Source organism: Streptomyces sp. NPDC039465 (assembly GCF_055639315.1).
Map to the genome: position 1 here is coordinate 455,333 of NZ_JBVKAP010000006.1, position 56,801 is coordinate 512,133.

General features: G+C 69.1%; 50 protein-coding genes and 1 pseudogene (1 of these 51 cut by a window edge). 22 read left to right on the top strand and 29 right to left on the bottom strand.

Translation table 11 applies throughout. From position 1 onward, the window contains the following. Nucleotides 1–100 precede the first annotated feature (100 nt). The 12 genes from ACZ7LT_RS22475 to ACZ7LT_RS22530 all read right to left on the bottom strand — a co-directional run bounded on the left by ACZ7LT_RS22475 (nt 101) and on the right by ACZ7LT_RS22530 (nt 16,904). The gene (locus tag ACZ7LT_RS22475; protein WP_471237835.1) at nt 101–1,183 is read right to left on the bottom strand and encodes an ABC transporter ATP-binding protein; all 1,083 of its coding nucleotides are present in this window, start codon (nt 1,181–1,183) and stop codon (nt 101–103) included. Then, the gene (locus ACZ7LT_RS22480; protein WP_471237836.1) at nt 1,176–2,150 is read right to left on the bottom strand and encodes an ABC transporter ATP-binding protein; all 975 of its coding nucleotides are present in this window, start codon (nt 2,148–2,150) and stop codon (nt 1,176–1,178) included. The genes ACZ7LT_RS22475 and ACZ7LT_RS22480 overlap by 8 nt, the downstream gene beginning before the upstream one ends. A 6-nt stretch (nt 2,151–2,156) precedes the next feature. Beyond that, nucleotides 2,157–3,140 (bottom strand): ABC transporter permease, encoded by a 984-nt coding sequence (locus ACZ7LT_RS22485; protein ID WP_471237837.1) that lies wholly within the window; start codon nt 3,138–3,140, stop codon nt 2,157–2,159. Next, complete coding sequence (locus tag ACZ7LT_RS22490) at nt 3,133–4,056, bottom strand: ABC transporter permease (RefSeq protein WP_471237838.1); 924 nt, start codon at nt 4,054–4,056, stop codon at nt 3,133–3,135. Before ACZ7LT_RS22490 ends, ACZ7LT_RS22485 begins: the two co-directional genes overlap by 8 nt. 75 nt (nt 4,057–4,131) lie before the next feature. Continuing rightward, nucleotides 4,132–5,760, bottom strand: coding sequence for a peptide ABC transporter substrate-binding protein (locus ACZ7LT_RS22495; RefSeq protein WP_471237839.1), 1,629 nt, complete (start codon nt 5,758–5,760; stop codon nt 4,132–4,134). A 167-nt stretch (nt 5,761–5,927) separates the two neighbouring features. After that, nucleotides 5,928–7,076: an ABC transporter ATP-binding protein gene (locus ACZ7LT_RS22500; RefSeq protein WP_471237840.1), complete on the bottom strand. Its 1,149-nt coding sequence runs from the start codon at nt 7,074–7,076 to the stop codon at nt 5,928–5,930. Beyond that, complete coding sequence (locus tag ACZ7LT_RS22505; protein ID WP_471237841.1) at nt 7,069–8,127, bottom strand: ABC transporter ATP-binding protein; 1,059 nt, start codon at nt 8,125–8,127, stop codon at nt 7,069–7,071. The genes ACZ7LT_RS22500 and ACZ7LT_RS22505 overlap by 8 nt, the downstream gene beginning before the upstream one ends. A 14-nt stretch (nt 8,128–8,141) precedes the next feature. Continuing rightward, a complete protein-coding gene (locus ACZ7LT_RS22510; RefSeq protein WP_471237842.1) occupies nt 8,142–9,095 on the bottom strand; it encodes an ABC transporter permease in 954 nt (317 codons plus the stop codon). After that, nucleotides 9,088–10,020 carry an ABC transporter permease gene (locus ACZ7LT_RS22515; protein ID WP_471237909.1) on the bottom strand — a complete coding sequence of 311 codons (933 nt, stop codon included), beginning with the start codon at nt 10,018–10,020 and terminating at the stop codon, nt 9,088–9,090. The genes ACZ7LT_RS22510 and ACZ7LT_RS22515 overlap by 8 nt, the downstream gene beginning before the upstream one ends. Nucleotides 10,021–10,193: 173 nt before the next feature. Next, nucleotides 10,194–11,834: a peptide ABC transporter substrate-binding protein gene (locus tag ACZ7LT_RS22520; protein ID WP_471237843.1), complete on the bottom strand. Its 1,641-nt coding sequence runs from the start codon at nt 11,832–11,834 to the stop codon at nt 10,194–10,196. 453 nt (nt 11,835–12,287) lie between these two features. Next, nucleotides 12,288–14,189, bottom strand: a complete 1,902-nt coding sequence (gene typA, locus ACZ7LT_RS22525) for a translational GTPase TypA (protein ID WP_471237844.1) — start codon at nt 14,187–14,189, stop codon at nt 12,288–12,290. A 321-nt stretch (nt 14,190–14,510) separates the two neighbouring features. Next, nucleotides 14,511–16,904 (bottom strand): ABC transporter family substrate-binding protein, encoded by a 2,394-nt coding sequence (locus ACZ7LT_RS22530; RefSeq protein WP_471237845.1) that lies wholly within the window; start codon nt 16,902–16,904, stop codon nt 14,511–14,513. A 291-nt stretch (nt 16,905–17,195) separates the two neighbouring features. Here ACZ7LT_RS22530 and ACZ7LT_RS22535 point away from each other — a divergent pair, with 291 nt between their 5' ends. From ACZ7LT_RS22535 to ACZ7LT_RS22560, 6 genes are all read left to right on the top strand, one after another. After that, complete coding sequence (locus ACZ7LT_RS22535) at nt 17,196–17,423, top strand: hypothetical protein (RefSeq protein ID WP_471237846.1); 228 nt, start codon at nt 17,196–17,198, stop codon at nt 17,421–17,423. A 98-nt stretch (nt 17,424–17,521) separates the two neighbouring features. Beyond that, nucleotides 17,522–18,355: a hypothetical protein gene (locus ACZ7LT_RS22540; RefSeq protein WP_471237847.1), complete on the top strand. Its 834-nt coding sequence runs from the start codon at nt 17,522–17,524 to the stop codon at nt 18,353–18,355. 1 nt (nt 18,356) lies between these two features. Continuing rightward, entirely contained in the window at nt 18,357–20,258 is a 1,902-nt protein-coding gene (locus ACZ7LT_RS22545; protein ID WP_471237848.1) for a fumarate reductase/succinate dehydrogenase flavoprotein subunit, read from the top strand. Next, nucleotides 20,255–21,028 carry a succinate dehydrogenase/fumarate reductase iron-sulfur subunit gene (locus ACZ7LT_RS22550; protein WP_471237849.1) on the top strand — a complete coding sequence of 258 codons (774 nt, stop codon included), beginning with the start codon at nt 20,255–20,257 and terminating at the stop codon, nt 21,026–21,028. The genes ACZ7LT_RS22545 and ACZ7LT_RS22550 overlap by 4 nt, the downstream gene beginning before the upstream one ends. A 54-nt stretch (nt 21,029–21,082) precedes the next feature. Further along, complete coding sequence (locus ACZ7LT_RS22555; RefSeq protein ID WP_471237850.1) at nt 21,083–23,179, top strand: TPM domain-containing protein; 2,097 nt, start codon at nt 21,083–21,085, stop codon at nt 23,177–23,179. Nucleotides 23,180–23,262: 83 nt separating this feature from the next. Next, nucleotides 23,263–23,973 (top strand): PspA/IM30 family protein, encoded by a 711-nt coding sequence (locus ACZ7LT_RS22560; RefSeq protein WP_471237851.1) that lies wholly within the window; start codon nt 23,263–23,265, stop codon nt 23,971–23,973. A gap of 44 nt (nt 23,974–24,017) precedes the next feature. Here the strand turns inward: ACZ7LT_RS22560 and ACZ7LT_RS22565 are convergent, their stop codons facing one another. The 6 genes from ACZ7LT_RS22565 to ACZ7LT_RS22590 form a co-directional block, all read right to left on the bottom strand. Beyond that, the gene (locus tag ACZ7LT_RS22565) at nt 24,018–26,537 is read right to left on the bottom strand and encodes a SpoIIE family protein phosphatase (protein WP_471237911.1); all 2,520 of its coding nucleotides are present in this window, start codon (nt 26,535–26,537) and stop codon (nt 24,018–24,020) included. A gap of 202 nt (nt 26,538–26,739) precedes the next feature. After that, nucleotides 26,740–27,168: an ATP-binding protein gene (locus tag ACZ7LT_RS22570; protein WP_471237852.1), complete on the bottom strand. Its 429-nt coding sequence runs from the start codon at nt 27,166–27,168 to the stop codon at nt 26,740–26,742. A 116-nt stretch (nt 27,169–27,284) separates the two neighbouring features. Then, nucleotides 27,285–27,689, bottom strand: coding sequence for a (deoxy)nucleoside triphosphate pyrophosphohydrolase (locus ACZ7LT_RS22575; protein ID WP_471237853.1), 405 nt, complete (start codon nt 27,687–27,689; stop codon nt 27,285–27,287). Between the two features lie 42 nt (nt 27,690–27,731). Beyond that, nucleotides 27,732–27,911: an SPOR domain-containing protein gene (locus ACZ7LT_RS22580; RefSeq protein ID WP_019889160.1), complete on the bottom strand. Its 180-nt coding sequence runs from the start codon at nt 27,909–27,911 to the stop codon at nt 27,732–27,734. A gap of 414 nt (nt 27,912–28,325) precedes the next feature. Beyond that, the gene (locus ACZ7LT_RS22585; protein ID WP_471237854.1) at nt 28,326–29,078 is read right to left on the bottom strand and encodes a GntR family transcriptional regulator; all 753 of its coding nucleotides are present in this window, start codon (nt 29,076–29,078) and stop codon (nt 28,326–28,328) included. A 457-nt stretch (nt 29,079–29,535) separates the two neighbouring features. Continuing rightward, complete coding sequence (locus tag ACZ7LT_RS22590) at nt 29,536–31,107, bottom strand: S8 family peptidase (RefSeq protein ID WP_471237855.1); 1,572 nt, start codon at nt 31,105–31,107, stop codon at nt 29,536–29,538. Between the two features lie 188 nt (nt 31,108–31,295). On the opposite strand from ACZ7LT_RS22590, the gene ACZ7LT_RS22595 reads away from it, so the two are divergent. Beyond that, complete coding sequence (locus tag ACZ7LT_RS22595; RefSeq protein WP_471237856.1) at nt 31,296–32,411, top strand: threonine synthase; 1,116 nt, start codon at nt 31,296–31,298, stop codon at nt 32,409–32,411. Nucleotides 32,412–32,515: 104 nt separating this feature from the next. Here ACZ7LT_RS22595 and ACZ7LT_RS22600 read toward each other — a convergent pair whose 3' ends face one another. Continuing rightward, on the bottom strand, nt 32,516–33,022 hold the full coding sequence (locus ACZ7LT_RS22600) for a MarR family winged helix-turn-helix transcriptional regulator (protein WP_471237857.1): 507 nt from the start codon (nt 33,020–33,022) through the stop codon (nt 32,516–32,518). A 207-nt stretch (nt 33,023–33,229) separates the two neighbouring features. Between ACZ7LT_RS22600 and ACZ7LT_RS22605 the strand changes: the two genes are divergently transcribed. From ACZ7LT_RS22605 to ACZ7LT_RS22620, 4 genes and pseudogenes are all read left to right on the top strand, one after another. Next, a complete protein-coding gene (locus ACZ7LT_RS22605; RefSeq protein ID WP_471237858.1) occupies nt 33,230–33,820 on the top strand; it encodes a malonic semialdehyde reductase in 591 nt (196 codons plus the stop codon). A gap of 152 nt (nt 33,821–33,972) precedes the next feature. Further along, nucleotides 33,973–35,253: an MFS transporter gene (locus ACZ7LT_RS22610; protein WP_471237859.1), complete on the top strand. Its 1,281-nt coding sequence runs from the start codon at nt 33,973–33,975 to the stop codon at nt 35,251–35,253. Nucleotides 35,254–35,313: 60 nt separating this feature from the next. Beyond that, on the top strand, nt 35,314–35,748 hold the full coding sequence (locus ACZ7LT_RS22615; protein ID WP_471237860.1) for an ester cyclase: 435 nt from the start codon (nt 35,314–35,316) through the stop codon (nt 35,746–35,748). 255 nt (nt 35,749–36,003) lie between these two features. After that, nucleotides 36,004–36,326, top strand: a pseudogene (locus ACZ7LT_RS22620) (hypothetical protein). Nucleotides 36,327–36,583: 257 nt separating this feature from the next. Here ACZ7LT_RS22620 and ACZ7LT_RS22625 read toward each other — a convergent pair. Beyond that, on the bottom strand, nt 36,584–37,054 hold the full coding sequence (locus ACZ7LT_RS22625) for a DIP1984 family protein (protein WP_471237861.1): 471 nt from the start codon (nt 37,052–37,054) through the stop codon (nt 36,584–36,586). 489 nt (nt 37,055–37,543) lie between these two features. Here ACZ7LT_RS22625 and ACZ7LT_RS22630 point away from each other — a divergent pair, with 489 nt between their 5' ends. The 4 genes from ACZ7LT_RS22630 (at nt 37,544) to ACZ7LT_RS22645 (ending at nt 39,068) form a co-directional block, all read left to right on the top strand. Continuing rightward, nucleotides 37,544–37,810, top strand: coding sequence for a type II toxin-antitoxin system Phd/YefM family antitoxin (locus tag ACZ7LT_RS22630; protein WP_471237862.1), 267 nt, complete (start codon nt 37,544–37,546; stop codon nt 37,808–37,810). Further along, a complete protein-coding gene (locus tag ACZ7LT_RS22635; RefSeq protein WP_471237863.1) occupies nt 37,803–38,057 on the top strand; it encodes a type II toxin-antitoxin system RelE family toxin in 255 nt (84 codons plus the stop codon). Before ACZ7LT_RS22630 ends, ACZ7LT_RS22635 begins: the two co-directional genes overlap by 8 nt. A gap of 331 nt (nt 38,058–38,388) precedes the next feature. After that, on the top strand, nt 38,389–38,664 hold the full coding sequence (locus ACZ7LT_RS22640; protein ID WP_471237864.1) for a hypothetical protein: 276 nt from the start codon (nt 38,389–38,391) through the stop codon (nt 38,662–38,664). Further along, nucleotides 38,661–39,068 carry a PIN domain-containing protein gene (locus ACZ7LT_RS22645; protein WP_471237865.1) on the top strand — a complete coding sequence of 136 codons (408 nt, stop codon included), beginning with the start codon at nt 38,661–38,663 and terminating at the stop codon, nt 39,066–39,068. The genes ACZ7LT_RS22640 and ACZ7LT_RS22645 overlap by 4 nt, the downstream gene beginning before the upstream one ends. A gap of 13 nt (nt 39,069–39,081) precedes the next feature. Here ACZ7LT_RS22645 and ACZ7LT_RS22650 read toward each other — a convergent pair whose 3' ends face one another. From ACZ7LT_RS22650 to ychF, 4 genes are all read right to left on the bottom strand, one after another. Then, on the bottom strand, nt 39,082–42,228 hold the full coding sequence (locus ACZ7LT_RS22650) for a type I restriction endonuclease subunit R (protein ID WP_471237867.1): 3,147 nt from the start codon (nt 42,226–42,228) through the stop codon (nt 39,082–39,084). After that, entirely contained in the window at nt 42,228–43,421 is a 1,194-nt protein-coding gene (locus ACZ7LT_RS22655; RefSeq protein WP_471237868.1) for a restriction endonuclease subunit S, read from the bottom strand. Before ACZ7LT_RS22655 ends, ACZ7LT_RS22650 begins: the two co-directional genes overlap by 1 nt. Nucleotides 43,422–43,432: 11 nt before the next feature. Next, a complete protein-coding gene (locus tag ACZ7LT_RS22660) occupies nt 43,433–45,178 on the bottom strand; it encodes an N-6 DNA methylase (RefSeq protein ID WP_471237869.1) in 1,746 nt (581 codons plus the stop codon). Nucleotides 45,179–45,558: 380 nt separating this feature from the next. Further along, complete coding sequence (ychF, locus tag ACZ7LT_RS22665) at nt 45,559–46,647, bottom strand: redox-regulated ATPase YchF (RefSeq protein WP_471237870.1); 1,089 nt, start codon at nt 46,645–46,647, stop codon at nt 45,559–45,561. A gap of 169 nt (nt 46,648–46,816) precedes the next feature. On the opposite strand from ychF, the gene ACZ7LT_RS22670 reads away from it, so the two are divergent. Further along, nucleotides 46,817–47,425 (top strand): DUF6542 domain-containing protein, encoded by a 609-nt coding sequence (locus ACZ7LT_RS22670; RefSeq protein ID WP_471237871.1) that lies wholly within the window; start codon nt 46,817–46,819, stop codon nt 47,423–47,425. On the opposite strand, the gene ppgK is transcribed toward ACZ7LT_RS22670, so the two are convergent. Both ppgK and ACZ7LT_RS22680 read right to left on the bottom strand, forming a co-directional pair. Continuing rightward, nucleotides 47,422–48,174, bottom strand: coding sequence for a polyphosphate--glucose phosphotransferase (gene ppgK / locus ACZ7LT_RS22675; protein ID WP_471237872.1), 753 nt, complete (start codon nt 48,172–48,174; stop codon nt 47,422–47,424). The two genes, ACZ7LT_RS22670 and ppgK, sit on opposite strands and share 4 nt — an antisense overlap. A 52-nt stretch (nt 48,175–48,226) precedes the next feature. After that, a complete protein-coding gene (locus ACZ7LT_RS22680; protein WP_471237873.1) occupies nt 48,227–49,219 on the bottom strand; it encodes a 4-hydroxy-3-methylbut-2-enyl diphosphate reductase in 993 nt (330 codons plus the stop codon). 55 nt (nt 49,220–49,274) lie between these two features. Here ACZ7LT_RS22680 and ACZ7LT_RS22685 point away from each other — a divergent pair, with 55 nt between their 5' ends. The 4 genes from ACZ7LT_RS22685 to ACZ7LT_RS22700 all read left to right on the top strand — a co-directional run bounded on the left by ACZ7LT_RS22685 (nt 49,275) and on the right by ACZ7LT_RS22700 (nt 53,029). Further along, nucleotides 49,275–50,639, top strand: a complete 1,365-nt coding sequence (locus ACZ7LT_RS22685; RefSeq protein ID WP_471237874.1) for an APC family permease — start codon at nt 49,275–49,277, stop codon at nt 50,637–50,639. A 120-nt stretch (nt 50,640–50,759) separates the two neighbouring features. Next, entirely contained in the window at nt 50,760–51,980 is a 1,221-nt protein-coding gene (xseA, locus tag ACZ7LT_RS22690; protein WP_471237875.1) for an exodeoxyribonuclease VII large subunit, read from the top strand. 10 nt (nt 51,981–51,990) lie between these two features. Continuing rightward, nucleotides 51,991–52,233 carry an exodeoxyribonuclease VII small subunit gene (locus ACZ7LT_RS22695; protein WP_019889129.1) on the top strand — a complete coding sequence of 81 codons (243 nt, stop codon included), beginning with the start codon at nt 51,991–51,993 and terminating at the stop codon, nt 52,231–52,233. Nucleotides 52,234–52,438: 205 nt separating this feature from the next. After that, a complete protein-coding gene (locus tag ACZ7LT_RS22700) occupies nt 52,439–53,029 on the top strand; it encodes a malonic semialdehyde reductase (RefSeq protein WP_471237876.1) in 591 nt (196 codons plus the stop codon). Between the two features lie 57 nt (nt 53,030–53,086). Here ACZ7LT_RS22700 and ACZ7LT_RS22705 read toward each other — a convergent pair whose 3' ends face one another. Next, complete coding sequence (locus ACZ7LT_RS22705; protein WP_471237877.1) at nt 53,087–53,620, bottom strand: DUF4245 domain-containing protein; 534 nt, start codon at nt 53,618–53,620, stop codon at nt 53,087–53,089. A gap of 117 nt (nt 53,621–53,737) precedes the next feature. Between ACZ7LT_RS22705 and glpX the strand changes: the two genes are divergently transcribed. After that, nucleotides 53,738–54,769, top strand: coding sequence for a class II fructose-bisphosphatase (glpX, locus tag ACZ7LT_RS22710; protein WP_471237878.1), 1,032 nt, complete (start codon nt 53,738–53,740; stop codon nt 54,767–54,769). 99 nt (nt 54,770–54,868) lie between these two features. On the opposite strand, the gene ACZ7LT_RS22715 is transcribed toward glpX, so the two are convergent. Beyond that, the gene (locus ACZ7LT_RS22715; RefSeq protein ID WP_471237879.1) at nt 54,869–55,240 is read right to left on the bottom strand and encodes a WhiB family transcriptional regulator; all 372 of its coding nucleotides are present in this window, start codon (nt 55,238–55,240) and stop codon (nt 54,869–54,871) included. A 162-nt stretch (nt 55,241–55,402) separates the two neighbouring features. Next, the gene (locus ACZ7LT_RS22720; RefSeq protein ID WP_471237880.1) at nt 55,403–56,080 is read right to left on the bottom strand and encodes a DUF1707 SHOCT-like domain-containing protein; all 678 of its coding nucleotides are present in this window, start codon (nt 56,078–56,080) and stop codon (nt 55,403–55,405) included. 215 nt (nt 56,081–56,295) lie between these two features. Here ACZ7LT_RS22720 and ACZ7LT_RS22725 point away from each other — a divergent pair, with 215 nt between their 5' ends. Continuing rightward, nucleotides 56,296–56,801: the 5' portion of a fumarate hydratase gene (locus ACZ7LT_RS22725; RefSeq protein ID WP_471237881.1), read on the top strand. 1,159 nt of this gene lie beyond the right edge of the window; 506 of the gene's 1,665 nt are visible here — the first part of the coding sequence; its start codon is at nt 56,296–56,298; its stop codon lies off the right edge, out of view.

Here is a 56,801-nt window from a genome sequence, read left to right on the forward strand (position 1 = left end):
CGCGAGCGCCCCCGGCCGGCCTACGGCACCCGCACGGCCGTACGGTGCTCAGGCTGGCGGGTTCGGATATCGGTATGTGGTCGGCGGAGTTGCGACCGTGTTAAACCTCTTTGGGCCCCGGCTCGGGAGGCCAGGCGGACGGCTGCGGCGGGGGCTCCTCGTGGGGGACCACGTGTTTCTCCTCGGCGAAGTGGCAGGCCGAGTCGTGCTTGGCCGGGCCCTCCGTCAGGCGGAAGAGCGCCGGGACCGCCAGCAGGGGGACCTCCAGGGCGCAGCGTTCCTGGGCCTTCCAGCAGCGGGTGCGGAAGCGGCAGCCGGAGGGGATGTGCGCCGGGGAGGGGACGTCGCCGGTGAGGATGATGCGTTCGCGGTGGGCGCGCGCCTCCGGGTCGGGGACCGGGACCGCCGACAGCAGCGCCTGGGTGTACGGGTGCGTGGGGTGGTCGTAGATCTCGGCGTCCTTGCCCAGCTCCACGATCCGGCCCAGGTACATCACGCCGACCCGGTCCGAGATGTGCCGCACGATCGACAGGTCGTGGGCGATGAAGACATAGGACAGGTTGAACTCGTCCTGGAGCTTCTCCATCAGGTTGATGACCTGGGCCTGGACGGAGACGTCCAGGGCGGACACCGGCTCGTCGGCGACGATGATCTCCGGCTGGAGCGCGAGGCCCCGTGCGATGCCGATGCGCTGGCGCTGGCCGCCGGAGAACTGGTGTGGATAGCGGTTGATGTACTCCGGGTTGAGGCCGACGACGTCCAGCAGCTCCTGGACCTTCCGGCGGCGGGAGCCCTTGGGCGCGACCTCGGGATGGATCTCGTACGGCTCGCCGATGATGTCGCCGACGGTCATGCGGGGGTTGAGGGAGGTGTACGGGTCCTGGAACACCATCTGGATGTTGCGGCGCACGGCCTTCAGGGCACGGCCGGAGAGCTTGGTGACGTCCTCGCCCTTGTAGCGGATCGAGCCCGCCGTCGGCCGCTCCAGGTGGACCAGCATCTTCGCCAGGGTGGACTTGCCGCAGCCGGACTCGCCCACGATGCCGAGGGTCTCTCCGGCCAGCAGGTCGAGGTCGACGCCGTCGACGGCCTTGACGGAGCCGATCTGCTTCTTGAAGAGGATGCCCCGGGTGAGGGGGTAGTGCTTGACGAGGTCGCGGACCTCCAGGATCGCCTCAGCCATGCAGGGCCTCCTGCCAGAAGTGGCATGCGCTGGTCCGGCTCTCGGACACGTCGTACAGCGGCGGTACGTCGGTCCGGCACATGTCCCGGGCGAGCGGGCAGCGCGGGTTGAAGGCGCAGCCGGGCGGGATGTTCATGAGGTTGGGCGGCAGGCCCTTGATCGCGTACAGCTCCTGGCCCTTCTGGTCCAGGCGCGGGATCGAGTCGAGCAGGCCGCGGGTGTAGGGGTGGGCCGGTGCCTTGTAGATATCGTGGACGGGGGCGTTCTCGACGATCCGGCCGGCGTACATGACCGCGATCTTGTCGGCGACGTCGGCGACGACGCCGAGGTCGTGGGTGATCAGGATCAGGCCCATGTTCAGCTCGCGCTGGAGCTCCGCGAGCAGGTCCATGACCTGGGCCTGGACGGTCACGTCGAGCGCGGTGGTCGGCTCGTCCGCGATGATCAGGTCCGGCTCCAGGGCGAGCGCCATGGCGATCATGATGCGCTGGCGCATGCCCCCGGAGAACTGGTGCGGATAGTCCCCGACACGGTCCTTCGCGGCGGGGATGCGGACCCGGTCCATGAGTTCGACGGCCTTGGTCCGGGCGTCCTTGCGCGACAGGCCCCGGTGGACCTCGAACATCTCGCCCAGCTGCGCGCCCACGCTCAGCACGGGGTTGAGGGAGGACAGCGCGTCCTGGAAGATCATCGCCATCTTCGCGCCGCGGATCTTGCGCCGCTCCTCCTCCTTGAGCGTGAGCAGGTCCTGCCCCTGGAAGAGGATCTGACCGCCCGTGATCCTGCCGGGCGGGATGTCGAGGATGCCCATGACGGCCTGGGCGGTGACGGACTTCCCGGAGCCGGACTCGCCGAGCACGGCGAGGGTCTCGCCCGCCTCGACGCTGTAGTTGACGCCGTTGACCGCCTTGGCGATGCCGTCGCGGGTGTGGAACTCGACCTCCAGGTCGCGTACGTCGAGCAGCATGGGCGCCTACCTGAGCTTGGGGTCAAGGGCGTCGCGTACCGCGTCGCCGAGCATGATGAACGCGAGCACGGTGATCGCCAGCGCGCCGGCCGGCCAGAGCAGCATGTGCGGGGCGTTGCGGATGTACTGGGAGGCGGCTGAGATGTCGATGCCCCAGGAGACGGTTGGCGGCTTCAGCCCGACGCCGAGGTACGACAGGGTCGCCTCCAGGGCGATGTACGTACCGAGCGCGATGGTCGCCACGACGATCACCGGCGCGATGGCGTTGGGGGTGATGTGGCGCAGCAGCATCCGTGAGTTCGAGGCGCCGAGGGCCCGCGCGGCCTGCACGTAGTCGTTCTGTTTGGCGGTGATGACCGAGCCGCGGGCGATCCGGGAGATCTGCGGCCAGCCGAGGAGCACCATGAAGCCGATGACGGGCCAGACGGTGCTGCTGGTGACGACGGAGAGCAGGACAAGACCGCCGAGGACGACCGGGATGGCGAAGAACATGTCGGTGATCCGGGACAGGACGGCGTCCCAGCCGCCGCCGAAGAATCCGGCGAGTCCACCCAGCACGCTGCCGAGGACGGCGACGCCGAGGGTGGCGAGGACGCCGACGGTGACGGAGGTCCGGGCGCCGTAGACCGTACGGGTGTAGACGTCGCAGCCCTGGCCGTCGAAGCCGAAGGGATGGCCGGGCTGGGAGCCCTGCTGGGCCTTGGCGAGGTCGCAGTCGAGGGGGTTGCCGGAGGTGAGCGCCGAGGGCCACAGGGAGACGAAGACCAGGAAGAGGATGACGACGCCGGAGATGAGGAAGACGGGGTTGCGGCGCAGGTCGCGCCAGGCGTCCGACCAGAGGCTCCGTGGCTTGCCGGAGGGCCCGGTGCCGTCGGGACCGCCGGGGGTCCGTTCGAGGGTCTCGCCCTCGCTCATCGCGAGGTCCATCGCTCCTCCGGCTCCGGTGGGGGCCATGGCCTGACGGTCGTCGTCGTACTGCGGCTCAGGCATAGCGGATCCTCGGGTCAAGGACGGCGTACAGCAGGTCGACGATCAGGTTGGCGACGAGGAACACCAGCACGAGCACGGTCACGAAGCCGACGACGGTCTGGGTGTTCTGGCGCACGATGCCCTGGTAGAGCTGGTAGCCGACGCCGTGGATGTTGAAGATCCGCTCGGTGACGATGGCCCCGCCCATCAGGGCGCCGATGTCGGTGCCGATGAAGGTGACCACGGGGATGAGCGAGTTGCGCAGCAGGTGGCGGCTGATCACGCGGCGGCGCGGCAGACCCTTGGCGATGGCGGTGCGGACGTAGTCGGCGCGCCGGTTCTCGGCGATGGAGGTGCGGGTGAGACGGGTGACGTACGCGAGGGAGACGGAGGCGAGGACGAGGCCGGGAACGATGAGTTCGCCGAAGGTGGCCTCGGGTGAGACGGCCGGTTTGATCCAGCCCCATTCCACGCCGAGCAGCAGCTGGAGCAGGAGGCCGGTGACGAACGTCGGCACGGAGATGACGACGAGGGTCAGCAGCAGCACGCCGGTGTCGATGGGGCGGCCGCGGCGCAGACCGGTGAGGACGCCGAGGGTGATGCCGATGACGATCTCGAAGATGATCGCGACGATGGTGAGGCGGATGGTGACGGGGAAGGCGGTCGCCATCAGCTCGGTGACTTCCTGGCCGTTGAAGGCGGTGCCGAAGTCGCCGGTGAAGACGTTGCCCATGTAGGTCAGGTATTGCTGCCATACGGGCTTGTCGAGGCCGAACTCCCGGCGTAGCTGCGCGGCGGTGGCCGGGTCGCACTCGCGGTCGCCGCAGAGGCCCGCGATGGGGTCGCCCATCACGTTCACCATCAGGAAGATCAGCAGCGTGGCGCCGAAGAAGACCGGAATCATCTGCAGCAGCCGCCGGATCACATAACGTCCCATGAAGGGCTCCGGGGGTCGTGGGGGAAACGGGACGGCCCGGCGTCTGAGGAACGCCGGGCCGTACGCCGTCCCGCGTCAGTTGACCTTGATCTCGTGGTAGACGGGGACGCTGAAGGGGTTCAGCGTGACGTTGGAGACCCGGTCCGAGTAGCCGGCGCTGCCGTTCTGGTACCAGAGCGGGATGGCGCCCATGTCGTCCCGCAGGACCTCCTCGGCCCGCTGGAAGAGTTCGACGGCCTTCTTCGTGTCGGTCTCGGCGTTGGCCTGGTCGACAAGCTTGTCGAATTCGGCGTTGGTCCATTTGCCGTCGTTGGACGAGGCGTTGGTGTAGTACAGCGGCTGGAGGAAGTTCTGGATGAGCGGGTAGTCCATCTGCCAGCCGGCCCGGAAGGGGCCTGACATCTTCAGCTGGGTGATCTGGTTGCGGTAGTCCGCGAAGGTGCCGATCGGGTTGCCGACGCAGGCCCGGTCGTTGCCGAGCGCCCGGTTGATGGAGTTGCAGACGGCGTCCACCCACTCCTTGTGGGAGCCGGTGTCGGCGTTGTACGAGATCCTCATCGTGCCGCCGGGGATACCGCCGCCCTCGGCGACCAGCCGCTTGGCCTCGGTGGGGTTGTAGGAGCAGGCGTCGCCGCAGAGCGTGTCCTTGTAGCCGCCGTCGGCCCCGAGGACGGGCGAGGTCCAGTCCTTGGCCGGGGTGCGGGTCTTCTGGAAGATTGTGTCGGTGATCTGCTGGCGGTTGATCGCCATGGAGATGCCGGTGCGGAGCTTGGCGCCGTTCGGCGTGTTCCAGGCCTTGTCGTAGTACGGGATGGCGAGGGTCTGGATGATGCCGGCGGGGGTGTTGATGTACCGGTCGCCGAGGTCGGCCTGGACGTTGCGCAGCTGGGAGGCGGGCACGTCGTCGACGAGGTCGAGGTTGCCGGCGGTCAGGTCGGTGTAGGCGGTGTTGTTGTCGGTGTAGACCTTGAGGGTGACCCCGCCGTTCTGGGCCTTGTCCTCACCCGGATAGGCGTCCCAGCGCTTGAGAGCCATCTGGGAGCCCTTGGTGTACGAGTCGACGGTGTACGGGCCGTTGCCGACGGGCTTGGCGATCCAGGCGTCGTGGTTGTCGAAGAACGCCCGGGGCAGCGGGGAGAAGGCCGCGTAGCCGAGGGTCTCGGGCCAGGTGGAGAACTTCTGGGTGAGCTTGACCGTGAAGGTCCGGTCGTCGACGACCTTGAGGCCGGACATGGTGTCGGCCTTGGGCTGGCCGGCGGCGGGGTGGACCTGGTCGTAGCCCTCGATCTGGCCGAAGAAGAAGGCGTTGCGCTGGTTGTTCCTGAGGTTGGCCCCGTAGTTCCAGGCGTCGACGAAGGACTTCGCGGTGATCTTCTCGCCGTTGGAGAAGGTCCAGCCGTCCTTGATGGTGATGGTGAAGTTGGTCGCGTCGGTCGTCTCGATCTTCTCGGCGAGCATGTCCTTGGCCTCGCCGGTCTTGGGGTCGTACCGCTTGAGCCCGCGGAAGATCATGTCGAGGACCTTGCCGCCCTGGACCTCGTTGGTGTTCGCCGGTTCGAGCGGGTTCTGCGGGTCTCCCCAGGAGGAGGAGACGATCCCGTCGGCACCACCGCCGCCGGTGTCGGTTCCGCCGCCGCAGGCTGTCGCCGCGAGGGCGACGGCAGCGGCACATGCGGCCCACTTGGCGTGCGTGGCTCCGCGCATGGAGTGCCTCCCGAGGTTTCTGGATCTTGCATTGGCCCATATCACCTCGAAACCGGACGGAACGCATGTTGTGATCGGCCGTTCGGCGCAAAAAAAAGGGGGGGGAGGCGCCCGGACCGAAATGGTCCGGGCGCCTCCCCCTTCTCGTACCGCCTGCGTACCGCGCGTCAGGACGCGTGGACCACGTCCTTCTCCTCGGCGAAGTGGCACGCCGACTCGTGCGCCGCCGGGCTGTCCTGGCCCTGGAAGCGCTCCGGGATCGCCAGCAGCGGCATCTCGGTGGAGCACTTCTCCTGGGCCTTCCAGCAGCGGGTGCGGAAGCGGCAGCCGGACGGCGGGTTGGCCGGCGAGGGGACGTCTCCGGTGAGGATGATCCGCTCGCGGTTGGCACGCGCGTCCGGGTCGGGGACCGGGACCGCCGACAGCAGCGCCTGGGTGTAGGGGTGCGTCGGGTGGTCGTAGATCTGCACGTCCGTACCGATCTCGGCCATCTTGCCGAGGTACATCACGCCGACCCGGTCCGAGATGTGCCGGACGATCGACAGGTCGTGGGCGATGAAGAGGTAGGAGAGGTTGAACTCGTCCTGGAGCTTCTCCATCAGGTTGACGACCTGCGCCTGGACGGAGACGTCCAGGGCCGAGACCGGCTCGTCGCAGATGATGATCTCGGGGTTGAGCGCCAGACCGCGGGCGATGCCGATGCGCTGGCGCTGGCCGCCGGAGAACTGGTGCGGGTACCGGTTGATGTACTCCGGGTTGAGGCCGACGACGTCCAGCAGCTCCTGCACCTTGCGGCGCCGGTCACCCTTCGGGGCCACCTCGGGGTGGATGTCGAAGGGCTCGCCGATGATGTCGCCGACCGTCATCCGCGGGTTCAGCGAGGTGTACGGGTCCTGGAACACCATCTGGATGTTGCGGCGGACGGCCTTCAGCGCGCGGCCGGACAGCTTGGTGATGTCCTGACCCTTGTAGAAGACCTCGCCGGCGGTGGCCCGCTCCAGGTTCATCAGCAGCTTGGCGACCGTGGACTTGCCACAGCCGGACTCGCCGACGATGCCGAGGGTCTCGCCCTGGTAGAGGTCGAAGGAGACCCCGTCCACGGCCTTGACCGCGCCGATCTGCTTCTTGAAGAGGATGCCCTGGGTCAGCGGGAAGTGCTTGACCAGGTTGCGCACCTGCAGGATCGGCTCGCCCCGCCCGACCGGCGCCTCGATGGCGGCCACGGCCTCCGCCTCGGTGACAGCCTCGACCGTCTCCACTTCGGTGACGTTCGGGGTCGCGTCCACGGCCTCGTCCTTCTTTCCGAGGTCAGCCATGGATCGTCTCCTTCCAGAAGTGGCACGCGCTGCCGCGGCCGGGCAGCTCCGTGCCGTCCTGCTCCGCCACCGGAGCGAGCGCCGGAATCTCCGTACGGCAGATGTCGTCCGCCTTGGGGCAGCGCGGGTTGAAGGCGCAACCGGTCGGCACGCGCAGCAGGTTGGGCGGCAGGCCCTTGATCGCGTACAGCTCCTGGCCCTTCTGGTCCAGGCGCGGGATCGAGTCGAGCAGACCCCGGGTGTACGGGTGGGCCGGGCGCTTGTACAGCTCGTGCACCGGCGCCTGCTCGACGATCCGGCCGGCGTACATGACCGCGATCTTGTCCGCGACGTCGGCGACGACACCGAGGTCGTGGGTGATCAGGATCAGACCCATGTTGTACTCGCGCTGAAGCTCCGCGAGCAGGTCCATGACCTGGGCCTGGACGGTCACGTCGAGCGCGGTGGTCGGCTCGTCCGCGATGATCAGGTCCGGCTCCAGGGCCAGCGCCATCGCGATCATGATGCGCTGGCGCATACCGCCGGAGAACTGGTGCGGATAGTCGGAGACCCGGGCCGCGGCGGCCGGGATCTTGACCTTGTCCATCAGCTCGATGGCCTTGGCCTTGGCGTCCTTCTTGGACAGGCCGTGGTGGACCCGGAACATCTCGCCGAGCTGGTAGCCGACGGTGAGCACCGGGTTGAGGGAGGACAGCGCGTCCTGGAAGATCATCGCGATCTTCCGGCCGCGGATCTTGCGCCGCTCCTCGTAGGACATCTTGAGCATGTCCTCGCCGCGGAAGAAGATCTCGCCCTGCGGGATCTTGCCGGGCGGCATGTCGAGGATGCCCATGATGGCCTGGGCGGTGACGGACTTTCCGGAGCCGGACTCACCGAGCACGGCGAGCGTCTCGCCCGCGTTCACGGAGTAGTTGACGCCGTTGACCGCCTTGGCCACACCGTCGCGGGTGTGGAACTCCACGTGCAGGTCACGGACTTCGAGCAGCGGACCATCGTGCGTGTCGCCGTCGCGCGGCGAGGGGACGGTCGCGGTTTTGTCGATAGTAGTCACGAGTTACGCCCTCCTCAGCGCAGCTTGGGGTCGAGGGCGTTGCGGACGGCTTCGCCGAGCATGATGAACGCCAGAACGGTGAGGCTCAGCATGATCGAGGGGTACAGCAGGATGTGCTGCGCCACTCGGATCTGGTTGACGCCGGCCGAGATGTCGACGCCCCACGAGATGGTGGGGGCCGAGAGGCCCAGACCGAGGTACGACAGGGTCGCCTCGGCCGAGATGTAGCCGCCCAGCGCGATGGTCGCCACGACGATCACCGGCGCCATGGCGTTCGGCAGGATGTGGCGCATCAGGATGCGGCCGGTGCCGGCGCCGAGCGCCTTGGCGGCGTGGACGTAGTCGGCCTGCTTGATGGTGATGACCGCACCGCGCATGACGCGGGTGATCTGGGTCCAGCCGAGGAAGGCGAGGGCGAAGACGACCACCCAGACCGTGCGCTCGGTGAAGGACTGCAGGACGACCATGGCGCCGAGCAGGAAGGGGATACCGAAGAAGATGTCGGTGATCCGGGACAGCACGGCGTCGATGATGCCGCCGAAGTAGCCGGCGATCATGCCCATGATCGAGCCGATCACGGTGACGATCAGGGTGACGCAGATGCCGACAATGACCGAGGCACGGGTGCCATAGATCAGTCGGGCGTAGACGCTGCGGCCCTGGCCGTCGTAGCCGAGCCAGCCCTCCGAGCCGACCTTGCCGAGCTCGGGCTTGCCGTTGAAGTGGTGCACCAGGTCGCCGACGGTGGGCGAGGCGCTGGTGAACAGGCCCGGGAAGGCGGTGATGACCAGCAGGATCAGGATCAGCACCGAGGAGACCACGAAGTACGGGTTCCGGCGCAGGTCCTGCCAGGCGTCGCCCCAGAGGCTGCGGGCCTCGTCCTTGTTCTTCGCCGGAGCCGGCTGCGCGGCGGACGGAGGTGCGACGGCGTCCTCGACTGCGGCGACGGTCTTGGTCACGTCAGGCATAACGGATCCTCGGGTCCAGGACCGCGTACAGCAGGTCGATGAGCAGGCTGGTGACGAGGTAGACGAGCACCAGGATGGTGACGAGACCGACGAGCGTGGTCCCCTCACGACGGATGATCGACTCGTAGATGATGCCGCCGACACCCTTGACGTTGAAGATGCCTTCGGTGACGACCGCGCCGCCCATGAGGGCGCCGATGTCGGTGCCGAGGAAGGTGACGACGGGGATCATCGAGTTGCGCATCAGGTGGACACCGATGACCCGGCGCCGGGGCAGGCCCTTGGCGACGGCGGTGCGCATGTAGTCGGCGCGCAGGTTCTCGGCCATGGAGGTGCGGGTGAGGCGCGCGACGTACGCGAGCGAGAGACCACCGAGCACCACGGCCGGGGCGATCATCTCCGACAGCAGCTGGTCGTTGCTGACGTTCGGGGCGATCCAGCCGAGCTCGAAGGCGAAGACCATCTTGATGATGAAGCCGAGCACGAAGACCGGCACCGAGATGATCAGCAGGGTGAAGATCAGGACGGCGTTGTCGGCCAGGCGGCCCGCGCGCAGACCGGCGATCACACCGAGGCCGATGCCGAAGATCAGCTCGAACACGAACGCCAGGGCGGCGAGCTGAAGAGTCACCGGGAAGGCGTCGCCCAGGACGTCGGTCACCGGACGCCCGCTGGCGATCTGGTTGCCGAAGTCGAAGTGCAGGACGATGCCTGTCATGTAGTTCCAGTACTGCTGAAGGATCGGCAGATCCAGACCCAGGTCATGTCTGATCTTCGCCACGGTCGCCGGGTTGGCGGCCTTGTCGCCGAACAACCCCGCCACGGGGTCGCCGGGCAGGCTGTAGACCATCAGAAAGATCAGCAGGGTCGTCCCGATGAAGACCGGGATCATCTGGAGCAGTCGTCGTACGACATAGCGCCCCATCATGCCTCCGTGAGATGTGACAGCCGCAGCCGGACAGGCCCTCCCGCGGCACCCGCGACCCGGTGGGCGCGCGAATGTCGTGGAAGGGCCCCCCGACCGCTGCGTAAGGTGCCTGCCACGGGGGCTGACGGATCGTCAACCCCCGTGGTGGCGTGCGGACTACGCTTGGATGATTACTTCTTCAGGACCTGAACGTCTTCGATGTTCGGGTCGCCGTCCTGCGCGTAGGTCACGCCGGTGACCTTCTCGGAGTAGCCCGCGTTGACCTTGTAGTACCAGAGCGGGATGGAGGGCATGAAGTTGACCAGCTCCTTCTCCAGCGCCTGGTAGGCCTTGACCGACTCGTCGAGGGTCTTCGCGCTGTCCGCCGCCTTGATCTTGGCGTCGACGGCCGGGTCGCTGAAGTCACCCTGGTTGCCGGAAGCACCCGTCTGGAACAGGTCACGGAGGAAGTTGGAGTTGACCGGGTAGTCCAGCACCCAGCCGGACCGGTAGATCGACTTGACCTGCTTGGACTTACGGGCCTGGAGGTCGGCCTGGAAGTCGGCCTTGCCGTCGCCGACGCACTTGACGCCGGTGGCCTGGGTGATGCTGTTGCAGACCGCGTCGACCCACTCCTTGTGGCCGCCGTCGGCGTTGAACTGGATGGAGATGGCGTTGTTCGGGACGCCACCGCCGGCCTTGATGAGCTCCTTGGCCTTGGCGGGGTCGAACTTGGTGACGTCGCCGGCCGCGTTCTCCTGGTGGCCGAGGACGCCCTTGGCGACCCAGCCGGTCGCGGGCTCACGGGTGCCCTGGAGAACCGTCTTGGTGATGGTGGCGCGGTCGATCGCCATCGAGAGGCCCTGGATGACCCGCGGGTCGACCTTCTTGGGCTTCTTCCACTGGTCCGCGTACATCGCGATGGCCAGCGTCTGGATCGAGGAGTACGCCTGGTCCACGGCGCGGTCGCCGAGGTCCGCGCGGTAGACCGGGAGGTCCTTCGGCGCGATCTGGCGCAGCACGTCGACGTTGCCGGACTTCAGGTCCTCGTAGGCGGCCTCGAGGGTGGTGTAGTTCTTGAAGATCACACCACCGTTCTTCGCCTTGTTCGGGCCCTTGTAGTCGTCGAAGCGGACGATCTTGATCTGCTTCTTGTGGTCCCAGGACTCGAACTTGTACGGGCCGTTGCCGACCGGCTTCTTACCCGCGGCGGTGGGGTCCTTGTAGAAGGACTCCGGCAGCGGCGAGAAGACCTCGTAGCCGAGCTTGTACGCGAAGTACGGGACCGGGCTCTTCAGCGTGATGGTGAAGGTCGAGTCGTCGACGATCTTCAGGCCGTCGAGCTTGTCGGCGGTGGGCTTGGCGCCCTCCTTCTCCGGCAGGAGCTTCTCCGCGCCGAGGATGTCGCCGAACCAGGACGCGTTGCCCTGCTTGTTGTCGACGTTGGCGGCGAAGTTCCACGCGTCCACGTAGGACTTGGCGGTCACCGGGGTGCCGTCGTGGAACGTCCAGCCCTTCTTGAGCTTGACGGTCCAGACCTTCGAGTCCTTGGACTCGACCGACTCGGCGTTCACCATGGTGAGCTTGCCGTCCGCCGTGTAGTCCACGAGCTGAGCGAACAGACCGCTCATGACGATGGAGCCGTTGGACTCCATCGTGTCGGCCGGGTGCAGGAGCTTCTCCGGCTCGCCCACCTCGATCGAGTAGATGCCGTTCGGGTCAACTTCACCCTTGGCGTCGCTGCCACTGCCGTTGCCCCCGCCACAGGCGGTCGCTGCCAGGGCGACGACTATCGCGCCCGCTACCCACTTGGCGCTCTTGGCACCGCGCATGGGTTCCTCCTCATGAGTCCACTTGTCACTACAAGAAGGACACTTCGAGGTTCGCCGACACCCCTGACGGCGATGGCTCAAGTGTCCTGAGTGTGCTCGTGAGTCGGCGCTCCCCACAGCGCGTGACCCATTGACCCGAGCTCAATGGAGCCAACTATTAAGTACGTCCGGGCGGTAAACCACACTTAAAGGGTCTCGTTTTGACAACATCGACAAGGGACGCAGGATCGAAATCCGGACAAACAGAGCACAGACAGACACCCCCGAAACGGACCGTTAACACACGTTCCGGAGAGCGACGCCCGATAACCGGACACATGGGCGAGGGTTGGCCGGGAATATCGATTTGACGAAAGGCCCGGGCCCCCACAGTGTCTGCGGGGGCCCGGGCCTTACTGACGCGGTGTCAGTGGTGGCGCTGCTGCCCGGCCAAAGGCCGGGTCAGGGGGAGGGTCAGCCGTGCTTGGCGCGCGAGGCGGCGCGGCCGCGCTCCTTCTGGTCGAGGACGACCTTGCGGATACGGACCGCCTCCGGGGTCACCTCGACGCACTCGTCGTCGCGGCAGAACTCCAGGGACTGCTCCAGGGAGAGCTTGCGCGGCGGGACGATCGCCTCGAAGGAGTCGGCCGACGAGGACCGCATGTTGGTGAGCTTCTTCTCCTTGGTGATGTTCACGTCCATGTCGTCGGCGCGGGAGTTCTCGCCGACGATCATGCCCTCGTACACCTCGGTGCCGGGGTCGGTGAACAGCACACCGCGCTCCTGGAGGTTGGTCATCGCGAACGCGGTGACCGAGCCGGCGCGGTCGGCGACCAGCGAACCGTTGTTACGGGTCTGCAGGGTGCCGAACCACGGCTCGTGGCCCTCGTGGATGGAGTGGGCGATACCGGTGCCGCGGGTCTGGGTCAGGAACTCCGTACGGAAGCCGATCAGGCCACGGGACGGAACGACGAACTCCATGCGGACCCAGCCGGAGCCGTGGTTGGACATGTTGTCCATCCGGCCCTTGCGGACACCCATGAGCTGGGTGACGGCGCCCATGTGCTCCTCGGGCACGTCGATCGTCATGCGCTCGACGGGCTCGTGGACCTTGCCGTCGACGTCCTTGGTGACGACCTGCGGCTTGCCGATGGTCAGCTCGAAGCCCTCGCGGCGCATCTGCTCGACCAGGATGGCCAGCGCCAGCTCACCGCGGCCCTGCACCTCCCAGGCGTCCGGGCGCTCGGTGTCCAGCACGCGCAGCGAGACGTTACCGATCAGCTCGCGGTCGAGGCGGTCCTTGACCTGGCGGGCGGTCACCTTGCGGTCCTTGACCGCGGCCTTGGCCTCGGCGCCCTTGCCGGTGCCGCCACGGCCGACCAGCGGGGAGGTGTTCGTACCGATGACCATCGAGATGGCCGGCTCGTCCACCGTGATCAGCGGCAGCGCGATCGGGTTCTCCGGGTCGGCCAGGGTCTCGCCGATCATGATCTCCGGGATACCGGCGACGGCGCAGATGTCACCGGGGCCCGCCACCTCGGCCGGCTTGCGGGTGAGCGCCTCGGTCATCATCAGCTCGGTGATGCGGACGTTGGAGATCGAGCCGTCCCGCTTGATCCACGCGACCGTCTGGCCCTTGCGGAGCTCGCCCTGCTCGACACGGAGCAGCGCGATACGACCGAGGAAGTTGTCAGCGTCGAGGTTGGTGACGTGGGCCTGGAGCGGCGCGTCCTCCTCGTACGTCGGGGCCGGGACGTGCTCGAGGATCGTGGAGAAGAACGGCTCCAGGTTCTCGCTGTCGGCGGGGACGGTGCCGTCCTCCGGCTTGGTCAGCGAGGCGATGCCGTCACGGCCGCAGGCGTAGACGATCGGGAACTCGATCTGGTCCTCGTCGGCGTCCAGGTCCAGGAAGAGGTCGTAGGTCTCGTTGACGACCTCGTCGATCCGGGAGTCCGGGCGGTCGGTCTTGTTGATGCAGAGGATGACCGGCATCCGGGCCTGGAGGGCCTTGCGGAGCACGAAGCGGGTCTGGGGCAGCGGACCCTCGGAGGCGTCCACCAGCAGAACGACGGCGTCGACCATCGACAGACCGCGCTCGACCTCACCACCGAAGTCGGCGTGGCCGGGGGTGTCGATGATGTTGATCGTGATCGGGGCCCCACCGTCCTTGGGGTGGTACTTCACCGCCGTGTTCTTGGCGAGGATCGTGATGCCCTTCTCACGCTCCAGGTCGTTCGAGTCCATCATGCGGTCGTCGAGCTGCTGGTGGGCGGCGAAGGCACCCGCCTGCTTGAGCATGGCGTCGACGATGGTCGTCTTGCCGTGGTCGACGTGGGCGACGATGGCGACGTTACGGATGTCGTGGCGCGTGGGCATGAGTGGCTTGCGCTTCTCTCGGATCGTGGGATCAGGCGTCGCAGAGAGTCTCGGTCCTCGTACGCCCGCCGGGCGGACGCGCCACGGCTGCCTCCTATGGTACGGGGCCTTCACGCGCGAGGCTTCCCGGCCCGATCAGGAGTGCGATCCAGGGGCTGCCCAAGAGGGCCGGGATATGGCCGGAAAGTGGTGCGGGGTGCACTGGGGGTGCGGGGAAAACAGCCCGGGTCGAGGGCAGAGCGATCCTGCCCGCCGGCGAGGCCGGCAGGCAAGTGAATTGAGCTGGTCTTGAGGTTCTGACCTGCGAGATTGTCGTTCCGGTTACTTCTTGATGTTCTTCGGGCCACCGGCGGACGGCGCCTTCTTCCAGCCGATGTCCTGGTAGCGGGGAGCCGCGAAGCCGAAGGCTCCCGCGTTCCGGATCCCGCGGTGGGCGGCCACCAGCTGGGGGCGCTGGTAGAGCGGGATGGATCCGGCCGCTGCCCAGATACGGGCGTCGGCCTGACGGACCAGGGCACGGGCCGTCTTCTCGTTCAGCTCCCCCACCGCCTGGTCGAACAGCTGATCGATGCGGTCGGTGCCGACCCGGGAGTAGTTCTGCTCCACCAGCAGCGATCCGTCGGAGGCCGGCTCCGGCTTGGCGTAGATCGGCCGGGCGTCGGTCGCCGGGAAGGCCGAGGCGGGCCAGGAGTAGAGGGCCAGGTCGTACTCGCCCGCGGCGACATAGTCCTTGAAGAAGTTCTCGTCGGGGACCTTGACGATCTCCGTACGGATCCCGACCCGGTCGAGCATCCGCACGATCTTGTCGCCGACCGCCCGCAGGGACTCGGATCCGGCGCCCGAGGGCAGCACGAACTTGAGCGTCAGGGGCTGCCCGTTCTTCCCGAGCGGGCCGGCCGCCTCGGGGGCGGGGGCGGGGGCTGCGGTGCCGCGCGGCGCGTACGCCCCGGCGACCCCGCGGTCGGCCGCTCCCTGGGCCTCGGGGCGGCCGTCGGCCCGGGTGTCGACCGTGCCGTCCGCGGCCGCTCCGAGGATCTGGGCCTGGCGCAGCAGGCCGATGCTCTGGAGCGCGGCGCCGAAGCCCGGCGCGAGGATGTGGGTCCCGGGCTCCTGGCCGCCGCCGATGCGCGGCTCGGAGCCGCCGGGCTTGTCGTCGCCGACGATGTAGAGCCCTTCGTCGGAGGCGGTGTCCGCCTCCTTCGATTTCTCAGCCGCTTTGTCTCTGGCGCTGTTCTTGTCGGTCTGGTCGGCCTTGTCTGTCTTGTTGGCAGGATCGGCCTTCTGCTGCGGACTGGCCTCGCTGCCCGCCTTCGTCCCGGCGCCGCCCCTCGTCCAGCCCGCGTCGGCGAGGAGGGCCTGCGCCTCCTTGGTGTCCTGGCCGCCGAGCGCGTTGCTGTTGTCGGCGTAGGCGGCCTGCCCGGCGAGCGCCAGATGGCTGCCGGGCGGCTGCGCGGGCAGGCCCAGCGGGGTCAGTACGGTCTCGGCGAGCTCCTGGCGGTCCAGCGCGCGGGCCACCGCCCGGCGCACCCGCTCGTCGGCGAGCGGCCCGGACTCGCCGTTCAGGGAGAGCTGGGTGTAGGCGGGCTCCAGCGACTTGCGCACGACGTAGTCGCGCAGCGAGCGCTGTTCGGTGGCATAGCGGGCGATGGCCTGCTGGTTGCGCTGCCGGGCGGCCCGTACGAGCCCCGCGGCCTCCTCGTCGGAGCCGTACGCCAGCGCCCAGGACTTCAGCGCGCTCGACGGGGTCGTGCCGGCGCCCGGGCCGTGCGCGGGCGTCTTGCCCTTGCCGCCGCGGGTCTCCTTGGACGCCAGCGTGATCCGCTCGGCCGCCGCCCGGTCGATCTCGGCCAGGTCGACCGTGCCGGCGGCGAGCGCGGAGGCCCGGTCGGCGCGCGGGACGGACTTCAGGACGAGGGTGTCGAGCTTGGCGGGCTGCCCCCACCAGCGCGGGTTGCGGACGAGGGTGACGGTGCCCGCCTTGGTGTCGAGACCCTTCAGCTGAAACGGTCCTGCGGTCGATTTCAGCTGGGTACGCGCGCCGTCGTTGAAGGTCGCCGGCGACCCCATGACCTCCTTGGGGTACAGCGGCGAGAAGAGGGACTGCCAGTCCGCGTACGGCTTGGCGAAGGTGACCCGGACCTCCAGGTTGTTCGCGCCGCGCTCGATCTTCTCGATCCGCTCGTACCCGGCGTTGCGCGCGGTCCAGTACGCGGTGTCCTTGCCGCTCAGCGCCCGCCACTGGGCGACGAAGTCCGGCGCGCCGATCTCCCGTCCGTCGCTCCACACGGCCTGCTGGTGGAGCTTGTAGAGGACGACCTGCTTCGGCTCGCGCTCGACGATCTGCGCGGACTCCAGGTAGTCGGGGTTGAGCTGCGGGCGGCCGCGCGCGTCCAGCGTGTAGAGCGCGGGCAGGACGGCCCCGGCGATCCGGGAGGTGGCGGCGTCGGCGTCGGCCTGGAAGGTGTTGAGCGTGGCGGGCACGGTGTCGACGGCCCACTTCAGCGTGCCCCCGTCGGCGACCTGGTCGCGGGCGGCCGGGGCGAGGTCCTGGGGGGCGGCCGCGGCGCCGCCGCCGTCGTCCTCGTCCGAGCTGCAGCCGGCGAGGACGGTGACGGCGAGGACCCCGCTGGTGAGGAGGGCAACGGAGCGGAGTGTGCGGGAGCGGGGGCTCCGGGAGCATGTCCTCCCGCGAGGGGCGGCGCCGACCTGGGACATGGCTGTACCTCTTCGTCCTGTTTTGTGAATTTAGAGATGATCACACCTATTGCCCATACACTGAAGAGGAAAAAATGGGCCCGGTGACGACGACACGGCGACACGGTCCGCAAACCCCACCCGTGCGGCCCAACGGCCGCCGGACGTCCGTCACCGGCTTCGTCCGGAAACAGGCGGAGGCGCGCCCCCAGACGAGTGGAATCCGCGCACACGACTTCACAACGGCGATGTGACGCGCAACACTCTCAGGCGCGTGTTTGCCACCCGCGATCGCGGAAGTGAGGGCAACTCATGTCCCTGCAGGACGATTTGGCGGCCGTCAAGCGCAGCCTCGAAGATCTGGTCCGCACGGTCGGACAGCTGGAACGCAGCATCGCCGCGGAGCAGGGCACCCAGCCCCTGCCTCCGAGGGGCCGGCCCGAAGGCCTGGTGACCATCCCCGACGCCCCGTACAACAGCGCCCTGTGGACGGACACGGACGACGAGGGCCTCGGCGCACGCGACCGACACGCGCCCTGACACCGGCGTACGCCCCGCCGTCGCATCCGCCCCCGGTGACCGGTACGCGCCCCGGGCAGACGCGAGCCCCCGACCGGCACCCGCCCTAGGAGACCTCGTTGGCCACAGGCACCGACCCAGCCGATCTCGCCACGGGCCGCGGGGGCGGTGTGCACGAAGCCTCGCGCGCCGCCATCGCCGCCCGTCATCTGCGTACCGACCGCTGGTGGCTCGCCCCCGCGCTCACCGCGGCCGGACTGCTCGCCTTCGTCGTGTACTCGACCTGGCGGGCGTTCTCGAACAGCGACTACTACGCCGCGCCGTACGTCTCGCCGTTCTACTCGCCCTGCCTGGCGGAGAACTGCGTGCCCATGAAGGACGGCCCCAACTGGGAGATCTTCGGCAGCTGGTGGGGCCTGTCCCCCGCCCTGCTGATCCTCATCTTCCCGCTCGGCTTCCGGCTGACCTGCTACTACTACCGCAAGGCCTACTACCGCGGCTTCTGGGCCTCCCCGCCGGCCTGCGCGGTCGCCGAGCCGCACCGGAAGTACACCGGCGAGACCCGCTTTCCGCTGATCCTCCAGAACATCCACCGGTACTTCTTCTACGCCGCCGTCCCCGTCGCCGCGATCCTCACCTACGACACCGTCCTGGCCTTCCGCGACGCCTCCTACGCCTGGGGGCACGCGGGGCTCGGCACCGTCGTCTTCCTGGTCAACATCGTGCTGATCTGGGCGTACACCTTCTCCTGCCACTCCTGCCGGCACATCATCGGCGGCCGGCTGCGGCACTTCTCCCGGCATCCGGTGCGCTACCGCCTCTGGGGCCTGGTGGGCCGGCTGAACGACCATCACATGCTGCTCGCCTGGACCTCGTTGTTCAGCGTGGCGTTCGCCGACTTCTACGTGTACCTGCTCGCGACCGGCACCTTCGACGACCCGAGGATCTTCTGACATGGCTCATGTGGACCGGCAGCAGTGGGACGTCGTCGTGGTCGGCGCGGGCGGGGCCGGGCTGCGGGCCGCCATCGAGGCGCGGGAGCGCGGCGCCCGTACCGCCGTGATCTGCAAGTCACTCTTCGGCAAGGCCCATACGGTGATGGCCGAGGGCGGTATCGCCGCCTCCATGGCCAATGCGAACGAGAACGACAACTGGCAGGTGCACTTCCGCGACACCATGCGCGGCGGGAAGTTCCTCAACCAGTGGCGGATGGCCGAGCTGCACGCGCGCGAGGCACCCGACCGGGTCTGGGAGCTGGAGACCTGGGGCGCGCTGTTCGACCGTACCGCCGACGGCCGGATCTCCCAGCGCAACTTCGGCGGGCACGAGTACCCCCGGCTCGCCCATGTCGGCGACCGGACCGGCCTTGAGCTGATCCGTACGCTCCAGCAGAAGATCGTCTCCCTGCAGCAGGAGGACTTCGAGCGGACCGGTGACTACGAGTCCCGGCTCAAAGTCTTCCAGGAGTGCACGGTCACCCAGGTCCTCAAGGCCCACGACCGGGTCGCGGGGGCCTTCTGCTACGCGCGTGAGTCGGGGCGCTTCTTCGTCCTGGAGGCCCCCGCCGTGGTCCTGGCGACCGGCGGCATCGGCAAGTCCTTCAAGGTGACCTCCAACTCGTGGGAGTACACCGGGGACGGGCACGCGCTGGCGCTGCTCGCGGGCGCGTCGCTGGTGAACATGGAGTTCGTGCAGTTCCACCCGACCGGGATGGTCTGGCCGCCGTCGGTGAAGGGAATCCTGGTCACCGAGTCGGTGCGCGGCGACGGCGGGGTGCTGCGCAACTCCGGGGGCAAGCGGTTCATGTTCGACTACATCCCCGAGGTCTTCAAGGAGAAGTACGCGCAGACCGAGGAGGAGGGCGACCGCTGGTACGACGACCCCGACCACAACCGCCGCCCGCCCGAGCTGCTGCCCCGCGACGAGGTCGCCCGCGCGATCAACGCGGAGGTGAAGGCGGGTCGGGGCTCCCCGCACGGCGGGGTGTTCCTCGACGTGTCCACCCGGATGCCGGCCGAGACCATCCGGCGCCGGCTGCCGTCCATGTACCACCAGTTCAAAGAACTGGCGGATGTGGACATCACGGCGGAGGCCATGGAGGTCGGGCCGACCTGCCACTACGTGATGGGCGGGATCGCCGTCGAGTCGGAGACCGCGGCCGCCGTCGGGGTGCCCGGGCTCTTCGCGGCCGGTGAGGTCGCGGGCGGCATGCACGGATCCAACCGGCTCGGCGGCAACTCCCTGTCCGACCTGCTGGTGTTCGGGCGCCGCGCCGGGGCGCACGCCGCCGAGCACGCCGCCGTGATGGACCTGCGGGACGAGGTGCCCGCAGAGGTGATCGACGCGGCGGCGGCCGAGGCGCTGGCCCCGTTCCGCGCGGAGGACGGCGCAGAGAACCCGTACGCGCTGCACCAGGAGCTCCAGCAGACGATGAACGACCTGGTGGGCATCATCCGGCGCGAGGCGGAGATGGCCCAGGCCCTTCAGAAGCTGGCCGAGCTGCGCGTACGGGCCAGGCGCGCGGGGGTGGAGGGGCACCGGCAGTTCAACCCCGGCTGGCACCTGGCCCTGGACCTGAGGAACATGCTGCTGGTCAGCGAGTGCGTCGCGCTGTCGGCCCTGGAGCGCACGGAGAGCCGCGGCGGGCACACCCGCGAGGACTACCCCTCCATGGACCGGGCGTGGCGCCCGGTGAATCTGGTGTGCCGCCCGGTCGAACCGGCCCCTGCGGACCCGGCCGCCGCCCGGATCGCCCTTGTCCGTCAGCGCACCGAGCCCATCCGTCCCGACCTGCTCGCCCTCTTCGAGAAGGAGGAGCTGGTCCAGTACCTCGCCGAAGAGGAGCTCTACGAGTGAGCACGTATGAGGCACGGTTCAAGGTGTGGCGGGGCGACGGCGACGGCGGCGGTCTGAAGGACTTCGCGGTCGAGGTCAACGATGGCGAGGTCGTCCTCGACATCATTCACCGGCTGCAGGCGACCCAGGCGCCGGATCTGGCGGTGCGCTGGAACTGCAAGGCCGGCAAGTGCGGCTCGTGCAGCGCGGAGATCAACGGGCGGCCGCGGCTGTTGTGCATGACCCGGATGTCGGTCTTCTCGCGCGAGGAGACGATCACGGTGACGCCGCTGCGGGCGTTCCCGGTCGTCCGCGACCTGGTGACGGACGTGTCCTTCAACTACGCCAAGGCGCGCGAGGTGCCCTCCTTCGTGCCGCCGAAGGGCCTGGCGGCCGGTGAGTACCGGATGCAGCAGATCGATGTGGAGCGGTCCCAGGAGTTCCGTAAGTGCATCGAGTGCTTCCTGTGCCAGGACACGTGCCATGTGGTGCGCGACCACGAGGAGAACAAGGCCGCCTTCGCCGGGCCGCGCTTCCTGATGCGGGTCGCGGAGCTGGACATGCATCCCCTGGACGCGGCCGAGGAGGCGGGGCTCGACCGCAAGCGGACCGCGCAGGAGGAGCATGGACTCGGGTACTGCAACATCACCAAGTGCTGTACGGAGGTCTGCCCGGAGGGGATCAGGATCACGGACAACGCGCTCATCCCGCTGAAGGAGCGGGCGGTCGACCGTAAGTACGACCCGCTGGTGTGGCTGGGGAGCAAGATCCGGCGGAGGAGCGAGGGGTGAGCGTGCCCCGGCGCCCGGTCGCGGAGGCCCAGCCCCCGGCATAACCTCCGAAATGTGACGCGAAGAGCCACCCGGGCCCTGCTCTGTGTGCTGGTGGCGGCGTGGTGGCTGGTCGTGCCCGCCGTGCCGGGCGCCGGTGCCGACGACCCCGGCCCGCTGTCCTCCCAGGGGCAGGTCACGGACCGGGTCGGGGCGCTCGGCGACCGCGCGCAGGCGGTGCACCGGGCGCTCGACCAGCTCTACGACGAGCGGCGTGTGCAGCTCTTCGTCGCGTACGTACGGGACTTCTCCGGACGCGCTCCGCAGAGCTGGGCGGACCAGACCGCGACGCTGAGCGGCCTCGGCACCGACGACGTGCTGCTGGCCGTCGCCACCCACGACCGGCAGTACGCCTACTCGGCGGACCCCGCCTCCCGACTGACCCAGGCGCAGCTCGACGACGTGGCGCGTACCGCGATCGAGCCCGCGCTGCGGCAGAACGACTGGGCGGGCGCGGCGATCGGCGCCGCCGACGGCTTCTCCGCCGTCCTGGCCGGCCGGCCCGTCCCGACGCCCGCCATCACCCCGGGGGCCGCCGATCCCGGTGGCGCGGACGACGGCGCCTGGGCCTCGGACCTGATCCTGCCGGTCGTCGTGGTGGGCGGGGCCGGGGCGGCCGCCGCGTACGCGTACGCCAGGCGGCGCAGGCGCAGCACCACCCGCACCACCCCGCAGGGCGGACAGGGCTGGGGGCCGCCGCGGCAGCCGGAGCCTCCGTCCCTGGCGGAACTGGACGTCCAGGCGCGGCAGGCGCTGGTCGAGACGGACGACGCGGTGCGCACCAGCCAGGAGGAGCTGGGGTTCGCGACGGCGCAGTTCGGCGATCAGGCGGTGGCGCCGTTCCAGGAGGCGGTGCGGTTCGCCAAGGGCGAGCTGACGGCGGCGTTCCGGCTGCGCCAGCAGCTGGACGACGCGATCCCCGAGGACGACGCGACCCGGCACGGGATGCTGGAGGAGATCATCACGCGGTGCGCGACGGTGAACGAGCGGCTGGACGCCGAGGCGGCGGACTTCGACCGGCTGCGGGACCTGGAGCGCAACGCCCCACAGGCGCTGGCCGCGGCCGAGACGGCCTTCCACGAGCTGACGGGCAAGGTGGCGACGGCGGAGGCGGTGCTGACGGCGATGCGTGAGCGGTACGCCGAGTCGGCGGCCTCGCCGGTGGCGGGCGACGTGGAGCAGGCCAAGGACCGTCTGCTGTTCGCGCGCACCAATCTCGAAAAGGGCCGGGCGGCCGTGGACGCCGATGAGAACGGCGCCGCGGCGGTGCACGTACGGGCCGCGGAGGGCGCTCTCGACCAGGCGGGGCGGCTCGCGGAGGCGGTCGACCGGCGGGGCCAGGAGCTCGCGGAGGCGGTCGGCAAGCTGCCGGGCGCGCTGTCCGAGACGGAGGCCGATCTCGCCGACGCGCAGGGGCTGCTGGAGGGGGTGCCGCCGGGGGTGTCGACGGCGGATCTGCGGGGCCGCATCGGCCGGGCCCGGTCGGTGCTCGCCGATGTGCACCGGCTGGCCGAGGCGGGGCCGTACGACCCGCTGGAGGCGCTGCGCCGGGTGGAGGAGGCGGACACGGCGCTGGACGAGGCGCTGGCCGGCGCGCGGGAGCGCGAGTCGGGTGCGCGACGGGCTCGCGTGCTGCTCGACCAGGCGATGCTGACCGCCCGCTCGGCGATCGGCGCGGCGTCGGACTACATCACGACGCACCGGGGCGCGGTGGGCAGCGTGGCCCGTACCCGCCTGGCGGAGGCCCAGCGGAGGCTGACGGAGGCCCGGGAGTTGGCAGGCTCGGAGAATCCGCAGGCCGCCCTCACCCAGGCGCAGCAGGCGGACGCGCTGGCCCGCCAGGCGCAGCAGCTGGCCGAGCAGGATGTGCGCACGTACGGGAACCCGGACGCGGTGGGCGGTGTATCAGGAGTGGGAGGTGGCGGCGGGCTGGGCGGTGCGGTGCTCGGCGGCATCATCCTCGGCGGACTGTTCGGCGGCGGCAGGGGAGGCGGCCATGGCGGTGGTTTCGGTGGGGGCTTCGGCGGCGGGCTCGGTGGCGGGTTCGGCGGGCCGGGGAGCTTCGGCGGCGGAGGGACGAGGGGGCGGCTGGGCGGCGGGGGTCGCTTCTGACCTGTTCGCCCGCGGTCTTGGCGTAGTCGGGGTTCTCAGGTTTCTCGGGGTTGTCGAGGTTTTCGGTTCCAAGGAGAGGTGCGATGACCAAGCAGACCGTCCTCGGCCGCGTGGCCCAGCTGGCGAAGGCGAACATCAACGCGCTGCTGGATCAGGCGGAGGACCCGCAGAAGATGCTGGACCAGCTGATCCGCGACTACAGCAGCAACATCACGGAGGCCGAGCAGGCGGTCGCGTCGACGATCGGCAATCTGCGGCTGCTGGAGCAGGACCACCAGGAGGACGTGGACGCGGCGCGGGAGTGGGGGGAGAAGGCGCTGGCGGCGAGCCGGAAGGGGGACGAGCTGCGGGCGTCGGGGCAGACGGCGGACGCCGACCGGTTCGACAACCTGGCGAAGGTGGCGCTGGGCCGCCAGCTCCAGTCGGAGAAGGAGGCGCGGACGGCCGAGCCGACCATCGCCGCGCAGACGGAGGTCGTGGACAAGCTCAAGAGCGGTCTGGACCGGATGAAGGCCAAGCTGACCGAGCTCCAGGCCAAGCGGGACGAGCTGGTGGCGCGGGCGAAGTCCGCCGAGGCGCAGAACCGGATGATGGACGCGGTGAAGAGCGTCGACGTGCTCGATCCGACGAGCGACCTGAGCCGCTTCGAGGACAAGGTGCGGCGCGAGGAGGCGAAGGCGATGGGCAAGCAGGAGCTGGCCGCCTCGTCGCTGGACGCCCAGTTCGAGGAGCTGGACAGTCTGGGCGACAGGGCGGAGGTCGAGGCCCGGCTGGCGGCGCTGAAGGCGGCGTAGCGGACCACGCGCGCGGGATCGGCCGCCGGCCGGGGCCTGGTCGCTCAGAACATGCTCAGCAGCTGCTCCACGGTCGGTTCGCCGGCCGGTCCGTCCCCGTCCGGCAGGCCCAGTTCGAACCAGACCGTCTTGCCGCGGGGGGTGCGGCGCGAGCCCCAGCCGGCGCTGAGCAGACCGACGAGCTGAAGTCCGCGGCCGCCCTCGTCGGTGTCGCGGGCCCGGCGGCGGCGAGGCTGGACGAGGCCGGCGTCCCAGACCTCGCAGACCAGGGTGCGGTCGCGCAGCAGTCTGAGGCGGATCTCGCCCTCGCCATACCGCAGGGCGTTGGTGACGAGCTCGCTGACCAGCAGCTCGACGGTGTCGATCAGCGAGTCGAGCCCCCAAGCGGTGAGCTGGGTCCTGGCCAGTTCGCGGGCCCGGCCCACGGAGCGGGGCTCGCGGGACAGCCGCCAGTCGCCGACGGCCTCGGTCGGCAGGCCCTGGATCCGGGCCATCAGGAGGGCGATGTCGTCCTCGCCGTGCCCGGTTTCGAGGGTGGTGAGGACCCGGTCGCAGACGTCTTCGAGGGGGCGGGCCGGATCGGTGAGGGCGCGGCGGAAAGCGCTCAGGCCCTCGTCGAGGGGGTGGTCGCGGGATTCGACGAGCCCGTCGGTGTAGAGGGCGAGCAGGGCGCCCTCGGGGAGCTCGACCTCGACCTCCTCGAAGGGTTCGCCGCCGACGCCGAGCGGCATGCCCGGCGGCACGTCCAGCATCAGGGCTTCTTCGCCGGGTTCGACGAGGACGGGCGGGAGGTGGCCGGCGTTGGCGAAGGTGCAGCGGCGGGTCACCGGGTCGTAGACGGCGTAGACGCAGGTCGCGAGATAGACCTCGGAGAGCTCGGGGCCGCGCGCCTTGGCCGGGACGCGGGCGTTGTGCTGGGCTCCGGGGCTGCCGAGACCGCGGGCGATCTCGTCGAGGTGGGAGAGGACCTCGGCGGGTTCCAGGTCGAGCTGGGCGAGGGTGCGGACGGCGGTGCGCAGTTCGCCCATGGCGACGGCGGCGCGCAGCCCGCGGCCCATGACGTCGCCGACGACGAGGGCGGTGCGGTGCCCGGGCAGCTCGATGACGTCGAACCAGTCGCCGCCGACCTCGGTGGCGGTGTTGCCGGGCAGATAGCGGCAGGCGATGTCGAGTCCGGCGGCCTCGGGGTCGCCGGGCGGCAGCAGGCTGCGCTGGAGGATGAGGGCCCGCTCGTGCTCGCGGCGGTAGAGGCGGGCGTTGTCGATGCAAACGGCGGCGCGGGCGGCCAGCTCGACGGCGAGGGCCCGGTCGCGTTCCCCGAAGGGTTCGCTGCCCTTGGTCCGGGAGAAGAGGGCGAGTCCGACGACGGTGTCGTGGGCGACCAGCGGCACGGCGAGGGTGGACTGGATCATGCTGCCCTCGGCGCCGGGCAGGGCCTGTACGCGCCCGGTGCGCAGTGCGCTCGCGCAGGGCGAGTTGAACGGATAGCGGTGTACGGCTCCGAGGGCGACGGGCCCGTCCTCGCAGCAGCCGGGGGCGGCCCCGGCGTGCATCAGCGGGGCGTCGGCGACGGCGCTGGCGAAGCCGACCCGGCGCAGCTCGGCGCTGCCGCCGAGCCCGGAGGAGCCGCCTCGGCCGGGCGGGGCCTCGTCGCCGGTGAGCAGGCCTTGGTAGAGGTCGACGGAGGCGAGGTCGCAGAAGCCGGGCACGGCGACGTCGAGGAGTTCGCGGGCGGTCGTCTCCAGGTCGAGGGAGTTGCCGATGCGGGCGCTGGCCTCGTTGAGGAGGGCGAGATTGCGGCGGGCGCTGGCGGCCTCGCGGGCGGCGTTGTCGCGGCGGGTGACGTCGGTGCCGAGTCCGGCGACGCCGATGGGCCGGCCGGTGCCGCTGTGGACCCGGTAGAGGTTGATGGACCAGTGGCGGCGGTCGGTGGAGCCGGGGGGCGCTCCGACGAGCTGGAGGTCGGTGACGGACTCTCCGGTCTCCAGGACCTTACGCAGGGCCACGGTCATCCGCTCGGCCTCGGGCCGGGAGAGGTAGTCGTGGACGGTACGGCCGCGGTGGTCCTCGGCGGTGCCGCCGAAGACGGTGGCGAAGCGCTGGTTGGCCCGCTTGACCGTGAGGTCGGTGTCGAACAGCAGAAAGCCGAAAGGGGATTGGCCGAACATCGCCTGCGAGGCGGCCAGATCCGTTTCGATCCGGCGCAGGGTGCGGACGTCGACGACGATGCAGAGCGCGGCGCGGGCACCGGCCTCCGTCTCGCTGGGCATGACGTACACCTCGGCGAGGCCGTGTGCCCGGTTCTCCCCCGGTATCCGGAACGGGACGAGGCCGGTCCATTCCTTGCCGTCCAGGATCTCCGCGACCTTGCGGTGGCCGCGCGGCCGCAGGTCGCCCGGGAGGAATGCCTCGACCGGGTCCTTGCCGCGGACCTCGGCGGCGGGAATGCCGAACAGCTCGGCGGCACGCCTGCTCCACTGGTCGACCAGGCCGTCAGGCCCGATCGAGAAGGAGGCGACTTTGATGTAGTCATAAATCGAGCCAGGCGGGCTGCTCTGCCACATGACGCCGCTCGCCGTCTCAGGTATCTCGCTCACGCGACCGTCCCCTCCAGCTCACCGCACCGGACCGGCCATGCCCGCAGTATTCAGTACTACGGCCCCCGACGGCACGACGTTCACGATCACAGGCTGGTCTCGTTCATTTTGAGCCGAGTCTCAGTGAGCCCCCAAGGAGTTCCCCCGTGATCGTTGTCCCTTCTCACTTCTAACCAGGCAGAGCCAGCTCGAACCACACCGTCTTGCCCGTCCTGCCTTTGCGGGTTCCCCAGCGCCGGGCGGTGCAGGCCACGAGCTGGAGCCCCCGTCCTCCTTCGTCGTCCGGTCCGGCGGCGCGTTCGGAGGGCGGATCCGGAAGCGGATCGGAGACTTCGACCAGGAGGGCGGGGTGGACGGCGGGGGTGGTCCTGTCCGCCGCGACGCGGACCAGGCGGACGCCGATCGGCCCGGAGGCGTAGCGCAGGGAGTTGGTCACCAGTTCGCTGACCAGCAGCACCGTCACATCGCCGATCGCCGGGTCCAGCTGCCAGCTGCGCAAGGTGTCCCGGACGACGTGGCGGGCGGTGCGGACTGCGTCGGGTTCAGCCGGGAAGGTCCACTCGGCGTACTCGCCGTCGGTGTAGACCACGCCGATCACATCCCAGACCAGCAGGAGACCCGCGTCCTATTTCGGGGGGTTAATCAGCACATACCCGATATTCCTGGCCTGCTATCCCGCCCATGGGCGCACTGTGGCACGAACGGCGTACAGCTTCAGCCGCGCACTCCGTCCGGCAGGCGGCGGCCGGCCTCGGCCACGGCCGGTCGGTCCTGGTCCAGCCAGTCGACGGTGTCGAGCTCGTGCCGGGTCAGCCAGCGCAGCTCGTCATGATCCTGAAGGGGCCGGGCCTCTCCGGAGACCACCCGGGCCGTCCAGACCTGAAGCACCAGGCCAGGCCGCAGGGGCCACTCGCCCGGGATCCGCTCACCGGGCTCGGTCTCCACGCCGAGCTCCTCGCGCAGTTCGCGTACGAGCGCCTGCTCCGGGCTCTCGCCGGGCTCCAGCTTGCCGCCGGGCAGCTCCCAGCGGCCGGCGAGCTCGGGAGGGGCGCTGCGGCGCGCTGCCAGCAGCCGCCCCTGGTCGTACACGGCTCCGGCCACCACCACACGAACGGTCATGTGCCGGAGCGTAACCCGCGGCCCGGCGCGCGGGCCGCGGGGTCAGTGCGCGGGCTGGCCGATGCGCTCGACCCAGTAGAGCTGTCGGTGCCCGCGCGCGTCGAGGCTGTCGGCGATCTTCTGCGCCTCGTCCTTGGTCGCGTATCTGCCGACGCGATAGCGGTTGCCGTTGTCGTCCTGCCGTATGACCAGCCAGGGAAGTACAGCGCCACTGTCGTTCATCACGCCCCACCCTTCGCCGGCCCGCTTGCCATCGCCCACGATCCCCAGGAAACCGCACTGCGCATATGCCTGAGCTTACGCCTGACCTTTACACAGCGGATACGTGTTTTCACAAAGAGGTACGGAGATGGCCAAGAAGCGGCGCAGGACGGGGGCGCGCGCCGGAGCGTCAGGCCGCCGCCGACCGCCCTCGGGCCCGGAACCACGGGCAATGGGCAGCAGAAAGGGCGCCCCCCTGACCCGTCACCGCATGGGGCGTCCAGGGAGCAGCAGAGCGAACAGATCGGGCCGGGGCGGAATGCGGCGCCCGGGAAAGCTCGTAAGCCGGGCACCGCGGGGTGGCGCCGCGCCCAGGGCCTGGGCCCTCGGCCGGCCGACCAGCTTCGGGCGGGCCGCAGGACCGCCGCCCCTCGGCTACCGCACCGGCAGGTGGTACGTGATCCGGAAGCGGTCGGCCGGCACGACCACGTCCGCGGTCTCCACCGCCCGTCCGGACGCGAAGTACGTACGCTCCACGACCATCACCACATGCCCGGGCACGCCGCCGAGCGCCAGCAGTTCCTCGGCGAGCCCCGGGCGGGCGCCGACCTCCTCGATGACGTTGTCGACGACGACGTCGATGGCCGCCATCCGCTCGACGACGCCACAGCCCCCCAGTGGCCCCTCCTCGGGCAGCATCACGGGCGTTCGCCCGGTGACCGACAGCGGCTCCCAGGAGGTGGAGAGCATCATCGGCTCCCCCGCGTCCCGGAAGACGTAACGGGTACGCATCACGCGCTCCCCGGGCGGGACGCCGAGCCGGGCGGCCACGGCCGCGCTCGCGTTCTCCTGCTCGCTGCCCGACTCCCACGTGCCGCGCGCCCCCTCCTCCGCCTGCTCCTGCCGGAAGGGGTTGGCACCGCCCGGCGGGCGGTACCCGGAGCGGGAGATGCGACGCGGCACCGGCCGCTCCCGTACATACGTCCCCGAACCCGAGCGACCCTCGACCAGCCCCTCCGCCATGAGCACCTTGCGCGCCTCCAGGGCGACGGTGTCCGAGACCCCGTACTCCTCGCGGATACGGGCCTGCGAGGGGAGCCGGGTGTGCGGCGGCAGCGAGCCATTGACGATCTTCTGCCGGAGATCGCTGGCGACACGCAGATAGGCGGGCTGCTCACCGAATGTCACAGGACACTCCCCTCAGGTTGACAGACAGCTACAGCGTGGCAACCCACGGTTGAGCGAAGCAAGCGTGGGCCAAAGTTTCACCCGAAGTGATGAGTTGGCGTTCAGCAGGGACTTACCGGGGGTAGCGCCGCGGATCGCGGCGGTGGCACGACCAGCCCCTTGACCTCAATGGTCCAGACCAAAGCTGGCCGCTGACGGGCCTTCAGTTCGTTGGCGGCCGACGCGAGGGCGGTCGAGACGGTCCGGGCCCACTTCTGGTCCTCGGCGAAGGCTGGCTCCTCGTTCCCGCCCGGCGACGACCAGCAGCACGCTCCAGGCTCGCGCTCAGCAGAACGGTGCTGATCAGCGAGAAGATCGTGCGCCGCGACGGCAGGGGCATGGGAAGGGGCGGCCGCTGGTGGCGGCCGCCCCTCAGGAGTTCAGTTCACATGCGCGGACTTCACGCGCGCGGACGCTGTCAGAACGTCAGCGACCAGGCGTCGATCTTGCCGGTGTCGATGCTCGCGTTGTCGTTCACGCGCAGCTTCCAGGTGCCGTTGGCGACCTCGGAGGAGGCGTTCACGGAGACCGTCTTGACGATGTTGTCCGCGCTGCCGCCCGAGCGGTTGTGCAGGTTGTAGAGCGTGCCGTCGGGGGCGACGAGGTCGACCCTCAGGTCGCCGATGTACGTGTGCTTGATGTCCACGGAGACGCTCAGCGTGGCCGGGGCGTTACCGGCGACACCGCTGACGGCGATCGGGGAGTCGACGGTCGCGTGGTCGTTGATCGCGTAGTCGGCGGTGTTCTCGAACTTCTTGCCGGGGGGCGGGGTGGTGCCGCCGCCACCGACGTACAGGAGACGGTTCGGGGAGCCGGTGCCGGGGTTGCCGACGACGTTGGGCGTGGCGGCGGTCGTCAGGGCGGTGGCCACCTGGGCCGGCGTCGCCGTGCGGTTGTCCGAGAGGTACACCGCGGCCGCGCCCGCGACGTGCGGGGTCGCCATGGACGTACCGGAGATGGTGCTGGTGGCGGTGTCGCTGTTGTTCCAGGCCGAGGTGATGGAGGAGCCCGGCGCGAAGATGTCGAGGACGCTGCCGTAGTTGGAGAAGCTGGAGCGGGCGTCGCTGCTGGTCGTGGAGCCGACCGTGATGGCCTCGGTGACGCGGGCCGGGGAGGTGTTGGACGCGTTGGCGCCGTCGTTGCCGGCGGCGATGGCGTACGTGACACCGGAGGCGATCGAGTTGCGCACGGCCTGGTCGAGGACGGAGTCCACACCGCCGCCGAGGCTCATGTTGGCGACGGCCGGCTTCACGGCGTTCCGGGTGACCCAGTCGATACCGGCGACGACCTGCTCGGTGGTGCCCGAGCCGGAGTTGTCGAGGACGCGGACGCCGACGATCTTGGCCTTCTTGGCGACACCGTAGGAGGACCCGGCGACGGTGCCGGCGACGTGGGTGCCGTGGCCGTGGCCGTCCTGCGCGGTGTTGTCGTTGTCGATGGCGTCGTAGCCGTAGGAGGCGCGGCCGCCGAAGTCGCTGTGGGTGATGCGGACGCCGGTGTCGATGATGTACGCCGTCACGCCGTCACCGGCGGTGTCGGGGTAGGTGTAGCTCTGGTTGAGCGGGAGGGCCCGCTGGTCGACCCGGTCCAGACCCCAGGACGGCGGGGACGGCTGCGTGCCGCTGATCTTGAAGACGCGGTTCTGCACGACGGACTCGACGGCCGGGTCGGCGGCGAGCTTCTTCGCCTGCGCCTCGGAAACCTGGACGGAGTAGCCGTTGATCGCCGACGTGAACGTCTTCTTGATCGTGGCGCCGTGCTTGGCCGCGATCGCCCGGCCCGCCTTCGACTCCGCGTCGGCGGAGTCGTCGAGGGTGACGATGTAGCTGCCCGCGATCGTGCCGGGGGCACCCGCGTTCTGGATCACGCCTTCCGGGGAGGCGTCCGCCGCGGCGGCCGGGAACGCGGAGGCGGTGCCGAGCGCCAGAGCGGCGACGGCTATGGCGCTGGCGGCGGCGAGTCTGCGCCGCGAGTCACGCATCACTGACATGTGAGGGGTCCTCCTCATTGGTGGTGCGCTGCTGTGGGGGTGAGCAGGGACATGACAATCACCGACGAGGTGTACACGGCGTTTCCCTTGTCCGACTGCCAGCGAAAGATTGACGGATCCATAGGAATCACACAAGGGCCCGGGAAGGCACGTAACACGTGTGCCACACAACTGCCATGCTGGCGCCCATGGCGATGTTCGTGTGTCCGCAATGCGAAGCCGAGGCTCCGGTTGAGGCCATGGTGTGGCACTGCCCGCGCTGCCAAGGCCCCTGGGACCTGGACTTCCATGCCGCGCCGGTACCGCTCGACTCCCTTGCGGGTCGGGTCAATTCACTGTGGCGTTACGCGGAGGCGCTGCCGCTTTCGGACCCGTACGCCACGCTCGGCGAGGGCCGGACCCCCCTCGTGCCGCTGACCGACACGGTTTCGGCCAAACTCGACTTCCTCATGCCGACGCTCTCCTTCAAGGACAGGGGAGCCGTCCAACTCGCAGAACTGGCCCGTCGGCTCGCCCCGCGCCGGGTGGTCGCCGACAGCAGCGGCAACGCCGGTACGGCCGTCGCGGCGTACTGCGCACGGGCCGGGGTGACCTGCGTCGTATACGTCCCCCAGGGCACGTCCCCGAAGAAGCTGGAGCAGATCCAGGCGCACGGCGCGGAGTTGGTTGTCGTTCCCGGGGACCGCGAGGCCACCGCGCTCGCCGCCCGCGCGGCCGCCGACGAGCCGGGCACCTTCTACGCGTCGCACGTCCACAACCCGTACTTCCTGCATGGCACGAAGACGTACGTGTACGAGCTCTGGGAGGACCTGGGCGGGCGGCTTCCGGACGACATCGTCGTCCCGGTCGGCAACGGGACGCTGCTGCTCGGCGCCTGGCTCGCTGTGAGCGAGCTGTACGGGCACGGGCTGATCGACGCCAAGCCCCGGCTGGTCGCCGTCCAGGCAGAGGCGGCATCGCCGCTGGCGCGGGCGTTCCGGGCGGGCGCGGACGACCTGACGGACCGCCCGGGAGGCATGGCCCCGACCCTCGCCGAAGGCATCGCGATCCCGAACCCGCCACGGGCCCGCCAGATCCTGCGGGCCGTACGGGACACCGGGGGCACGTTCCTGACGGTGACGGAGGAGGCGATCAGGGCCGCGCAGCTGGATCTGGCGCGGCGGGGCCTGTTCGTGGAGTCGACGGGGGTGGCGTGCTGGGCGGCGGTACGGGAGAGGCGGGGGCCCGGCACGGCGGTGGTGCCGCTGTGCGGGGCGGGGGCGAAGACGGGGCTGGCGGGTAGGCCGGTGGCTACTGGGGGTTGACGGGCAGGCCGACGGGGGCTGCGGCTGCTGCGGACTGACGGGCCGTCGGAGGCTGGGCGCTGACGGGCCGTCGGGGCAGGGCACTGACAGGGCCGTCGCGTCCCTCAGCAGAGTTTGGTGTCGCCGAGCGCCTCCAGGACGGCGCGGAGCCCGTCGGCGGTGCGGGCGCACGTCTCACGGTCCACGTCGGTGAGCAGCCGGGCGTAGTTCGCCAGGTGGTCGCCGATGATCAGACTCATCACCTCATGCCCCTGCGGGGTGAGGCGGATCTGCACCGTACGACGGTCCTCGCCGTCCCGGACCCGCTCGACCAGGCCCTTCGCCTCCATGCGGTCGATGCGGTTGGTGATCGCGCCTGAGGTGACCATGGCGGCCTTGAGGAGGGCGCCGGCCGTGAGGGTGTACGGCGGGCCGGAGCGCTGGAGCGTGGAGAGCACATCGAACTCGCCGTGCTCCACGCCGTGCTTGGCCGCCATCTCCTTGGCCGACTTCTCGGCGATGCGGGCCAGGCGCTGGGCGCGGCCCAGCAACTCCACGGGCCAGAGGGCGTCCGCGAGATCGGGACGCTCCTTGCTCCACTGACCGACGATCGCGTCGATTGCGTCCGGCATCGCCACTCCTTTCAACGCAAGCTTTCTCAATCCACGCCTTCTCAACGTTAAGACACTTGACGTTGAGAGGAGACGGCTGCTTTTATCTCAACGTTGAGATTATCAAGCCTGAGGGGCTTGGTGCACCGACGCGCCGTCAGGCGCCAGCCGTCGCACGTCAACCGTCAGCCGTCACACGCCAGCCGTCCCATGCCACAGGAGCATCCCATGTCTCTCGCTCTCGACTCCGCCGCCCAGGACCTGCTCTTCCGCGAGGCCCGCACCGCCAACACGTTCACCGACGAGCCGGTCACCGAGGAGCAGGTCCAGGCCATCTACGACCTGGTCAAGTACGGCCCCACCGCCTTCAACCAGACCCCGCTGCGGATCACGCTCGTCCGCTCGGCCGAGGCCCGCGAGCGCCTGGTGACGCACATGGCCGAGGGCAACCAGCCCAAGACGGCCGCCGCCCCGCTGGTCGCGATCCTCTCCGCCGACAACGAGTTCCACGAGGAGCTCCCGGCGCTGCTGCCGCACTTCCCGCAGGCCAAGGACCTCTTCTTCACCGAGCGTCCGGTCCGGGAGAACTCCGCGCTGCTCAACGCCGCCCTCCAGGCCGCGTACTTCATCCTCGGCGTCCGCGCCGCGGGCCTCGCCGCCGGCCCGATGACCGGCGTCGACTTCGCGGGCGTCCAGAAGGAATTCCTCGACGACGACCACACCCCGATCATGGTCGTCAACATCGGCAAGCCCGGCGACGACGCCTGGTTCCCCCGCTCCCCGCGCCTCGCCTACGAGGACGTCGTCACCACCGTCTGACGACGCCGACACGACGGACGCCCCCACTGCCGGGGGTCCGGGGGTCGCCCCCGGGACAGCACAGCCCCCGCTCGCCGCGCCTACGAGGACGTCGTCACCACCGTCTGACGACGCCCCCTCTCCGCCTCTCCCTCCCCACCCCGGAGCCCCTCATGACCCACACGGCCCGCACGGCCCACACACCCCGCACGGCCCCGGCGGCCCCCACCCCGGCCACGTCACGTACGGCGCCCGCGACCCCCGCGCCCCACTCGTCCCGCCAGGTCCCCGTCCTCTGGCTCGCCCTGCTGGCCACGCCGATCGCGGCGAGCGCCAACAGCCCGGTCCTGATCCTCCCCGACATGGCGTCGTCGCTCGGGATCACCACGGCGTCGGCGACCTGGCTCGTCACGGCCTTCGCCTGGGCGATGGCGACCGGCACCCCGCTCATGGCGGCGCTGCTGCGCCACCGGGGCCTGCGCACCACGCTCCACCTCAACGCCGGGCTCGTCCTCCTCGGCACCCTGATCGTGGCCGTCGCGCCGTCCCTCCCCCTCGCCATGGCGGGCCGGGTGGCCCAGGCCGCGGGCGGGGCGGGCCTGATCACGGCGGCGATGAGCCTGGCTGGTTCGGTGCGCCGGATGGGAGTGATCACGGCAGGGTTCGGCGTTCTCGGCGCGGTCGGCCCGCTGCTCGGATCGCTGATCGCGGACTCCGTGTCCTGGCGGGCGTCGATGGCGGTCTCCGCGCTGCCGGTCCTGGCCGTACCGGCGGTCCTCCGGCTCGCCCCGGCCGCCCGTACGGCCCCGGCCTCCGGCCCTGCTTTCGACGGCCGCGGCGCCGCGCTGCTGATCCTGACGGCGACCTCCGTGGTGCTGATCCCCCGCTACCCCCTGCCCGCGGTCCTGGCCACGCTGGTCACGGCCGCGCTGCTCACCCTGCACGTACGCCGCCGGCCGACCGGGTTCGTACCGGCGAAGCTGCTGGGCGACCGCAGGTTCGTCGTCTCCACGCTGCTCGTGTGCGCCATAGCGACCTCGTACTTCACCCTGCTCTTCACCGTCCCGCAGCTGCTGCGCGACCGCACCGACTGGTCGACGTCCGCGATCGGTACGGGCCAGCTCGTGGCCCTGCTGGCCGGCTCGGTGCTGTCGATGGCGTTCGCGGCGGTCTCGGCGCGGCTGGGCTACGGCAAGGTCCTGACGATCCTGCTGGTCACCGCCGTGCTCGCCCCGCTGACCGCCCTGCTCACGCCCTGGGCGGCGCTCCTGCTGCCGGTCGCCACCCTGGCGGTCTTCGCCACGACGGCGGGCCAGGCGACCCTCGGCGTCCACGCGATGCGCGGCAGCGACGACACCGAACGCCCCACGGCGATCGGTCTGTTCAACCTCTGCTACCAGCTGGGCGGCGCCTTCGGCCCGGCGATCGCGGCGCTGCTCACGCTGGGCGCGTAGGTGCCGACGTGGGAAAATGAGGGTGAGCACACCCACACCGCTCCACCCGGGAGGTGGATCATGGGCCAGGCACGCGAAGCCATGGACCGGCTCACCGAGGCGGTGACGACGGGCGGCAAGCCGGAGGCCTTCCGGGAGGTCTTCGCCGAGAACGTGGTCGCGGTCACTCCGGACGCCGGGGAGATCGAGGGACGCGAGAAGGTCGTCGAGTACTACCAGCAGATGGTCGAGGCGTTCCCGGACGCGACGTACGAGCCGGTGTACAGCTACGAAACCGGCGACACGGCCATCGACGAGGGCTTCTTCAGCGGCCGAAACACCGCCCCGCTCCAGCTCCCCACCGGGGAGACCCTCCCGCCGACCCACAAGGACATCCGTATCCGCGGCTGCGACGCGGCCACGGTCGACTCCGACGGCAAGATCGTCAGCTACCGCCTCTACTTCGACCAACTGGACTTCCTCGGCCAACTGGGCCTCGTCCCCGAGGAAGCCTGAGCAGCCCCCGGCGACCCGCCCGCCGACGGGCGCCGCTCGTCCCGGCGGCGACCTATGTGAAGTCCGCGTACGCCATGTGCCGCCCGCAGCTACGGCATACGAAGAGGTAGCCGGTGGGCAGGCTGCCGCTCCCCGCACACGCGAGGCAGCGGGCGCTAACCGCACCCGCCCGCGATCTGGCAGCGATCGCCGCGGCGGCGGTCGAGCTCCAGCGTTGGTCCGTCGGCCTCACCCGCCGACCGCTACGGTGAAGCCATGACCGCTGAGCCAGCCTTCCGGGCGCGGCGGGCGCATCCAGACCGCCTCCCCGAGGCACCCCGCCACACCGAGCTGATCGACGGATCACTCGTCTTCATGATGTCGCCCCAGAGGTGGTGGCACCATACGCGGAGGCCGGCATCCCCCACTACTGGCGTGTCGAAGACGAGGACGGCGCACCCGTCGTCCATGTCTACGAGCTCGACGAGCCGACCCGTGCCTACGCCCCCGCCGGCATCTTCCGAGGCTCGCTCCAGCGTCCGGTCCCCTTCGAGATCAGCCTGGACCTGGACAAGCTCACGCCGCCCCGCAAGAGCTGAACGAGCCCGCCCTGTCGACGGCGCGTCCGAGCGTGCAGTGTGGAAATCCCCGATCCCGCCCTCACCGTCCCGGATCTGCACATGGTGATGAACTGTGCGCTGTGCACCGTCACCTGTGCGCTGTGCTGAGCTGCTCTGTGATTCGGGGAATCGAACCCCCGCGCTGCTCTCCACGCACCAGGAGGGGCCGGATTGACCGCCGACCCACGGCTTGTGCACGCCTCCGTGACGACTACCTGCTCCACACCGAGCACCGCTCAGTCCAGCAGATCGACCTCCCAGTTCGACCGCTGGATCAGTACGTCGATCTCGCGGAGCTCCCGGGCCAGGACATCCGCCTGCGCGCGCAGCTCCGCGACCGGGAGCGCCGAGAGCATCTTCAGCTCGGACCGCAGCTGCCGGCCCGAGCCGCGCTGATCACGGCCGGCGGCGGCGTCGGCCGCCGAGGTGATCACGGCGTGCCGCAACCGCAGCACGTCCCTCCGCGCCAGCGCGTCGGTGAGGGTGCCGCCCCCGGCGATCAGCGCCTGCGCGTTGGTCCGATTGATACGCCGGATCAACGACTCAAGCTCGTCCAGCGCCGCACCGGCATCCTCCAACAGGCTGGCCGCGTCCTCCGCCGGCGCCTCACCCTCCTGATACCGCGCGCTGCCGACCACCCGGGCACGCAACTGCTCGACCCGCCGCGCCGCATCCGCACGCAGCGCCAGCGCCTCCGCAAGCTTCACAGGCCCGCCCCTCCCTCAAGATCCGTGCGGAGTATGCCAGCGCACCGCCTCGGCATACGCAGGCGGGTCGCCCGCCCCTGCCCGGCGGACCGAACGACTACGGGACGAGCGAGTTGAGCCCCCAACGGTCTGCACCAGCGCGCTGCGATGCGCGCCCGCGGGCTGCCTGTCTCGATCCAGATCCTCCGCACGTCACGGGCGGCTGATTCGTGCCATCATCCGCCCCATTGAACTGTGGCCCGACCGCGGCGAGTGCCGCAGGGTTCAGGCCATCCACACCTCCATGACCAGCCCGGCTACACCCCCGGAGGAACAACGCCGCCGGACCGGCACCCATCAGGGCCTGGCGGGACTTGGCCCCATGCTCGGAAGTCCCCGCGCATCGCGGATCGATGTGGTGCGCAACCTGGCCTGGTATGTGACCTGACTACTGACTCCAGAGCCGGACCCCCATTGTGTACACATGCGACACTCGGTACGCTTGGGCGCATGAGTCAGATGCCCATAGAGTCCATCCGCGATGTACGTGCCCACCTGGCCGAGGTCGTCGAGCGGGCCGATCGGGACGACGTGCCCACCGTCATCACGCGGCGCGGCAAGCAAGTGGCCGCCGTGGTGTCGATCGAGGTGCTGCGCAAGTACCAGGAGTGGGAGGAGCGCGAGATCAACCGGATCATCGACGAGCGTATGGCGAACCGCTCGGCCGGCGTCCCGATCGAGGACGTCATGAAGGAAACACTTGCGCGCAGTGAGTGAATACCGCACCGTCTTCCGACCCGAGGCTCAAGCGGAGCTACGCAAGATCCCCCGCGACATGGCGCTCCGCATCCTCGCCAAACTGACCGAGCTGGAGAGCGACCCCTTCGGCTTCAGCACCACGGCTCTCGTGTCCCAGCCCGATCGCCGCCGCCTCCGGGTGGGCGATTACCGCGCCATCTACACGATCGACAACGGGGAACTGGTGGTATGGGTCGTCCACGTCGAACACCGAACCACCGTCTAGGGGACGTGACCGCTCGGCGCCGGGCCGCAGATCGGGCACTCCGCGCGGCGGCGGGGAAACGAGGCCGGAGTTCTGCGGACTGCTGCGGACAGCAAGGCGCCCTGACCCGCATTCTCGCAGGTCAGGGCGCCTCCGCGTGTTCGATCAGACGTTGAAGCGGAACTCCACCACAACCGCTCTGACCTGCGGTTATGCGGGCGCATCCCAGCACCATCCCAGCACGGGATTCTCGACAAAGTACAAGAAGATCCAGAACGCCAAGACTATGCGCCAAGGCTGCAGCCGCACAGAACCTCGGCACTGTAATAGTTTCTGTACTAGAATTGCGACTATGAAGTCACCTCGCCCCGGCGGCACGGAGAACATCTCCGTCTCGATGCCCTCGGAACTCCTCGGCGCTCTGCGCACGCGTACCGGCAAGCGCGGAGTGTCCGCGTACGTGACGGCGGCGGTCCGGCATCAGCTCGCCATGGACGGCCTCGCCGAGATCGTGGCCGCCTACGAAGCCGAGCACGAGCCGCTGAGCGAAGCCGAAGTCCAGGCCGTACAAAGCGAACTGTTCGGAGAAGCATCGGCGCCCTACGCGTCGAACGACAGCGCCGCATGAAGGAGCCCGCGGCCAGGTCCCTGGTGCTCGACTCCCAGGCGCTATCGCTGCTGCTGCGCAACGATCGCCGGATGATCACCCGGATCGAGGCTGCTCGACGCGTAGGCGTGCCCGTCCTCGTGTCGGCCCTGACGGTGGTGGAGGCCGTCTACGGGAAGACGGACACCGCCCGGCTGCGCTGGCTGCTCTCCCGCCTGCAGGTCCAAGACGTCACCCAGGCAGACAGCCTCACCGCTGTGCAGCTGCTGAGCGACGCCGGTGGCCTGCACGGCCACAAGTACGCCATTGATGCCCTCGTCGCCGCGATGGCGCTTCGCTCCCCGACACCTGTCCTCGTACTGACCTCGGATCGCGACGACTGGTCGAAGCTGTGCGGCGACCAAGTACAGATCAAGGACGTCTGACCTCGGCGTCTACTCAGCTTGAACCCACCTGCTGATCGACTGCTGCTTCGTAGAAGGCGTCCGCGAGAGCGAGAATGATCGAGTTGATGGCCGGCCCATCGGTGAAGAAGTAGTCGGCCATCGTGTTGTGGGCGTCCTGGTTGTCTGCGACTGCCTCCGTGACGGCCGCTTGGAAGTCTGGTGACTCCAGGAACTGCTTCTTGGAGTTCGCCTTGGTCTGCTTGACCAGGTTCGTGTCGGCAAGCAACCGCTCGACGAGACCCTGCACGAACTCCCTGATCTGCGATGCGGTGAACGATTCGGCACCGAAGAGATCGTTCATTTTGTCTATGACGACCTGGAGGGCGACGTACTTAGGATCCTTCTTCGTACCCGTGCCGACGGCACTGATGCCCTTCAGTCGCCCGTCGCCCACGAGTGAGATGTCGACCGCGATCGCCTTGTTGTGCTTGACCCCGACCAGCGCCACGTCGGAGAGGTCCACGTCGGCCGCCCAAGCGGACTCGGCGATCACCTTCTCCAGCAGGCGCAGGAAGATCGAGAGCATCTCCATATAGGGGTCGCCGTAGTCGACGATCTGGGACATGAAGTCATAGAGACGTACGTAGGTGGAGACGTCCTTACGGAACAGGTCGAGTGCCTGGAGCGTGACCTTGTCCTCATCCTCGATCGCTCGCGTGTAGCGGCGCCGGAAGTCGTGCTGCGCCGGGCTGATCGCCGCCGAGAGCGCGTTGTTACCCTTCCGGGTCACCCACAGCTCGGCGACCTTACGCACTTCGTCCTCGGCGTAGATTCCGGCCTGAGCAAGCTTGTTGGCCAGGTGGACGACGACGTACGGATCGGTCTCGGTCTCCAGGGTCGCGTTCTTGAAATACGGCTCGAAGGCCGCCTTGATGTCCTCGGGCTTGTTGGCGAAGTCGATGACGAACGTCTTGCGCTTCTGCTCCCCACCGGCGGTGCGGTGCGTGCGGTTCAGCCGCGAGAGCGTCTGCACCGCGGCGACCCCTGACAGCTTCTTGTCGACGTACATCGCCGAAAGCAGGGGCTGATCAAAGCCGGTCTGGAACTTGTTGGCGACCAGCATGATCTTGTACGTATCGCCCTTGAACGCAGCCGCCAGATCCGCCCCGGAGCCGGGGTTCATGTTGGCCTCGGTGAACTCGTCGTCCTTCGACGGCCTCGGGCCCCAGTCGCTGTGCCAGGTCTCGTCCTCTGCCATCGCCACCCCGGAGGAGAAGGCGACCAGGGTGCGGTAGTTGTACGAGGCGTCCTCGGCGCGACGCTTGGCGATGTAGGCGTCGATGGCCAGCTTGTACTTCACCGCGGACTTGCGCGAGTCGGTCACGACCATCGCCTTCGCCTTGCCTTCGAGGAGGTAGGCGACGTTGGCGTGGAAGTGCTCGACGATGATCTGCACCTTCTGGCTGATGTTCGTCGGGTGGAGCTGCACCCACCGCATCAGACCCTTGCGCGCGGCACCCTCCTCGACCTCCCCTCCGTCACCACTCTCGGCCCTGCCGGCGATCTTCAACGCGGTGTCGTAGTGCTGGTAACCCTTGAGCACGTCGAGGATGTAGCCCTCCTCGATCGCCTGCTTCATCGAATACAGGTGGAACTCGTACGGCTTCCCGTCGGCGCCCTTACGGCCGAACAGCTCCAGCGTCTTGTTCTTCGGCGTCGCAGTGAAGGCGAAGTAGGAGATGTTCTCCGACTCGGCCCGCTCGGTCATCTCCGAGGCGAGCAACGACTCCACATCGATCTCGCCACCATCCTCGATCTCCTTCACCTCCTCAGCGGTCAGCACCTGCTTCAGCTTCGAGGAGATCTGACCCGACTGGGAGGAGTGCGCCTCATCGGCGATGACGGCGAACCGCTTGCCCTTCAAGCCGGCGTCGGTCCGTATCTCCTCCAGCGCATGAGGGAAGGTCTGCATCGTCACGACGATGATCAGCTCACCGTTCTTCAACGCCTGCGCCAGCAGACCCGACTTCGACTTCGCGCCGGCCTTGCGGACGTCCTCGGGGCTGATAGTCGCGACGATCTTGCCGGAGCCGTCGATCTGCCGGATCGCATCCTGCAACTGTGAGTCGAGCACCGTGCGGTCCACGACCACGATGACCGAGTCGAAGACCTTCTGGTCATCGACATGTAGCCGCGCCAGCCGATGGGCTGTCCAGGCGATGGTGTTCGTCTTCCCTGACCCGGCCGAGTGCTCAATCAGGTACCGCTGCCCGACACCCTCCTCCTTCACCGCCTTAACGATGCTCGTGACGGCCTCCCACTGGTGGAACCGCGGGAAGAGCATGCTCGTACGCCGCACCGATGTGCCGGTGGTGACGTCCCATTCCTCCTTGGTCTGAACGATCATCAGCCGCCCGATGATGTTCAGCCAGGCATGCTTCTCCCACACCCGCTCCCATAGGTACGCCGTCGCCGACCGTCCGTCCGCGCCGGGCGGGTTGCCGGCACCGCTGTCAAAGCCGATGTTGAACGGCAAGAAGTGGGTCTTCTCTCCCTCCAGCCTCGTAGTCATCGCCGCCAGGCCGTTCGAGACCGCGAAGTGCACCAGAGCCCGGTGGCCGAACGACAGCAATGGCTCCGGCCGTCCGTTCGTCAACGGGTTGCGATTCTGCTTGTACTGGTTGACCGCCTCGTCCAGCGACTGGGTGAAGTCGGTCTTCAGCTCCACCGTTGCCACCGGGAGACCGTTGACGAAGAACACCAGATCGACGCTGCGCTGGTCAGCGGTCGAGAAGTGCACCTGCCGCACCACCCGCACCAGCATCGCCTCGTAGTGCGCCGTGGTGGTCGCGTTGAGCGACGTCTCGGGGCGGAACTGCGCCATCTTCAACCGGCCACCGCCGATGTACTGCACTCCGTTGCGCAGGATGTTCAGCGTCCCGCCGCCATGTTCCAGCGGCCGGTCCAGTGCGGCGGTCAGGACATCAAGGAACTTTTCCTGCGAGCCCGCCGCCTTCAGCGCCTTCTCGTATGCCGGCTTCTGCGTCGCCTCCAGCCACGCGAACAGATCTGCCGGGAACAGCGCCCGCTCCCGGTCGTACTCACCACCATCACGGTCATTCTTCGAGTACAGCCAACCGTGATCCCGCAGGTACTCGCAGATCTCCGCCTCGAAGACCACCTCGTTGTGGTCAGCCATCACGCCCCCTGTCGTACGTCGATCTGCCCCGTCACCGCCGCCGCGATCAGCGCCGACCGGCGCTCCCTGGAGAGCACGATGAATCGCTCGGTCTCGGCAATGAGCATGTCGATATTCGCGGTCTGCTCGTCCAGTTGAACCACAATGCGCCGCTGTTCATCAAGCGAAGGAATCGGCACTGGCAGGGCACGAATGGCAGACACGTTGATTCGTCGGAACGTGCTACCGATCATGGCGCTCTCAATCGCATGTCGGACCTCGGCCCCGATCAGCGTGTAGCGCAAGAACGATGAATCGATGTCCGTGCTTCGGCGTAGAAGTACAGTCTCCTGCCCAACCGCGAACTCGGGCAGGTCCGGAGTCACAACTGAAACCAGCCCGACGGAAACGTTTCGAATGAACAGCAGATCGCCCGGGCGGGGCGCCCTCCCTGAAGCCCGGAGGTGATCGAAGAACTCTGCCGTCGTGTAGTTACATCCCGAGAGATCTACCGTGGCACCCTGACACTCGCGGATGCTCGCCACCGGATATCGGTGATTGTCGTCGACGAACTCGGCAGTCACATGGGCGCAATCGATAACGTCGGCAACTCTGCGTAGTTGGGTCCGCACGGACGTCGCGTCCAGCACGGCATGCGAGATGACTGCCGCTCGGCGCTCGCGGAGCATCTCGATCAGCCGCTGCTGCTCTTCGATGAGCATGTCGATGCGGGCCGTCTCGCGGTCGAGGTAGTCGGCGATGGCTCGCTGCTCTCCCACCAAGGGCAGAGATACCTCAATCGTCTTCATTTTGTCCCAGTACAGGCGCCACTGGGAGGGCCGGATGCCCGTGGAGCGGAGGGCATACTGGTCGATCAGGCCACGGGAGCGGAGCAGGCTGTGGACGAAGCGGCGGTCATGCGCTGAGGCAATCGGCCGAAGCACCTCATAGTCGGGGCTGACAATGCCCTCGTATTCGGAGATACCGAGTGAGCCTTGCCAAGCCTTCATTCGGTTCACCACCAGGTCACCGGGCCGCACGAGTTGGTAATTGCTCAGATTCTCGGGCGTGCGGTTGAAGTTGTCCGTGCGGCTGTCCTTCGGTACCACGCCATGGTCACGGTAGACGCTGAGGACCATCGCGTCCTCGTGACCTCGATCGGAAATGGGCTGAAATAGCCATCCGAGACGGATCGTCGTCCACGTCTCGGGCACGACCGCTGTACTCACTTCTCGACCTCTCGCAGCAGGTCGAGAATCATGGCGACCTGCTTCTCCAGATCAGCGTCGATCTCCGCGAGTGGACGGGGCGGAACGTACTTGTAGAAGTGGCGGGTGAAGGGGATCTCGTAGCCCGTCTTGGTCTTGGCCCAGTCGATCCAGGCGTCAGGTACGTGCGGCTTCACCTCCGCGTCGAAGTACGTCTGGATGACTTCGCGCTCCCCTGCCGCACCGGCGGTTGAGCCGCCGTAGGTGAAGGGTACGTTTTCCGTGTCACGCTTTTTCGAGTCGGGCTTCGGGTTGCCCTTACGGTCGACGACAGGGTTCCCGTCTTCATCGAGCAGGGGACGTTCGACTGTGATGGTCCAGTAGCCGAACTCGTCGTTGCGCAGCATCTTGGAGAAGTCAGGGTCGGCGTCCTCCAAGTCAGCGTACAGCCGCACGACCTCGGCGCGGTCATCGTCGCTGATCTCGCGCCCCTTGGACCCGAGATTCTTGCGCATCTTGGTCCAGAACGACATGCCGTCGATGAGCTGGACCTTGCCCTGGCGGTCGGGGTGCTTGGTGTTGTCGAGGATCCAGATGTAGGTGGCGATGCCGGTGTTGAAGAACATGTTGGTCGGCAGGGCGACGATCGTCTCGACCAGGTCGTTCTCCAGCAGCCACCTGCGGATGTTGGAAGGGCCGGATTCGGCGGCGCCGTTGAAGAGCGGCGAGCCGTTCATGATGATGCCAACGCGGCCGCCGCCGTCCTCGGGTGCGCGCATCTTGTGGGCCAAGTGGAGCAGGAAGAGCATCTGACCGTCCGAGGTCGCGGGGAGTCCCGGCGCGAATCGGCCGTAGGGGCCGGCGGAGTCACGCTCCGCCTTGACTGCCTTGGCGTACTGCTTCCAGTCCACCCCGTAGGGCGGGTTGGACATGCAATAGTCGAACTGGCGGCCCTTGAAGGCGTCATCGGTGAGCGTGTTGCCAAACGCAATGTTGGTCGCGTCGTGGCCCTTGGCGAGCAGGTCGGACTTGCAGATGGCGTACGACTGCGGGTTGTACTCCTGGCCGTACAGGCTCAGCTTCGCTTCGGGGTTCTCGGCGAGCAGGTGTTCCTCTGCCAGGGAGAGCATGCCGCCTGTGCCGGCGGTTGGGTCGTACAGCGACCGGATGATACCGCCCTCGCTGAGGTCGACGTCCTTCTCCGCGAAGAGCAGGTCGACCAGCAGCCGGATCGCGTCGCGCGGTGTGTAGTGATCTCCGGAGGTCTCGTTCGCGGCCTCATTGAACTTGCGGATGATGTACTCGAACGCATCTCCCATGTCTGCGTTCGACACCACAGTGGGATGCAGGTCGACGGCGCCGAAGGACTTGACGATCTCGCGCAGGAGCCCGGCCTTCTCCAGGGCCAGGATCTCCTTCTTGAAGTCGAAGTACTCGAACACGTCCACGTCGGGGGAAAACCGGTCGATGTACTCGGCGAGGTTGTCCGCCAGCCCGTCGGCATCGGCCAGCAGGTTCGCGAACGCGTAGTTGGAGGTGTTGTAGAACGTCCGCCCCGTGGCCTTCTTGACCTCGACCTTGAGCCGGTTCGGGTTTTCGTACCTCGCTGCCAGATCCCGTACCACCGCGCGGTCCGGCTCGAGTACGCAGTCGAGCCGTCTCAGGATCGTGAACGGGAGGATCACTGTCCCGTACTGGTTGGGGCGGTAGGGGCCCCGAAGCTGGTCAGCGATTGACCAGATGAAGCTACCGAGCGTGCTCACAGGTTCCTCACGAGATTCGTCTAGCCGTGCCGATCACTTTGCCAGAGACGGCACCCACCGTCCCATGGTTCAGCCATGGCCCCTCGACCTGCTCTTGCAGGTCGGCCTGGGTGGGTACCCGGTGCGGCAGCTGGCGTTCCCGCAGCGATCGAATCGTGGTCACGGGGCTGACCAGAGCGGAACCCAGCACCGGCAGCCCATCCACATCCCAGCACAATCCCAGCACGGTAGGGATGAGCAGGGTTGATGACAGGTGACGAGGGGTCAATCATCCCAGCACCATCCCAGCACGGGGAAAACCAAGGGGTCCGACTCCAGAGAGTCGGACCCCTTCTGACCTGCATGTTTGCAAGATCAGCGACGTGGTGATATGTCACCCGCTACACGTTGAAGCGGAACTCCACCACGTCGCCGTCCTGCATCACGTACTCCTTGCCCTCCATGCGGGCCTTGCCCTTCGCGCGGGCCTCGGCTACCGAGCCCGTGGCGACCAGGTCCGCGAAGGAGATGACCTCGGCCTTGATGAAGCCCTTCTGGAAGTCCGTGTGGATCACGCCGGCCGCCTCGGGGGCCGTCGCGCCCTTCTTGATCGTCCAGGCGCGGGACTCCTTCGGGCCCGCCGTCAGGTACGTCTGGAGGCCGAGGGTGTCGAAGCCGACGCGGGCCAGGGTCGCGAGGCCCGGCTCTTCCGCGCCGACGGACTGGAGGAGCTCCATGGCGTCCTCCTCGTCCAGCTCCGCGAGGTCCTGCTCCAGCTTGGCGTTGAGGAAGATCGCCTCGGCCGGGGCCACCAGGGCGCGCTGCTCGTCCTTGAAAGACTCGTCCGTCAGCTCGTCCTCGTCGACGTTGAAGACGTAGAGGAACGGCTTCGTCGTCAGCAGGTGCAGGTCGTGCAGGAGCTCGGCCTTCTCGGAGCCCTGGACGATGCCCTGGGAGAAGAGGGTGTCGCCCCGCTCCAGGATCTCCTTCGCCGCCTCGACCGCCGCGACCTTCGGCGCCGTGTCCTTCTTGATCCGCATCTCCTTCTGGAGGCGCGGCAGGACCTTCTCGATCGTCTGGAGGTCCGCGAGGATCAGCTCGGTGTTGATCGTCTCGATGTCGTCCTTGGGCGAGACCTTGCCGTCCACGTGCACGACGTTCTCGTCCTTGAAGGCACGGATGACCTGGCAGATCGCGTCCGACTCGCGGATGTTCGCCAGGAACTTGTTGCCCAGGCCCTCACCCTCCGAGGCGCCGCGCACGATGCCCGCGATGTCGACGAAGTCGACCGTCGCCGGGAGGACCCGCTGCGAGCTGAAGATCTCGGCCAGCTTGGTCAGACGGGCGTCCGGGACACCGACGACGCCGACGTTCGGCTCGATGGTGGCGAACGGGTAGTTGGCCGCCAGCACGTCGTTCTTGGTCAGGGCGTTGAACAGGGTCGACTTGCCGACATTCGGCAGACCGACGATTCCGATCGTGAGCGACACGTTGGCGACTTCCTGCAGTGGGAATGGGGGGCCGATCCACCAGTTTACGGGCGTGTCGAGGGTGCACCGGCTGCCCCCGCGTGCCGTACCGGTCGAACTCACCGGCAAGCTCGGCCAAAGCGCGTGTCCTGTGCCGGTTTCCGGGGCCTGGCGGACCTACGTTGTCCAAGTGGAGCAGCACAGGACACATCACCCCGGGCGCCGGCCGCGGCCGCAGCCCCCTCTTCCGCCGGCCGGCGCGCTCGCGGAAGGCGGCTCCGTCTATCCGGTCGCGCCCCCTTCCCCGCGCCCCGGCAAGCCCGGGCCGCCCCGCCGGGCCGTCCCGCCGGTCGTCCACCTGCTGCGCCGGTTCCCGAGCCCCCGGCTCACCGGCCTCGGCGCCGGGCTCTTCGCCTGCGCCTCGATGCTGCTGCTCGGCTGTCTGGACTGGCTTCTCCTGGACGACTCCGCGGTTGTGTACGGGCTGCTGTTCCTGCCGGTCAGCGCCCTGACCGCGCTCTGGGTGCGCTCGGCCGACCTGGTCACCGCGCCGATCAGCGTGCCCATCGCCTTCGCCGTCGGGGTCGTCCCCATCTCAGGCGGTATGGGCGGCTTCGGCGCGCAGACGATGGCCGTCGTGACCGCGCTCGCCGTGCACGCCGGGTGGCTCTACGGCGGCACCCTCGTGGCCGGGCTCATCACCTCCGTACGGAAGGTACGGCTGATGGGACGCCGTCAGCGGACCACCGCCCCGGCCCCCGCCCGTACCGGCCCGGCCGCCCGCCGGATCGCCCCCTAGCGGGCCCCACCTCCCGCGCTCGCCGCCATCGCCGCTCCCACGATCCCCGCGTTGTTCTGCAGCTGTGCCGGGACGATCTCCGCCCTGATCCCCTCGATCAGCGGCAGGAACTTCTCCGCCTTGCGGCTCACCCCGCCGCCCACGATGAACAGCTCCGGCGAGAACAGCATCTCCAGATGGGCCAGGTACTTCTCGACCCGCCGGGCCCACTGCTCCCAGCTCAGGCCCTCGTCCTCCTTGATCTTCGTGGAGGCCCGCTTCTCCGCCTCGTGGCCCTTCAGCTCCAGGTGGCCCAGCTCCGTGTTGGGCACGAGCCGCCCCTCGGTGAAGACCGCGCTGCCGATGCCCGTACCGAAGGTCAGCAGCATGACCGTGCCCTTGCGCCCCCGGCCCGCGCCGAAGGTCATCTCCGCGACGCCCGCCGCGTCCGCGTCGTTGAGGACCGTCACCGGCAGGCCGCCCAGGCGCTCGCCGAGCAGCGCGCCCGCGTCCACGTCGATCCAGTCCTTGGCCACATTGGCCGCCGTACGGACCGTGGAGCCGGTGACCACACCGGGGAACGTCACCCCGACCGGGCCCGACCAGCCGAAGTGCTCCACGACCTGCGCGACGCAGCCCGCGACACCGTCGGGTGTCGCGGGCTGCGGGGTCAGTACCTTGTGGCGCGGCTCGGCCAGATCACCGCGCTCCAGATCCACCGGGGCGCCTTTGATCCCCGATCCGCCGATGTCCACTCCGAAGACGTTCATGGACACAACGTTACGGGCAGGCGCTGACAGTTACTCCTTCGACGAGCTCGGTCTACTCCTTGACGAGCTCGGCCGCCTCCGCGCGCAGGTCGCGGCGGAGCTCCTTCGGCAGGGAGAAGGTCAGCGACTCGTCGGCCGTCTTGACGATCTCCACATCGGCGTAGCCGCGCTCGGAGAGCCACTCGAGGACCTCCTCGACCAGGACGTCCGGCACCGAGGCGCCCGAGGACAGTCCGACGGTCGTGACGCCCTCCAGCCAGGCCTCGTCGATCTCGCTGGCGAAGTCGACCAGGTGCGCGTCGGGGACGCCGGCCTGCTTGGCGACCTCGACCATGCGGATCGAGTTCGAGGAGTTCTTCGACCCCACCACGATCACGAGGTCGGCCTGCTGGGCCAGCTCCTTGATCGCGGTCTGGCGGTTCTGGGTGGCGTAGCAGATGTCGTCCGACGGCGGGGAGATGAGCTGCGGGAACTTCTCCTTCAGCGCGTCCACGGTCTCCATCGTCTCGTCGACGGAGAGCGTGGTCTGCGAGAGCCAGACGACCCTCGACTCGTCCCGCACCGTCACGTTCGCGACGTCCTCGGGGCCGTCGACCAGGGTGATGTGGTCGGGGGCCTCGCCGGAGGTGCCGATGACCTCCTCGTGGCCCTCGTGGCCGATCAGGAGGATGTCGAAGTCCTCCTTCGCGAACCGGACGGCCTCCTTGTGGACCTTGGTGACCAGCGGGCAGGTGGCGTCGATGGTGGCCAGCTTGCCGTCGGCGGCCTCCTTGTGGACCGAGGGGGCCACGCCGTGCGCCGAGAACATCACGATGTTGCCCGGGGGCACCTCGGTCGCCTGGTCGACGAAGATCGCGCCCTTCTTCTCAAGGGTCTGTACGACGTACTTGTTGTGGACGATCTCGTGGCGGACGTAGATCGGCGCCCCGTACTGCTCCAGGGCCTTCTCCACGGCGATCACAGCACGGTCGACGCCCGCGCAGTAGCCACGGGGAGCGGCGAGCAGGACACGCTTCGGGCGGGACGTAGCAGTCATGCGTCCCATCGTAAGGCCGCGCCGCACACGGGAAAGATCGGCTCGGTGGTCGAGACTGAGCCGCATGACCGGCACCGGCGCACAGGACACCTCGCCGCACGAAAGCCTGCGGCGGACTCTCGGCTTCCGTGATCTCGTCGTCTACGGGCTGCTTTTCATCGCCCCCATGGCGCCGGTCGGTGTCTTCGGGACGCTCGACGCGAAGTCGCACGGGGCGGTCGCGCTGGTCTATCTCGTTGCGACGGTGGCGATGGCGTTCACCGCATTCAGTTATGCCCAGATGGTCCGGGTGGCGCCGCTGGCCGGGTCGGTCTTCACGTACGCGCGCAAGGGGCTCGGCGAAGGGCCGGGGTTCATCGCCGGGTGGATGGCGATGCTCGACTACATGCTGATCCCGGCGGTCGCCTACCTCTTCTCCGGGATCGCGATGGAGGCGCTCGTTCCGGAGATCGACCGGTGGGTGTGGACCGGGATCGCGGTCGTGATCACGACGCTGCTCAACCTGTGGGGCGTACGAGCCGCCGCGCGGGTCGGCTTCGCCGTCCTGGCGATGGAGATCGTGGTGCTGCTGGTCTTCGTGGTCGCGGCGGTGCTGGTGCTCGTACGGGACGGGACGCGGCGGGACTGGTGGTCGCCGCTGGGCGGGGACATGGCGTTCTCGCTGGGTGCGGTGCTCGGGGCGGTGTCCATCGCCGTGCTGTCGTACCTCGGTTTCGACGCCATCGCCTCCTTCGCGGAGGAGGTCACCGGCGGGTCGCGGAAGGTCGCGCGGGCGGTGCTGCTCTGCCTGGGGCTCGCGGGGGTGCTCTTCATGGCGCAGACGTATCTGGTGGCGCTGCTGCAACCGGTGTCGTCGGCGGATCTGGCCGCGGAGCCGGCGAAGCAGGGCTCCGCCTTCTACGACGCCGTCGACGTGTCGGTCGGAGGGTGGCTGCACGATCTGGTGGCCGTCAGCAAGGCGATCGGGGCGGCGTTCGCGGCGCTGGCCGGGCAGGCGGCGGCGGGGCGGCTGCTGTTCGCGATGGCCCGCGACCGTCGCCTTCCGCACGCGCTGGCCCGTACGGACTCGGGGGTGCCGCGGGTGGCGCTGCTGTGCGCGGCGGGGGTGACGCTGGTCGCGGCGGTGTGGGCGGCGCGGCAGGACGACGGGATGGACCACCTGGTGTCGGTGGTGGACATCGGGGCACTGACGGCGTTCGTCATGCTCCACGCGAGCGTGGTGGGCTGGTTCGCGCTCCGCCGCATGGAGGGGCCGCCGCACTGGCTCCGCCATGTGACGCTCCCGCTCGTCGGCGCGGTGATCCTGATCGCGGTGATCGTCGAGGCGTCGGTGTCGGCGCAGGTGGTGGGCGTGGTGTGGCTCGGGGTGGGGCTGATCGTCCTGGCGATGCAGGGAGCGAAGCCGCTGGGCGGGCAGCGGGAGGAGTGAGAGGGGGCATTACGCGCGCGTGCCCGGCCGGAAACCGGGTACGGCCGGAAACCGGGTACGCCCGGCCGCCCTCCCGCCAACCCCAGGGGCGTTGTCCGTGGGCGCCGTTAGGCTCGGCGCATGGCTCTTTCCACGTCTGCCGACGCGCCCCTTCCCGTCGGTGAGGTGTCACGGCTCATCGGTGGGTGGATCGACCGGCTCGGGGCGGTCTGGGTCGAGGGGCAGATCACGCAGTTGTCGCGGCGCCCCGGCGCCGGGGTCGTCTTCATGACGCTGCGCGATCCGTCGTACGACATCTCCGTCGCGGTGACCTGCTACCGCCAGGTCTTCGACGCCGTCGCCGACATCGTCTCCGAGGGCGCCCGGGTCGTCGTCCACGCCAAGCCCGAGTGGTACGCGCCCCGGGGGCAGCTCTCGCTGCGGGCCGCCGAGATCCGGCCCGTCGGCATCGGGGAGCTGCTCGCGCGGCTGGAGCAGCTCAAGCGGAGCCTCGGCGCCGAGGGGCTCTTCGCCGCCGACCGGAAGAAGTCCCTGCCTTTCCTCCCCCAGCTCATCGGGCTCGTCTGCGGGCGGGCGTCCGCCGCCGAGCGGGACGTGCTCGAGGTCGCCCGGCACCGCTGGCCCCACGTCCGCTTCGAGGTGCGCAACGTCGCCGTCCAGGGCGTCCACGCCGTGCCCCAGGTCGTCCAGGCGGTCGAGGAGCTCGACGCGCACACGGACGTGGACGTGATCATCGTGGCGCGCGGCGGCGGCAGCGTCGAGGACCTGCTGCCGTTCTCGGACGAGCAGCTCGTACGCGCGGTGGCCGCCTGCCGTACACCCGTCGTCTCCGCCATCGGGCACGAACCGGATACACCCCTGCTCGACCTCGTCGCCGATCTGCGCGCCGCCACCCCGACCGACGCCGCCAAGAAGGTGGTCCCGGACGTCGGCGAGGAGCTGGACCGCGTGCAGGCCCTGCGCGACCGGGGGCTGCGGTGCGTACGGGCGATGCTGGAGCGGGAGGAGCGCGGCCTGGCGCACGCCCTCACCCGGCCCGTCATGGAGCATCCGCACCGGATGCTGGAGGAGCGGGAGGACGAGCTGCACGCCCTGCTCGCCCGTAGCCGCCGGGTCCTCGGGCACCTCCTCGACCGGGCCGACTCCGAGATCTCCCACACCCGCGCCCGGGTCCTGTCCCTCTCCCCCGCCGCCACACTGGAGCGCGGGTACGCGGTGCTGCAGCGGGCGGACGGGCATGTCGTCCGCTCCCCGGACGAGGTCGCGGCGGACGAGGAGCTGCGGGCCCGGGTCGCCGAGGGCGAGTTGACCGTACGCCGCGTTGTCGGACCTCACGCATAGGGTGGATCGCATGGCAGCGAAGACGGAAGAGGTGGCGGCGCTCGGCTACGAGCAGGCCCGCGACGAGTTGATCGAGGTCGTGCGCCGGCTGGAGGCGGGCGGGACGACCCTGGAGGAGTCGCTGGCGCTCTGGGAGCGGGGCGAGGAACTGGCCAAGGTCTGCCGCCGCTGGCTGGAGGGGGCCAGGGCGCGGCTCGACGCGGCGCTCGCGGAGGAGGAGGCCGAGGAGGCCGCGCAGCGCGCCCGCGGCTGACCTGTCGGGCCTTGTCGGGCCTTTCGGGCCTGTCCGGCAGCGCGCTGTCCGCCTGGCGGTGACCGGTCGCCGCCCGCAGTCCAGTGCGAGTCCGCTGTGAGTCCGCTCACCGGACCCTCCACTTAGTTGAAAGTTAACCTATTGCTGCGTACGTTGGTGGCATCGCAAGTCCCCCCTTGCATTGCACGTTCGGAAGGTACGCAGCATGTCCCTCGTTCTTGACCCCGCCGCCCAGGACCTCCTCTTCCGCGAGGCCCGCACCGCGAACACGTTCACCGACGAGCCGGTCACCGAGGGGCAGGTCCAGGCCATCTACGACCTGGTCAAGTACGGCCCCACCGCCTTCAACCAGACCCCGCTGCGGATCACGCTCGTCCGCTCGGCCGAGGCCCGCGAGCGCCTGGTGACGCACATGGCCGAGGGCAACCAGCCCAAGACGGCCGCCGCCCCGCTGGTCGCGATCCTCTCCGCCGACAACGAGTTCCACGAGGAGCTCCCGGCGCTGCTGCCGCACTTCCCGCAGGCCAAGGACCTCTTCTTCGCCGAGCGTCCGGTCCGGGAGAACTCCGCGCTGCTCAACGCCGCCCTCCAGGCCGCGTACTTCATCGTCGGCGTCCGCGCCGCGGGCCTCGCCGCCGGCCCGATGACCGGCGTCGACTTCGCGGGCGTCCAGAAGGAATTCCTCGACGACGACCACACCCCGATCATGGTCGTCAACATCGGCAAGCCCGGCGACGACGCCTGGTTCCCCCGCTCCCCGCGCCTCGCCTACGAGGACGTCGTCACCACCGTCTGACGACGCCGGACACGACGAAGCCCCGGGCCACCTCCTCGCCCGGGGCTTCGTCGTGCCTCACGCCTTCTTCGACTGGAGCGCCGCCACCATCTGGGCCAGGCGGTCGAAGGACGCCGTTCCCGTCACCAGCGTCGTGACCTTGCCGTCCGTACGCACCAGGGCGTCGTACTTCGGGCCCTCCCAGCGCTGCCAGGTCCCGCCGGCCACGGTCTGGGTCTTGCCCGTGTCCGCGGCCTGCTGGGTGACCCGGGGGATGTACCTCTTCGGGTCCTCGGTGGACTGGTGGATCGCCACGTACTGCGTGTCCGGGTCCAGGAAGCCCAGCTGCCACGCGTCGTTCTTCTCGCGCTTGTACGAGACCGTCGTGGCCGTCCAGCCCTCGCCGAGGCCCTCCGGTGCCAGCACCGGGTACGGGGCCGCGCGCTGGGCCGTCAGGAGCTCGATCCGGTAGTCCTTGGCCTTGACCGGGTTCGCCGATTCGTCGTGCGGGATGAAGAGATACATCACGCCCGCGGCGGCGAGGATGACCGCCATCGACTTGATCATCCCGCGTACTGTCTGCTTGCCTCGCGTACCTGCCACGCCCACCATGTTCGCATCACGGTGTTCTGCTCATACGTGGGCCCCTCTGCTCAATATGTCGACCTACCGATAGAGTCGCAGCACCCTCTTTTTCCCGGCCGTCGCCGTACAGAAAGGTGCGCTCCGATGACCGAGCATCATCTGCCGTCCGAGCTCGAGGTTTCCCCCGAGGCTCCTGACCGCAACCTGGCCCTGGAACTGGTCCGGGTCACCGAGGCCGCCGCCATGGCGGCCGGCCGCTGGGTCGGCCGCGGCGACAAGATCGGTGCCGACGGCGCGGCCGTGAACGCCATGCGGACCCTCGTCTCCACCGTCTCGATGAACGGCGTCGTCGTCATCGGCGAGGGCGAGAAGGACGAAGCCCCCATGCTCTACAACGGGGAGCGCATCGGCGACGGCACCGGCCCCGAGGTCGACATCGCCGTCGACCCGATCGACGGCACGACGCTCAACGCCAAGGGCATGCCGAACGCCATCGCGGTGCTCGCCGCCGCCGACCGCGGCACGATGTTCGACCCGTCCGCCGTGTTCTACATGGACAAGCTGGTCACGGGCCCCGAGGCGGCCGACTTCGTCGACATCAACGCCCCGGTCTCGGTGAACATCCGCCGGGTCGCCAAGGCCAAGAACATGTCCGCCGAGGACGTCACGGTCGTGATCCTGGACCGCCCCCGCCACGAGGGCATCGTCAAGGAGATCCGCGAAACCGGCGCCCGGATCAAGTTCATCTCGGACGGCGACGTGGCCGGTTCGATCATGGCCGTCCGCGAGGGCACCGGCGTCGACATGCTCCTGGGCATCGGCGGTACGCCCGAGGGCATCATCTCGGCCTGCGCCATCAAGTGCCTGGGCGGTGTCATCCAGGGCAAGCTGTGGCCGAAGGACGACGCGGAGCGCCAGAAGGCGATCGACGCGGGCCACGACCTCGACCGGGTGCTCTCGACCAACGACCTGGTCAGCGGTGAGAACGTGTTCTTCGTCGCGACCGGCATCACCGACGGCGAGCTGCTGCGCGGTGTCCGCTACCGCTCGGAGACCGCGACCACGTCGTCGCTGGTCATGCGCTCGAAGTCGGGCACGATCCGCCAGATCGACTCGGAGCACCGGCTCGCGAAGCTGCGCGCCTACAGCAAGATCGACTTCGACCGCGCGAAGTAGACCCACAGCAGGACGAAGAGGGGCGCCCCCATGTGCGGTGGGGGCGCCCCTTCCCGTACGGACCCGGGCCTGGCGGACAGGTGCCGTACCGGCGCGCCGTCAGCCCGCGGCGGCGATCCGCTCGGCCGCGGCGGCCTTCCTGAGCTCGATCTCGCGACGGCGGCGCCGGGCGAGCACGACGCGGCGCTCGGCGGCCGTGAGCCCGCCCCACACGCCGTACGGCTCGGGCTGGAGCAGCGCGTGCTCCCGGCATTCGACCATCACGGGGCAGCGGGCGCAGACGCGCTTGGCGGCCTCCTCACGGGAGAGCCGGGCGGCGGTCGGCTCCTTGGAGGGGGCGAAGAACAGGCCCGCCTCGTCCCGGCGGCAGACAGCCTCCGCGTGCCAGGGGCCGTCCTGATCCTCCCGTGCGGGCAGTCGCTGGGGCGGAACGGCGGCGACCTGTAGGGGCTGATGCGGCAGTTGCAGCACGGTCCACTCCTGACGACGGCTTCGCAAGCGAGAAGAGACGATGCAGCAAGCCCTACCCGCTGTGCGTGCCGATAAGCACTGAGTGGTACGCAGTTCCGAAATCCGGAACCCGGGGCGGCGAATTCCGGTCACACCGCCGGACCGTGAGGGGGTGGCCGACGCTCAGTGGCCCAGGTGCTTGCGCAGCCGGTCACGCAGGTCCGCGATCACCTTGCCCCGCTTCGGCTTCGCCTCGACGTTGCCGAAGACCGAGTAGCCGTTGACGACCACCACCGGGGCCTGCGGGTCGGCGCCCTCCAGGGTCACGACCTCGAAGTTGCCGAAGACGCCGGTGCCGCTGCCGCGCAGCGAGACGTTCTCCGGGACCCGCACCTCCACGTTGCCGAAGATCGAGGTGGCGTTGATGGTGGTGAGCCGCTGGCCGAAGATCGCCTCGGTGAGGTCGATCTCGATGCTGCCGAAGAGCGCGAAGGCGTTGGTCCTGCGCCCGACGCGCCAGCGGCCCTTGCGGGTCGAGCTGGAGAAGACCGCGACGAGGCTGTCGGCCGGGCCGCCGGTCTCCTCGGGGCCGTAGGCGTAATCCGGCGCGGGGTGGTGGGACGGCCGGGCGGCCGGCAGGTCCCGTACGAGCGGCTCCAGCTCGCCGACGGTCTTGGCGCGGTAGACGGCGTCGATCCGCTCCGAGTGCTCCTCGGGGTCGATCCGGCCCTCGGCCAGGGCGTCCCTGAGGATGTCCGCGATCCGGTCCCGGTCGGCGTCCGAGGCGCGCAGGGTGTCGGCCGGGGCGGCGGGGGCGACCGGCTGACGCGGCGTCTGCTCGGGCTTCTTTTCGAGGTCCACGACACCACCCTAGCGAAACGCGATAGATCGCGACTAGGGGGCGCGACCGTGGCGCCCCGCCCATCCCCGCGGGACCCGCCGGCCCCGCCCGAGGGCCCCGTTCGGCGGCAAGTGAGCCTTACCTCACAGGATCGGGACGTACCGGCCGTCTTACGCTTGTGGGCGCGCCGCCAACGGAGGCGGCGCAGCTGTCTGCCGAGTGAGGAATGGCTGCCATGCCAGAGTTTGCGTACTCCGATCTGCTCCCCCTGGGAGAGGACACCACGCCCTACCGCCTGGTGACCTCCGAAGGTGTCTCCACCTTCGAGGCCGACGGCCGTACGTTCCTCAAGGTCGAGCCGGAGGCGCTGCGCGCGCTCGCCGCCGAGGCCATCCACGACATCCAGCACTATCTGCGCCCGGCTCACCTCGCCCAGCTGCGGAAGATCATCGACGACCCGGAGGCGTCGAGCAACGACAAGTTCGTCGCGCTCGACCTGCTGAAGAACGCGAACATCGCCGCCGCGGGCGTGCTGCCCATGTGCCAGGACACCGGCACGGCGATCGTGATGGGCAAGCGCGGACAGAACGTCCTCACCGAAGGTGAGGACGAGAAGGCCCTGTCGCGCGGCATCTACGACGCGTACACCAAGCTGAACCTGCGCTACTCGCAGATGGCTCCCCTCACCATGTGGGAGGAGAAGAACACCGGCTCCAACCTGCCGGCCCAGATCGAGCTGTA

Coding starts and splice junctions, on each gene's coding strand:
- ACZ7LT_RS22475 (WP_471237835.1), bottom strand. CDS start 1,183: ATGGCTGAGGCGATCCTGGAGGTCCGCGACCTCGTCAAGCACTACCCC.
- ACZ7LT_RS22480 (WP_471237836.1), bottom strand. CDS start 2,150: ATGCTGCTCGACGTACGCGACCTGGAGGTCGAGTTCCACACCCGCGAC.
- ACZ7LT_RS22485 (WP_471237837.1), bottom strand. CDS start 3,140: ATGCCTGAGCCGCAGTACGACGACGACCGTCAGGCCATGGCCCCCACC.
- ACZ7LT_RS22490 (WP_471237838.1), bottom strand. CDS start 4,056: ATGGGACGTTATGTGATCCGGCGGCTGCTGCAGATGATTCCGGTCTTC.
- ACZ7LT_RS22495 (WP_471237839.1), bottom strand. CDS start 5,760: ATGCGCGGAGCCACGCACGCCAAGTGGGCCGCATGTGCCGCTGCCGTC.
- ACZ7LT_RS22500 (WP_471237840.1), bottom strand. CDS start 7,076: ATGGCTGACCTCGGAAAGAAGGACGAGGCCGTGGACGCGACCCCGAAC.
- ACZ7LT_RS22510 (WP_471237842.1), bottom strand. CDS start 9,095: ATGCCTGACGTGACCAAGACCGTCGCCGCAGTCGAGGACGCCGTCGCA.
- ACZ7LT_RS22515 (WP_471237909.1), bottom strand. CDS start 10,020: ATGGGGCGCTATGTCGTACGACGACTGCTCCAGATGATCCCGGTCTTC.
- ACZ7LT_RS22520 (WP_471237843.1), bottom strand. CDS start 11,834: ATGCGCGGTGCCAAGAGCGCCAAGTGGGTAGCGGGCGCGATAGTCGTC.
- typA (WP_471237844.1), bottom strand. CDS start 14,189: ATGCCCACGCGCCACGACATCCGTAACGTCGCCATCGTCGCCCACGTC.
- ACZ7LT_RS22530 (WP_471237845.1), bottom strand. CDS start 16,904: ATGTCCCAGGTCGGCGCCGCCCCTCGCGGGAGGACATGCTCCCGGAGC.
- ACZ7LT_RS22535 (WP_471237846.1), top strand. CDS start 17,196: ATGTCCCTGCAGGACGATTTGGCGGCCGTCAAGCGCAGCCTCGAAGAT.
- ACZ7LT_RS22545 (WP_471237848.1), top strand. CDS start 18,357: ATGGCTCATGTGGACCGGCAGCAGTGGGACGTCGTCGTGGTCGGCGCG.
- ACZ7LT_RS22560 (WP_471237851.1), top strand. CDS start 23,263: ATGACCAAGCAGACCGTCCTCGGCCGCGTGGCCCAGCTGGCGAAGGCG.
- ACZ7LT_RS22565 (WP_471237911.1), bottom strand. CDS start 26,537: ATGTGGCAGAGCAGCCCGCCTGGCTCGATTTATGACTACATCAAAGTC.
- ACZ7LT_RS22575 (WP_471237853.1), bottom strand. CDS start 27,689: ATGACCGTTCGTGTGGTGGTGGCCGGAGCCGTGTACGACCAGGGGCGG.
- ACZ7LT_RS22580 (WP_019889160.1), bottom strand. CDS start 27,911: ATGAACGACAGTGGCGCTGTACTTCCCTGGCTGGTCATACGGCAGGAC.
- ACZ7LT_RS22590 (WP_471237855.1), bottom strand. CDS start 31,107: ATGTCAGTGATGCGTGACTCGCGGCGCAGACTCGCCGCCGCCAGCGCC.
- ACZ7LT_RS22595 (WP_471237856.1), top strand. CDS start 31,296: ATGGCGATGTTCGTGTGTCCGCAATGCGAAGCCGAGGCTCCGGTTGAG.
- ACZ7LT_RS22600 (WP_471237857.1), bottom strand. CDS start 33,022: ATGCCGGACGCAATCGACGCGATCGTCGGTCAGTGGAGCAAGGAGCGT.
- ACZ7LT_RS22605 (WP_471237858.1), top strand. CDS start 33,230: ATGTCTCTCGCTCTCGACTCCGCCGCCCAGGACCTGCTCTTCCGCGAG.
- ACZ7LT_RS22610 (WP_471237859.1), top strand. CDS start 33,973: ATGACCCACACGGCCCGCACGGCCCACACACCCCGCACGGCCCCGGCG.
- ACZ7LT_RS22615 (WP_471237860.1), top strand. CDS start 35,314: ATGGGCCAGGCACGCGAAGCCATGGACCGGCTCACCGAGGCGGTGACG.
- ACZ7LT_RS22630 (WP_471237862.1), top strand. CDS start 37,544: ATGAGTCAGATGCCCATAGAGTCCATCCGCGATGTACGTGCCCACCTG.
- ACZ7LT_RS22640 (WP_471237864.1), top strand. CDS start 38,389: ATGAAGTCACCTCGCCCCGGCGGCACGGAGAACATCTCCGTCTCGATG.
- ACZ7LT_RS22645 (WP_471237865.1), top strand. CDS start 38,661: ATGAAGGAGCCCGCGGCCAGGTCCCTGGTGCTCGACTCCCAGGCGCTA.
- ACZ7LT_RS22650 (WP_471237867.1), bottom strand. CDS start 42,228: ATGGCTGACCACAACGAGGTGGTCTTCGAGGCGGAGATCTGCGAGTAC.
- ppgK (WP_471237872.1), bottom strand. CDS start 48,174: ATGAACGTCTTCGGAGTGGACATCGGCGGATCGGGGATCAAAGGCGCC.
- ACZ7LT_RS22680 (WP_471237873.1), bottom strand. CDS start 49,219: ATGGGACGCATGACTGCTACGTCCCGCCCGAAGCGTGTCCTGCTCGCC.
- ACZ7LT_RS22685 (WP_471237874.1), top strand. CDS start 49,275: ATGACCGGCACCGGCGCACAGGACACCTCGCCGCACGAAAGCCTGCGG.
- xseA (WP_471237875.1), top strand. CDS start 50,760: ATGGCTCTTTCCACGTCTGCCGACGCGCCCCTTCCCGTCGGTGAGGTG.
- ACZ7LT_RS22695 (WP_019889129.1), top strand. CDS start 51,991: ATGGCAGCGAAGACGGAAGAGGTGGCGGCGCTCGGCTACGAGCAGGCC.
- ACZ7LT_RS22700 (WP_471237876.1), top strand. CDS start 52,439: ATGTCCCTCGTTCTTGACCCCGCCGCCCAGGACCTCCTCTTCCGCGAG.
- ACZ7LT_RS22705 (WP_471237877.1), bottom strand. CDS start 53,620: ATGGTGGGCGTGGCAGGTACGCGAGGCAAGCAGACAGTACGCGGGATG.
- glpX (WP_471237878.1), top strand. CDS start 53,738: ATGACCGAGCATCATCTGCCGTCCGAGCTCGAGGTTTCCCCCGAGGCT.